This window comes from Arcicella sp., from assembly GCF_964672035.1.
In genome coordinates, this window is sequence record NZ_CBABQS010000001.1 from 1 (window position 1) to 57,671 (window position 57,671).

The following is a 57,671-nucleotide window of genomic DNA, read 5'->3' on the forward strand; positions in this document are numbered from 1 at the left end:
GTTCAATATATTTTTTAACTTAAAATTTTCAACAAGTGACTAAGGCAGACGTAATCGTAGAAATTTCAGACAAAACTGGCATCGACAAAGCAGATGTATCAAGTGCAATTGAGTCGTTTTTCTCAGTAATTAAAGACAATCTCGCAAAAGGAGAAGCAGTTTATGTAAGAGGATTTGGTAGCTTCGTAAACAAAAAGAGAGCCCATAAAATTGCTCGTAACATCTCGAAAAATACTACAATTGAGATTCCAGAACATTTTATTCCAAGTTTCAAGCCTGCAAAAATATTCGTTGAGCAAGTGAAATCTAACGCAAAATAATTCAGTTATTAGTTATTAGTTGTTAGTTATTAGTTAAATAGATGTTTTCAAAGTCGAATAACTAACAACCAATAACTAATAACCAATAACTAACACTAAAAATGCAAAAGTCTTTTATAGTAATCATTGTCATGGCAATTGCCATAATTGGCGGTCTATACAGCCTTCCAAAAGTAGTTGTGGATAATGACAAAAAGACACTCCAAGAACCCGTAAAAGAAAACGCTGCAGCTACTGCAAATCGTGATAAAAATGTGAAATCTGATGCCCCAACGGTCACAGAAAATCATACGGAATCACTAAATCCAGAACAGCAAACAGCAATTAGTAGTTTGAAGGATGTTTATACAAAAAGTACTGGTAAGAGCAAGATTACCGCAGCCGACGCCTTAATTACGCAATTTGTAAAATATACTCGCTTTGATAGTGCAGCCTATTATGCTAATGAAGTAGCTAAAATTGAGCCTTCGGAAAGTAATTTAATGAAAGCGGGGGGCTTATATTATGAAGCCTTTACTTACGCCCTCGAAAGCGATAAGACCGTGAAAATGGGAGAAATAACTCGTGGAATTTATCAAAAAGTATTGGATAAAAACCCGAATAATCTCTTAGCAAAAACCAATATGGCAATGACCTACACCGCAACCCAAACGCCCATGCAGGGAATTATGATGTTGCGAGATGTGATTGCAAAGGAACCAGATTATGAACCTGCGTTGTTTAGTTTAGGAATACTCTCGATACGGTCGAACCAATTTGGAAAAGCCGTTGACCGTTTCAAACAAATTCTTAGAAATAATCCTGCTAATTTAAAGGCGGCATTAAATTTGGGGTATTGTTTAGCAGAATTAGATAGAAAAGAAGAAGCACAGCAAATTTTAGAGAAAGTTCTCGCCAATAGCAAAGACCCTCAAGAAAAAGCTGCCGCCAACGATATTTTATCAAAAATCAAGTAAGGTGTAATATAGGATTTAGGTTTTAGCAATAAACCAAAAAAATATCTCCAAAAACGAGCATCAAACATTAAAAATAAATTATTTAACATTTAAAACTTTTAAAATCATGCCTTGCGGAAAGAAAAGAAAGGGACACAAGATCTCAACGCACAAAAGAAAAAAGCGTCTTAGAAAGAATAGACACAAGAAGAAATAGATTTAGGTTTTAGGAAATAGGGTAAGGTTTTAGTTAAATATTGTAAAAACTAAGACCTAAAACCAACAACCTATCACCTTTATAAAAACAGGCAAAATTCACAAAATGAAATTTGCCTGTTTTTGTCGTTTTGTGAGATTGTTGTCTTGAAGAAATAATTTAATTGCTTAACAGTTTAATTATCAGTTGTTTAAGTAATTATCGGTTATGACATTTGGTAAAAATAGGTATTAGGTCGCAGGTGTTAGGTGACAAACTAACATACTACTTTTGGATACGTAATTATTCATCTTCCTTCTAATAAATCCAAGCACGTCACCCACATTTAAAAGTCAATCTAAGAAAAATATTATAGACAAATTTTTTCCTTTAATTATTGAAAAATAGCTGTGAGCATTGAGCAACCAGCTATGAGTTGTAAATCAACTCACGGCTCGTAGCTTATTGCTCGAAGCTTAGACCAATAATTTTCCTAATTCAGAAATCGAATACTCTTTTTCTTAATAGGCTCGAACGTATCTATAATTAATTGATTATTAGTGACTTATCTCAACACTCACTTCGACATATCTTCTCATTCTATCATTTCTAAATGCTTAATTCACCTGTGAGTAACGAATTAATTATCAATTCGACTCCCAAAGGTGATCGCATTGCTTTGTTGCAAGACAAACGCATTGTGGAGTATCACTTAGAGGAGTCCGAGCCACACTTTTCTGTTGGAGACATATATCTCGGAACGGTTAAGAAGATGGTTACGGGATTGAATGCAGCCTTCATTGATATTGGATACGAAAAGGATGCTTTTCTCCATTATCACGATTTAGGTCCCAATGTCAATTCCCTAAACAAATTTACGAAGGAGGTTATCGCCGAAAGAATCAAATCTGGACGTTTAGATAACTTCAAATTAGAGCCAGAGATTGATAAGCACGATAAAATCGACAAAGTATTGAGTAAAAATACGTTGGTTTTAGTGCAAGTCGTCAAAGAACCTATTTCAACAAAAGGACCTCGTTTGTCTTGCGATATTTCGATTGCTGGACGTTATACGGTACTTGTTCCTTTCTCGAATGGGGTTAATATCTCGAAAAAAATTACGGCAAAAACCGAACGCCAACGTCTGCAAAGATTGATGTCGTCGATTAAACCTGCCAATTTCGGGGTAATTGTTAGAACAGTCGCAGAAGGCAAAGAAGTGGAGGAATTGGATAAAGACCTCCGTGAATCAATTGCTAAATGGGATGCGGGAATGGCGGCTTTAAAAAGCGCAAAACCCCGTGAAAAAATAATCGGAGAGATGAGTCGAGCAACGTCAATGTTGCGTGATTTATTGAATGAAGATTTTGATAGTGTGGTAGTAGATACACCAGAATTGTACCAAGAAGCTCGTAATTATGTCTTGAATATTGCGCCTGACAAAGAAAAAATTGTCAAGTTGCATCAAGGTAAAACGAAAGTATTTGAACAATTAGGGCTTGAAAAACAACTCAAAATGTTGTTTGGTCGTTCGGTTAGTTTGCCCCAAGGCGGATACCTGATTATCGAACACACGGAAGCATTACACGTAATTGATGTCAATTCGGGTAATAAATCCAATAGTGAGGCAGACCAAGAAGCTACAGCTTTGAGTGTCAATCGTGAAGCAGCGAAAGAAATTGCTCGTCAGTTGAGGTTGCGAGATATGGGTGGAATTATCGTCATCGACTTTATTGATATGAAGAAAGCTGAAAACAAAAAGCTGATTCAGGATATCATGAAAGAAGAGATGAAAACCGACCGTTCTAAATACACAATTTTGCCTTTAACGAAGTTTGGTTTGATGCAAATTACTCGACAAAGAGTACGTCCAGAAATGAATGTAGTAACGGCTGAAAATTGCCCAACCTGCGGAGGAACTGGAAAAATAACGGCAAGTATTGCGATTTCTGATGTGATAGAACATCATTTGGAGCATATTTTAGAAAAGCAAAACGAGAAAAAACCAACAATTATTTTGCATCCATTTTTGTATGCCTATTTTACGAAGGGTTTTCCTTCGATAAGAATGAAATGGTATTTCAAATATAAAACGTGGGTAAATTTAATTACGGATACTTCTTTCGGTATTACAGATTTCAAATTTTTGAATGATCATAATGAACCGATTGAGTTGATAGGATAAACATCATAGTGAAAATATAGCCTGATTATCGTAAGATGGTCAGGCTATGTTTGTTTTATCAAATCAACGTTTTTCAGTACCTTTGCCTTAAGCCAATAAAAAAAATGAATAACGATTTAACCATTTTTCAACAATACTTCCCAGAATCAACCGCAGATTATTGTTTTAATTTGTGGAAACAATATCAATTCAAATTTAAAGCAACTCGCCCTCGGCAATCGAAATTGGGTGATTATTGTTTTAGGCGTGATAAAGGGCATCAAATTACGGTGAATGCCGATCTAAATCCTTATTCTTTTTTAGTTACTTATATTCACGAAGTCGCTCATTTACAGACTTTTAAACAGTACGGAAACAAGCCAGAATCCCACGGAAAAGAATGGAAACGATATTTTAGAGAAACGTTCCAGCCTTTATTGAAAACCGAATTTTTGCCCATAGAATTGATCGTTCCATTGATTGAATACCTCAAAAATCCAGCGGCAACTACACAAGGGGCAAAACCGTTAATGAATGCTTTGAGGCAATTTGACACGCATACGGACGTGGATTCAATTGTACTTACAAGCGTACAATCGGGAGAAAACTTTGAACTCAACGGTCGTGTTTTTACAAAGGGAGAATTACGCAGAACTCGGTTTTTGTGTATAGACCGACAAAGTGGAAAACGATACGTAATTTCTTCAAATGCTTTCGTGAAAATAGTTTGAAAACACAAAAAATACTTTCTTTTGTTAAGCACACTTTTATCATTTCTTATACCATCAAACGTCTTTTTCCGTTGTAATTACTGCAAATAATCTGTATCCTTGAAGAAAATCCTACTACATATTTCTTTGTTTTTATTAACTCTTTTTTCTTCAAAAACGGTTGCCCAAAATTCCGTTTTAGCCAAAGGAGATTGGATAAAAATTGGCGTAATTTCTGCTGGAATTCATAAAATTGATGCTAACTTTCTTCAAAAATCAGGATTAAATCTTGCTCAAATCAATCCTCAAACTATCAAAATTTATGGTAATGGTGGCGGAATGTTGCCCCAAGCGAATAATGTTCCAAGAGCCAAGGATTTATTAGAAAATGCTATTTTCGTAGAAGGAGAAGCCGATGGACGATTTGATAATCAGGATTTTGTCTTATTTTATGGACAAAGTCCGCACACAATTTCTTATGATTCTTTAGCAAAATCCTTCAAACATCAGTTTAATATTTATTCAGATACAACTTTCTATTTCTTAACGGTTTCCGATACAAAAGGCTTACGCATAAAAGACCAAAATTCTGTAGCCGCTACCCAAGAAATAGCCAGTTTTGACGATTATGATTTCCATGAAATTGACCGTAAAAATATTCTTGCTCAAGCACCCTTTGCAGGTTCAGGACGTGAATGGGTAGGAGAGGAGTTTGGTGGAAATAATGAACAAAATTTCACCTTTAATTTTTCAGAAATTCAACCGAATACATCTTTGAAAATTACCGCTTCAATGGCGGCTTCGGCCTTTGGACAAACTGAATTTAGCGTAAAAACCAATAGTCAGCCAATTGGAACGGTGCCTTTAAATGCGATTGGGGCAGACCGTTACGATTATAAAGGATCTTTTAACACCAAAAAATTTATCATTAATTCGGACAATTTTACAACTGCCAATAATTTGAAAATTGGCTTTATTTACGACCGAAAAACCCTAACAGATGGTGTTGGATATTTGAATTATGTGGATGTACAAGCCATCAGAAATCTGAAATTATACGGGAATCAAACCATTTTTCGGTCATTAGAAAGTTTGAAATATCCAACTTCAAAGTTTACTTTAAACGAATCTTCAACGAGCCTAAAAATTTGGGATATTTCCAATCCGCAAATTCCACAAAATCAAATTTATTCATTACAAAACCAAAAGTTAAGTTTTGGCGTAAATACATCAACTTTAAAGGAATTTATTGTTTTTAATAACGCCAATTTTATTGTACCTGTTTCATTACAAAAAATCAATAATCAGGATATTCACAATGTAGAAGTTCCTGATTTAGTGATTGTTACCGCTGAAATTCTAAGAAATCAAGCGAATCGTTTGGCAGAATTTAGAAGGCAAAATGATAAATTGACTGTGCAAGTAGTTTCTACTCAAGAGATTTACAATGAATTCTCTTCTGGCAAGCAAGATATTACGGCAATTAGAGATTTTATTAAGTTTTTATACGACCGTAATTCCTTGAAAATGAGGTATTTATTGCTTTTTGGCGATGCTTGTTACGATTATAAAAAACGAATAAATGTAGTGAGCGATGAAACTAAAGAAATTTATATTCCGACCTACGAAAGCCGAGAATCTTTGAACCCCATTAATAGTTTTTCTTCGGATGACTATTTTGGGTTTTTGGAAAATAATGAAGGTGAATGGGTGGAAAATTCTACGGGAAATCATACCCTCGAAATTGGTGTCGGTCGTTTACCCGTAAAGAATGTGCAGGAGGCGAAAGAAGTCGTTGATAAATTGGTTTATTACGGTTCCAGTAAAAATACTTTTGGTAATTGGCGGAGTAAAATTGCCTTCGTGGCTGATAATGGAGACGGTAATATTCATCAGGAAGATGCCGATACTTTTGCCAAGCAAATTAATACACAAAACCCTAATTATCAATTGGATAAGATTTATGTAGATGCCTTCCCTTTAATTGTATCTACTGGAATGCAACGCTCACCCGAGGCGAAGAAAGCTTTAATTAATGCCTTACAGGCCGGTGTTTTAGTGATGAATTACAATGGTCACGGAGCAGAATCAGGATGGACGGATGAGCAAATTTTAACCTCTGGTGATATTATAAATCTAACAAATTTCAACACCATGCCTCTGATGTTAACGGCCACTTGCCAATTTGGACGCTTCGACGACCCAAATCAAGTATCGGGAGCAGAACTTTCAATCTTAAATCCGAAAGGTGGAGCTATTGGTTTATTAACAACAACCAGGCCAGTGTATCAAAACACCAATTTTGTTATTAATCAGGCATTTTATGAATCAGTTTTTAAACCGATTAATGGAAAAATGCCTCGCTTGGGTGATGTAATGATTTATACCAAAAATAATAGTTTACAAGGAGTCAATAATCGTAATTTTTCATTATTAGGTGACCCTTCTATGCGATTGTTATATCCTGATAATGAAGCAGTTATTGTGAAAATTAACAATAAAAATGTTACGGAAATAGATACACTTAAATCATTAAGTCAAGTAAATTTAGTAGGTGAAATTAGATTATTTGGTACACAAATAAAGACAAATTACTTTAATGGCGTTGCTCAAATTAAGGTATATGATAAACTCAAAAATTTACAAACATTAGGAAGTGTAGGGGGTAAATTTGCCTATCAGCAATACCAAAATCTTTTGTTCGAAGGACAAGTGAAAGTGCAAAACGGAAATTTCAATGGCACATTTATTGTACCAAAAGATATTAACTATCAATACGGAAAAGGAAAAATATTTGTGTACGCTCAAACAACTGATGCAACCTCCGATAGCTTTGGCTCGTCTATGCCAATAATAGGAGGAGCAAATAACGAAAGTTTAAGCGATAATCAAGCCCCGAAAATCAACTTATTCTTGAACGATGAAAGTTTCGTTGAGAATGGACAAACGACTGAAAACCCGATTTTTATTGCTAAAATTTTCGATGAAAATGGGTTGAATTTAGCCAGTGATGGATTAGGTCACGAAATGGTTATGATACTCGATGATACCGCTAAAGTAGTTGTGAATCAGTATTTTACAAACAATTTAGATGATTATAAAAACGGAGAAATTAGGTATAATTTCCAGAATTTATCTGAAGGGAAACATCAACTAACATTAAAAGTTTGGGATACTTATAATAATTCAGCGCAATCTTCGTTGCATTTTAGTGTTATTCCCAACAAAAGTAATATTTTAAGTAACGTATTTTGTTACCCTAATCCTTTCAACCAAACAACCAACTTTAGTTTTGAACACGAACGGGTAGGCGATGACTTCAATATAACCATCGAAATCTTTGATAGTTATGGACGAATAATAAAGCAGTTCAACGAAAATGCGTACAAAATTAGTAGCCCTTACAAAGAAATTTCTTGGAATATTTTACAAGATTCTTCTCCAATTGTTACTGGTAACTACTTTTATCGTATTTTTGCAAAATCACTAACTACCACTTATCAAGCAACCGGTAGTGGTAAAATGATTTCCGTTAAATAATTTTGCACAGTAAATTTGTCAGTAAATTTTGTTTAAAACTGGTTTATTGATTACTTTTGGAATGCCGAACGGATTTCTATTATTGATATTACACAATGCGTTATTAAGCCTCGTTCCGAGAAACTTTAACCTTAAAGACAATGATTAAAAATGTTACTAACGCTTTCAGAGCGTCTTTAATGCTTGGATTAACCATGTCGGTTGCGAATGTTTTCGCACAGACAACGGTACCTGTCACCAGAAGTGAGATTCCTTCGCCTTCTATACCATCTTTAATTCTCACACCTGATGCTCGTTCAGCGGCAATGGGTGATGCAGGTGTAGCACTTTCTGCTTCTGATGGAGATGCCAACTCTATTTTCTGGAATCCAGGTAAAATGCCTTTCTCAAATAAAGATATTGGTGTTTCCGTATCATACACTCCATGGTTACGTCAATTAGTAAATGATATGGCCTTGTTGAATGCCAGTTTTTACAAAAAAATAAAAAATAATCAAGTAATTGGTGCTTCAATCCATTATTTTGATCAAGGACTTTTTCAAGCAACTGATAATACTGGTCAATCTTTAGGTAATTTTAATTCTAAAGAATATGCTATTTCATTATCTTATTCACGTAAATTATCTGAAAAATTAGGTTTGGGTGTTAACATCAAGTACATTAACTCGACTTTATTTACAGGTACAATTGGTGGAACTTCAGTGCAACCAGCCTCAACGGTGGCGGCAGATATTGGTTTATTCCATACTTCAAAAAGTGATAAGAAATGGAATTATAACTGGGGGGTAATGATTCAAAATATCTCTGGTAGAGTTTCTTATGGTGGAGCAGAATCTAATTTCATTCCAACCAACTTCAAGGCAGGTTTTGCGGCAACGAATATGATTGATGCACATAACAAATTTACTTTGACTGCGGATATTAACAAACTAATGGTTCCAACGCCAACTTATACTTCAGCTGGTGTATTGATTCAACCAAGTACAGCAATTGGTGGTATTTTAGGTTCATTTACGGATGGAAATGATTTAAAAGAAATTAATGTGTCATTAGGTGGAGAATACGTTTATAATGATTTGTTTGCTGCTCGTGCGGGATACTTCTTTGAAAATGCAGGTAACGGCGGTAGAAAATTCTTCACCGCAGGTTTTGGCGTAAGATTAGAAAAGAAATACGGTTTAGATTTCGCTTACTTGATTCCAACTACTACTGGAAGTCCTTTAGCTCAAACATTGAGAATTTCGCTTCACGCAAATTTCAATGCAGCTCCAAAAGTAATTGCGAACTAAGATTTAGTACATAGATTTTTTGAAAATGACATTTCTTCGGAAGTGTCATTTTTTGTTTGATGCAACCACATAGAAAAATGAGCGTTAACTTAGTGTCTTGTTGGCACTTAAATATAAAAAAATGTTAGACAGAACTATAAGCCCTGATTTTCAGACGATCAAAGAAATAAATATGCCAGCGGCACAGGTAATTACCCTATCTAATGGCATTCCTTTGTACATCGTTAACGTGGGTGAACAACCAGTCATAAAAATTGAATTTAGCTTTGAGGCGGGCAATTGGCAAGAACCCCAAAATGGCGTTTCCTTATTTACGGCAAAGATGATTTCGGAAGGAACAAGTAAATATTCTGCTTCCGAAATTAGTGAATATTTCGATACATTTGGTTCATTTATTGAATCTGGACAAGGATTAGACCGAGCAAATTTTGTGGTTTATGGGTTAAAAAAGCATCTTCCTTCACTATTACCAATGGTTCAAGAATTGCTCAATGATGCCATTTTTCCAGAAAAAGAATTAGAAACGCTCAAAAATATTCAATTACAAAATTTTCAAGTAAATTCTGAAAAAACGGCTTTTATTGCCAACAAGACTTTCCGAAAAAAGGTTTTTGGCGATATTCACCCTTATGGCAATTCAATGTCTGAAGAAGCCATTAAAGGCATTAATCAAGCAGGTATTATAGATTTTTATCGTAATTACTGGCAAGGAAAACCGTACAGAATTTATCTTTCAGGAAATATTGGAGAAGCAGAAATTAAACTGATTGAGCAATATTTTGGAAGTCAAAAAATAAGTCAATCTCTTGATAATAAAATATTTGCCAATACAGTTCTTCCCAAAGGAGAGAATATTCTGATTGAGAAAGAAGGCGCCATGCAATCATCCATCCGAATGGGAAAGCAATTAATGACTCGTAAACATCCAGACTTTTTTACAATGATGTTGTTAAATGAAGTATTGGGAGGCTATTTTGGTTCAAGATTGATGAAAAATATTAGAGAAGAAAAAGGATTGACCTATGGAATTTCTTCAAATTTAGCTCTTTTCGGACAAGCTGGCTATTTTGTGATTGGCACTGATGTAAAACGTGAATTTACGCAACAAACCATTGATGAAATTCATAAAGAAATCAAAATCTTACAAACAGAGTTGGTGGTTGAAAACGAATTAGAAACCGTTAAAAATTATATGGTGGGTTCATTCGCTGGTTCTCTAAATACGCCATTTGACATTATGGATCGCTATAAAGTAATATTTTCAGAAAACCTTCCTTTTAATTTCTACAACAATTATATATCCAAAATTCAACAAGTTTCGGATGTAATGTTATTGGAAGCTGCCAATAAATATTTAGTAACAGATTCATTATTTGAGATTGTGGTAGGAGGGAAGTAAATGTTATAAAAATATTAAAATTTTTTTATAACATACTTGCCTAAAACTCAAAGATTTACTACCTTTGCAGTCCTGTTTAGGAAATAGTAAATCGTTATTGGTTGTGATTATAGGTAAACACTCATAATCTTTGATAACAATGATGATTACTTCATTTATGTCACAACGATTAACGCATAATTTTATAAAGCAATGGCTAAGAAAGGCAATAGAATCCAAGTTATCTTGGAATGTACTGAGCAAAAAACATCAGGTGTTCCAGGAATGTCTCGTTACATCACTAAGAAGAACCGTAAAAACACTACGGCTCGTTTAGAATTAAAAAAATACAATCCTTTCATGAAGAAAGTAACTGTACATAAAGAAATCAAATAATTCATTCGGAAGTATTAAGTATTGAGGATAGAAATTCCTTGTTTTAAAACTTCATAAATTATACCAAAGAAATGGCAAAGAAAGTAGTTGCAACCCTGAAAAAAGAAGGTGGTGTAAAATACGCTAAGATTATTAAGGCAGTAAAAAGCCCTTTAACAGGTGCTTATACATTCAAAGAAGAAATTATTCTTCAAGATGAAGTTGCCGCAGCATTTAAAGGTTAATCCTTGATGCAGTTAATGAAGTCCTCTTCCTAAATCAGGTAGAGGATTTTTGCTTTGTATTTATGCTCAAAAACTCTTGTTAAATAATTTTAACGAGAGTTTTTTGTTTATAAAAAAATATTTTCGTAAATAATTATATAATGAGAAATTGGTAACTTGTTACATCATTTTGAAATTAAAAAATTATTAATGTAACTGCCTTAAAAGCAGTATGTGTAATATTTTAAAGTAACCCATAATCAATTGATCTCAAGTTAATTGAAAACCCAAAAAAAGCCCTAAGAAAATTTCTTAGGGCTTTAAGCAGTCTCCATAAGCTATTTATTTTTTCTACATTGATTTTCAAAATCATAGAAATAAACTAACAATTCATGCTTACGCACAAATCTATTCTTGGATTTTAATAAAGACGTTAAAAAAATGGAAAAGGTTGTGTCCGTACCAAAATAAAAATCCTCTTCGTTTGCACGAAAAGGATTTTTATTTTATTTACTAACGAATATTATTTCTTTCTTTTAGGAGAATCAGGAATGATACGAATATCATCTGGTTTCTTAGGATCAATATAGAATTTATACTTTGCTACTTGACCAGTTGGCTTACAGTCTCCAGCATTCAAACGTTGAACTTCATATTCATATACCGAAGGATTCTTTGGTAATGGAAGGTCTGAAGGCCATTTGATATTTGGATTAGTCGCTACGTTTTCGTAGTTAATCGTTGTGCTGTAAGTTGTTACGCCTGCAGGACCAGCAGTAGATTTTTTGCGTCTTGGCACCAAACGTTTTGGTTTAACAACGGTTGCATCAGCAGGTTTTGCTGCAGCTTTACGAACTTTACGACGGGGTCTGTAACCATCAACACCACTACCAAAATATTTTGTTGCCGATGAACCACCGAAGATTTTGAAGATATATTGGTCTTCAACTGGCTTTGTAACAATATTTTGAACAACAGGTTTTGCTTTATAACCAAAACTTGCAGCAACTGCTTCTGACAAACATTTTCCTTCAACACTCGACTGAACTGTGTAATAATAGAAACTACACTCATCACTATTCACTAAAGTAACATTTGCTGGTAAGCTTATGTTAGTATTCTTAGTTGTTTGTTGATAGATTGGAGTTCCAGAACCATCAGCTTTATATAACTTGTAGATATACTCTTCGTTTTCTGGCGTTGCAGAAGTACTTTTCCAACGGAATGAAGGAATTGTTGTTGCACCGTTGTCATACATCATGCCATTTTCTCCTTGTAATGTTGGTATTGCACAAATTACTGGAGCAGGAGGAGGAGGTAATAATGAATAAACGGTATTACCAGTTTTCTCTCCGAATGTATGAGAAAGTGCTAAGCCGAAGTTACAACCACCATGACTACGAGTATATTCTCTCGTTAATACTCTAAGTGAAGCAGGAGTAACATCTCCACCAGTAACTGTATAAGGTGTTGAAGTTAAGAATCCTTGAGCATTCAAACCAATAGCCCAGTTTTTAGTAATATTATAAAGGAAATCAACACTCAATAAACCCCCTAATTGATTTTTTGAAGCAGAAGGTGATGTACGGAATACCAATTGATCAGCTCCTAAAGCTCCAGCCGTTACAGCGCCAAACCTGGCAGCTGAACTGTTGAATAAACCACCTTTCAAATCAATATCAATATTGAATTTTTTACCGATTGGCAATGCTAAAGCTGGGCCAACTAATAAATAGAAATCTTCGTAATTTCCTTGTGTATCGTATTTTAAAGCACTTGGGCTGATTCCTAAAATTCTTGCATTCTTAGAAATTTGACCATCAACGCCTTTATAATCATCACTAACATTAAAGTTTTGATAACCCCCCGTTAATCCTAAACCAACAATTCCCCAGAAATGATTTACAGATAATGAATTGTATCCTCCTGGTGTTAAGAATAATGATTTATCTTCACCGTCTTTACAAAATGGAATGGCAATACCAACACGATCCGTAATTTTCCAATATTGTCTTGGTTTAGTTGAACGTAAAACGTTAGTATTCTTGTAAAAAGCCGAGTCAAGATAATAACCATCAGCAACTGTTTTTACTACTTGCCCATTTGAATAGGTCGTTGTTGTAATTCCATTATCAGTTAGAGAACTAACAACAGTAGGTTTAGTGCCAGTAGTATTCGGGACTTGGGCTGATGCTATATGACCGGCAGCAAGGCAGGTCAGTAGCCCCATAGTGAGTCTTTTAAAAAGACTGTTTCCTGAAAAAATCTGTTTCATATTTGTTTAATTTTGATAAAATGATAGGGTTTTGTGACGGACTTATTTAGTAGTCTAACAATTCGAGTGGGTAAAAGTAATGCTTTTTCTAAAAAAACAAGAAGATATAAATGAAAAATCCTATTTTTTTTAGAAAAAAATACGATATACAAATATGTTAAGCATTATTACCCACTATTAATCTTAATTTTGTAGTAAAGTTTAGTTTATTGCGATATTTGCAAATATAGTGTAAGGTAATTAATATCCAAATACCGTACACTCAAAAGTAAAGGTTTATCAACAAAAACCTACTTCTGTCATTAAAAAAATATTAAGTTAATTTTTACCCATACATATTATGTCTGTACATACTGAAATAAAGCGTATTACTACCCATATTTTACAAGAAATGAAGAATCGAGGAGAGAAGATTTCTTGTTTGACAGCCTATGATTATTCGATGGCTCGTATAGTGGATGCAGCTGGGGTGGACTTAATTCTCGTTGGCGATTCTGCTTCAAATGTGATGGCTGGGCATGAAACTACACTCCCAATTACACTCGATCAAATGATTTATCATGCCACATCGGTGGTGAAGGGTGTTAAAAGGGCTTTGGTCGTGGTTGATATTCCATTTGGTTCGTATCAAGGTAATTCTTCTGAGGCATTGAGGTCTGCCATTAGAATTATGAAAGAGTCGGGTGGCCACGCTGTAAAAATGGAAGGAGGCGCTGAAATCAAAGATTCTATTACACGGGTTTTGAGTGCAGGTATTCCTGTGATGGGGCATTTGGGACTTACGCCACAGTCTATTTATAAATTTGGAACTTATGCCGTGAGAGCAAAGGAAGACGTAGAAGCTAATAAACTCATGGAAGACGCTAAGTTGTTAGAAGATATTGGCGTATTTGGAATTGTTTTGGAGAAAATTCCTTCTGAACTTACTAAAAAGGTCTCTCAAAATCTACATATCCCAACCGTTGGTATCGGAGCTGGGCCAGATGCCGATGGACAAATTTTGGTTGTTCATGATATGTTAGGTATAAATAAAGAGTTCAAACCGAGATTTCTCAGAAGATATGCCGATTTGGACGGCATTATGAACGAGGCAATCTCACAATATGTTAAAGACGTGAAATCGGTTGATTTCCCGAGTGAAAAAGAAAGCTATTAAATGAAAGATTTCCATGTAGTATATGAAGACAACCATATCATTGTTGTCAATAAAAGAGCTGGGATTTTGGTTCAAGGAGATTCTACGGGCGACCGAACTTTGACGGATGCTGTGAAGGATTATATCAAAAAGCAGTATAACAAACCTGGCGATGTTTTTCTTCATCCTGTTCATCGTTTGGATAGACCTGTAAGTGGTTTAGTAATTTTTGCCAGAACTTCGAAAGGTTTGGAAAGAATGATGGAACTGTTTCGAAAAAGAGAGGTTCAAAAAACGTATTGGGCAGTTGTAAAGCGTAAACCGAAAGAACCGAAAGGCAAATTAACACATTGGTTAACGAAGGATGAATCAAAAAATGTAACCACAGCACATGACGAGGAAGTAAAAGGCTCGCAGAAAGCGGAGTTATATTATAAAGTGTTGGGAGAAGTCAATAAACACTTTTTATTGGAAATTGAACCATTGACGGGCAGACCACATCAAATCCGTGTTCAACTCGCCACGATGGGATGTATTATTCGTGGCGATTTGAAGTACGGATATGATAAGCCAAATGCGGATGCAAGTATCAATCTTCATGCGAGACGATTATATTTTATTCATCCCGTAAAGAAAGAACCCATCATTTGTAAGGCAGCAGTGCCGCCTAATGCGTTTTGGGAAGAGTTTTTAGAACTTGATCCTGATGATTTCAAGCAAAAAAATCTTGATTATCTTCATGAATAAGAGGCGACACAACGTCGTTTCTTATCTGATCAACTAAACCCAAAAATGCGTGTTTAATACCTTGCAATGCTCCTGAAGCAATGCTCAAAGGAAGGATCAAAGGCAAAAAAATAAGCCATTGAAGAATCATAAATTGATTTAACTTTCTCATATTGATTTCGATAGCGGTCAAAACCGTTGTTAGTTGAAAAGATTGTGGTATTGATTTCACATTCAATTACTTACAAACAAATGTCTTGCCGAAGTGGTTTGGTCTTTGTTTTATTATAACGTAAAAATAAAAAAAAATCTTTGAATAGCAACATTAATTTCTTTTAAAAAACATTTTCCTAAAAAAAATAATAGAACAAATTTAAGATTTTATTAAATAAAAATAAGGATACCTTTTTATCAAAAGGTAGTTATAAAAATACACGATTTTATAATTGAGCACAAATTAGTTTTAGAATTTAAACAAAAAGCCATGATTCGTTGAAATCATGGCTTTACTATTTAGCTTCGGGTATGGTATTTATTATTTTACTTTCTCGTATAAGGCGTGAAAGCATAGTTAGATTTTACCGAAATTACTTCTGCAATTTTAGCAAAAACTAATTTTGGAACCTCAATTTTGTGATCAGTTAATTTTACATCAAAACCGCAAACTAAATTAATTTTTTGATTATCTATCGTTAATTTCCCTTTAAAATCACGGGCTTGTGTTACGCCATGAAGCGTCAATTGTCCCTTAGCAGTTACATCATACGTTCCGTTTTTAGCATAATCTATTACTTCTACAATTTTTCCTTTGAAAATACCCGTTGGGAATTTTTCTGACTCCATATAGTTTTCGTTGAAGTGTTCTTGCATTAACTTGTTGGGAAAATCAAAAGCAGTCATTTTCATGCTAACAGCAATTTCATTGGTAGCCGTATTTAAAATTGCTCCTACTGTTTTGTTAGTTCCAGAAATGTTTTCCACGGGAGTTTCTGAAAAGAAATTTGTTTCGCCAGACTGAGTCGCATAAAGTTGTCCGAATGATTTACTTGATATTAACAAACTGACTATCAAAAGTTTAATGGTAATTTTCATGATTTTATTAATTTTTAAATTAAGAAGTTTCTTAATGTTTTTTATCAATTGATACGATTTATTTACTGCATACTTAATTTTACTTGTTCAAATGTTTTGCTTTTTTATCTAAACTAAAACCTCTGGCAATGTTAAATCCGTAAAATATACCTCCATCACTCCACGATTTGGTCGTTTGAGCGATGAATTGGCGTTCAATCATGCCTCTTGAATTGGTAAAATGTAATTGGAAAACGTGGCCGCCTGTTTCAATATCAAAGCCAATCGCTAAGGAATTATTGTAGGCACTTGAAGCAGGGCGGTTAAAATCTGCATAATAATATTCGCCAGTGATACTTAATCTTTTTGTCAATTTTACCCTACCGCCTACGCCCAATGCAATCATTTCGTTGGGTGTATCGGTGGTTTCAGCTTTATTGAAATGAATAAAAGTAGGCATTAATTGAAGGGAGATTCTATCGCTAAATTTCCTTGCTAATAATACCTGTACTGTGTAGGTCATTCGCTCTAAGTTATTTTTATATTTCATGATTGTACCAGACTCTAAAGTAGAACCTGTGGCCACCGTACTAATGGCATTGCTTCCGTATAAAGTCATGGTTACTGGAATGATGTTTGACTGACGAAGGAGTTTATATTTCGCATAAAAATCATACATTTTTTCCTGTGAACTTCTTCCTAATCCAACAGTAAGTTGATTCGTAATTCCATATTCCAAACCAAGTCTAATGCGGGCTTCATCCAATCCGAAAAAATTTTCGATAAATCCAGTATTTATAGCGCCAAAGCGGTGGGAAATCCAGAAATTTAATTGGTTTTTACCTACTGTTTCAATGGTTTGCCCATTTATCAATTTGGTGGCCTTGAAGGTGGCTGAAGTGTATTCCGTTTGGTTTTTAGTTTCACTATCCAACATTTTCATTAAATCATCTTGTGAAAATGCTTGGATTGTGCATGTGCATAAAATTATTATGATAAGTTTTTTCATAATTTTAATTTATTTGAATTAGACTATTTATATTAAAAAGCATCTTCAATAATGATAATTAGGATGGTTTCTTCGCTTTATAAATAATTAAATTGCCACTGTTAAAATATTACTTGTCTGGGTTACTTTATAAGTTGTTAGTGCTCTGGAAGCTACTGAGGTCGCATTTCCTTTGTTGTCAAAAGTTGCTCCGTGTGCAGAACACGCAAATTTATTGCTTGAGTAATAAACCTGTCTTTGTTGTTCGTGCGTGCAGATTAATGTTACGGCTATGTATCCGTTATCGCTGGTGTTGGCAATAACAATATTGTTGGCCGAATCAACGTGATACCCACCTTTTGTTAATAACTTAGCGAAAGTTGAAGTGTTCATATCGTAGGTGGCAACTCCTCCTGTGAGTGCTGCAGTAGCATCTTCGTTTTTACAAGACGACATTGTTATCCCACAATACACGGCCATAAGACTTGCGCCTGTAAGCCCCATTTTTTTAAGGAATTCGAGACGATTAATTTTTTCTGCTTGATTTTCAGTATTCATTCTAATTGAGGGTATAATTAAGGGAATTTAATAATATATACACGATTTTTGGTGAAAGGTTGCTTTGGATGAGAGAAAAAACATTGATTTTGGTTTGAATATTTTATTAATCGTCTGATTTTTAGTGAATTAAGTCAAGTATTTTTTAGATATTAGACTTAAAGAATTCGGTATTTAAACGAATTAAAAGAAAGTGATAGTATTTTGAGAATCACGTAAATATCCAATTTAGAAAATATAGCAAAAAAAAGCCTCTCAAATTTAATTTGAGAGGCTTTAAAAAAATCAAAAAATCAATATCCTGGATTTTGCTTCAAAGTAGCTTGTCCACCTTTCTGGCTATTCAAGATTTCATCATTTGGCAATGGGAAATAGTTGTTTTTAGCATTAAAGGTTTTTCCAACTAAATAACCACGTTTATTATAAGTTCTGCCGGTGGCATCTTTACCGTCCACTGATTCTTCTTTGATATATTTATTCAAATACTTTTCAGCAATTCCCCAACGTACCAAGTCGAAGAAACGATGTCCTTCCATGGCAAATTCTAAACGGTTTTCCATGCGAATAGCGTTACGTGCAAAGTCGGTACCTTTGGCAGTAAATGTGCCTGTTGGATACGGATTGACCACGTAAGCAATCGAGGCATCTTGAACCGAACCATTTTTGGCACGAGTACGAATTTGATTCACGTAACCTTCAGCAGCTTGTAAATTGCCTAACTCAGCTTCACATTCAGCCAACCATAAAATTACGGATGATAATTTCAACAATCGGTAATTATTGTTTACGTTTCTTCTCGAAGTTGAATGAGTTGAACTTCCTTCATCGGCTAAATAATACATCCATTTTTTACCCACGTAAGGTCCTGAATAATTTTGATTACGTATCCAATCATATCCAGGCATTGGGCCCCAATCCAAAAAGTTTACCCCTCTACGTCCAACAGTCCAGTCTAATCTTGGGTCAACGGGAGCCGTTTTCAAGAGTGTAAAAGCTTGGTTAGATTTCAAACCTTGATCGTTTGATACATCCACTTGGTTGTAAGTATCTGCTGTTCCATCGGGCGAAGTGCCAATCATTGGTAAACCGTCAGCATCCGTTTTAAAAGCATTCACCAAGTTCTGAGAAGGTAAATAAAATCCGCAACAGCCTCTTCCTGGGGCATTGGCTGAATAAGGCCAATTTAGATTATCCCCTGCATTCCCATTATTTCCATTGGTACCATCGTTAACCGAAAATTCTACTTCAAAAATTGATTCTGAGTTATTATTGGTAATATTTCTATAATTTTCGTGATAATTAGCAACTAATTTTTTACCCGAATTTTTCAAAACATCTTCTAACAGAGTTTTAGCAGCAGCATATTTCTTTTGGAAAATTAATGCTTTAGCTAAATACGTTTTGGCTGCCCATTGCGATGCTCTTCCTTTTTGTGATTGTACGGCAGGAAGATTAGCTGCGGCAAAGGTGAAATCGGCCTCAATATTCGCCCAGATATCTTTATCATTCGGGATTTTTGTTGAATTTGGGTCGGCAGCAACATATATTTTTTCGTCAATATAAGGCACCATATTCCACATTTTCTTGGCTTCAAAATGGTAATGTCCTCTCAAAAATCTTGCTTCTGCTACCACTTGGTTTTTTTCAGCATCGGTCATGTCTTTTACATCTGGATTTTGAGATAGTAAAATTGCTTCGTTACAACGAGATACGCCATCGTAAGAATGTTGCCATTTGCCTAAGAAATAAGTATTGTCCGAAAGCCAGTTATATTGCTCAATATATTCTTGTTCGGGTTGGTCACCGATGTCGGTTCCTTTCACGGCATCACCACTGGTAATTCCACCAAAAACATAGTTTGAGATGGTTGATTGGCGACCTGTGTTACCAGCGCCCACACCATCCATTAATGAGTACGCACCGATTAGGAGTGCATTTACGCCATTTTTATTACTTAATGAAACCAAGGATGCAGCACCCTGTGGCTGTATGTCGAAAAACGAATCTGAACAAGAAAACGTAATTCCGACTAATGCTATAATTAGTATTTTTTTCATTTTATTCAAAATTATAAAAAATGATTTAATGTATTTTAAAATATTGATAAGCAATGGGTTAAGTAAACAAATACCTCACCTCCAAGCGAACCCCTATTTAAAAACCTAATCTAAGACCTACGTTATATGATTTTGCTACCGGAAAAGCTCCTTCGTCAATACCCATGTGAATATCCTGATTGTCGGTTCCTGATGATCTCAAATTGATGTCTGGATCTAAGCCTTTATACTTGGTGAAAGTGAAAAGGTTTTGTCCTTGAATATAAATTTGAGCCGAGCTTAACTTGATTTTTGATAAAATCGAAGCCGGAAAGTTATAGGTCAATTGGATATTTTTGATACGAGTATAAGAACCATCTTCCACAAAATAAGATGAGATTTGCTGACTTGTTCCATCTTGTGAATTCAAACGTGGCAACAACGCATCATCACCAGGTTTTTTCCAAGAATTATATAACATATCTTTTGAACGATTGCCTTGGAAAGTATTGAAATCTGTCCAGTATTTCAAATAATTGAAAATCTGATTTCCTTGCGAACCTTGAATAAATACCGTTAAATCAAAAGCTTTATACCCAAAATTAAGGTTAAAACCGTACGTAAAATCAGGGTGAGGATTACCAATAATGGTTTTATCGGCGGCTGTGATTACACCATCACCATTAACATCTCTGAATTTGAAAGTTCCTGCACGTGTGTATGTGCCAAATTTAGGAGCGGCAGCTGCTTCTGCATCATCTTTGATTACACCATCAACAATATAACCGTAGAAACTGGCAATTGGTAAACCCGCCTTGGTAACTGAAATCGCTGGCAGACGAGTTGAAAAGCCAAAAACAGTAGCATTTGGGTCATCATTAAGTTTAATAACTCTATTTTTATAGGTACTAAACATTCCGCTTAAGGTATATCTGAAATCGCCAATTTTATCTCTGAAAGTAACATTCAAATCAAGTCCTTTGTTATTTACTTCTCCAATATTCACGTAAGGAATTGAACCTGTTCCTGCCGTCTTTGGAATGGGTACTTGTGTAAGCATATCCGAAGTAGTACGGTCGTAAACGTCCAAAATAACCTCTAATTTGCTTTTTAACATCGTCATATCAAGACCAATATTTGTTGAGGTATTGGTTTCCCATTTCCCATTTGGATTTCCAAATTGCGTTAAGTCAAAACCATTGGCAATTGAATTTCCGGTCCCGTTGATGTCATACGCATTATTGAGCGGATCTGGCGAGTAGAGTGTATAGCCATTATAAACATTAGGAATCAACTGGTTTCCAGTTTTACCCCAACCAAGTCTAATTTTCATATCATCCATGAAAGTTAGTTTTTTCATGAAGTCCAATTCTGTCATTCTGAAACCGAGTGAAAAAGCCGGGAATATTCCAATACCATTTACTCGTGACGAGCGGTCACGTCTAAGGGTGAAATCAGCCAATAAAAAGTCTTTATAAGAATAATTGACTTTGCCAAATTGCGAAAATAAAGCACTAATTGTTGGGCCTGCTCCTGCATTTGCCAAACCCGCTGCTGCGCCAAGATTCAAGTAACGATACGATAAATCATCAAAAGCATAGTTGCTTCGGGCAGCATTAAAACCGAAGGCGTAAGTATAAACCGACTCTGTACCAAGCAAGAAATTGAAGCTATGATCGCCCAATTTTTTGCTGTAATTTAAAGTATTGTACCAAGTGATTGCCTTGTCATAACTGTTAGAAACTGTTAAACTATTGGCATTACGAGGCTCTGCCGCTTCGATATCACGGTTAAAATACGCCGAAAGATTGTAGTTATTATATTCTATTCCAAGACTGGTTCTGAATTTCAAATCAGGAATAAGTGCCAATTCTGTAAAGACATTTCCGAAGATATGTGTTGCATAAGTTACATTGTCTTTCTCACGCCACTGCCTCGCCAATGGATTTGGAGCATTTCCAAGGTTAGAACCTCGACTTCCTGCAAAACCATTTAAGTTAGAAGTATTGACGCCACCTAAACCCGTAGGGCCACCGGTAATATCAAAAACGGGGATAATGGGTTGGATTCTGATGGCAAACATAATTGGATTACTCTCATTATTATTTCCGGCAGGAACACCTACTCTTTCATCGTAAGATACTGTGAAGTTTTCCCCAAAAGTCAATCTCCCTCTTGTGAATTCGGTATTAGCTCTTACGGAATAGCGCTTGTAGCTGGTATATTTCAAGATGCCTTCTTGATTGAAATAACTTCCAGAAATGGCATATTTTCCTGTTTTTGTACCTCCTGTTGCTCCTAATTGGAAATTTGAAATTTTGGCGGGTCCAAAAATTTCGTGTTGCCAGTCTGTACCTTCTTTATTAGCCTTCGTAATGTTAAAAGCCGTTACACCCAACTTAGGGTCAGTAATGTCATTTGTATAAGTATAATTTGAAGGAAGCGCCCCATAAACGTTTGGATAAATGTAATCAGCAACAGTTTGCTCGCCCGTTGGTGAGAACCTGTATTGTGCCGATGGCGAAGTACCAGGCGTTTTACCAGCACCAATTTCAGATTCATAATAAAACTGACCTAATTCTCTGGTATTTAATAAATCTAAGGTTTTGCCCACTTGTTGTGTACCTGTATAGGCATCAAAAGTGATTTTTGCCTCACCCGATCCACCTCTTTTGGTGGTAATAATCACAACACCATTAGCGGCCCTTGCGCCATAAATTGAAGCTGCAGAAGCATCTTTCAGCACTTGCATCGACTCAATATCATTGGGATTTATTTGATTAAGCGTTCCTTGTGTAGGTACTCCATCAATCACGTAAAGTGGGCTATTGTTGTTGATTGACCCAAATCCACGAATACGAACCATCGTTCCACCGCCAGGAGAATTGTCATTTCCAACTGTTACCCCTGCCGCACGGCCTTGTAACATTTGCGTTACACTGGCAGCAGGCAAAGCCGTAAGTTCTTTGGCACTAACCACCGTAACGGCACCCGTAATGTCTTTCTTGCGTTGAGAGCCATAACCAGTTACCACAATTTCAGAAAGTGCTTTGGTATCTTGGGCTAAAGAAATATTGATAGTTGATTGGTTGCCGACGGCAACTTCTTTGGCAGTATAACCAAGTGATGAGAAAATGAGCGTTGCATTGGCAGGTACTTCTATCGAATAAGCACCATCAGAATTGGCAGTTACACCTCGGTTTGTGCCTTTTACTTGCACAGTTGCTCCAGGAAGTGATGAACTGTTGTCTCCATCAGTAATTTTGCCAGAGACTTTTTTTTGTGAGAAGGCAGTTGCCGAACAAATCAGGAAAAAGAGTAAGAAGAAACTATTCCTGATAGGAATTGAGTAAAAATTTTTCATTGGAGAATGGAGATAAAGGGTTGATTGTTTTAAAAGAATGATATGCTAATAAATACTAATTAATGGTTAATTAAAGCTTATTATTATATTGGTTCGTAAATGTTTAAAACTTCATCGCAAGAAAGATGAATAATTAATTATTGTAAAATAAAAGGGAAATGTTGTATTTTGTTTAGATTTTATCAAAGTTAAGTAAATGAAATAGTTAAATAACTGACTACACTAATTATTTAACTATTTCATAATTTCTGGAGGATTGTTCAAGCAAGGCTTGTGTTGGAGTGGAGCCTTTACCGAAATTTTTAAATTAAATCCATTAATGTTTTTTGTTCTAATACTACCAAATTGGCATCTCTCCATTGTTCCATTACATTACGAAGTGAACAAGTTTCTTCATTGGCACAATCATCACACTTTCCGTAAAAGTGGAGTGAAACGCACAAGGTTGGGGCAATTGGCCCATCTACAATGCGAATAATCTTAGCAAATGTTACTTGTTCGGGTGGAATTCTTAAATAATATCCCCCACCCTTTCCTTTTTGACTTTGCAGAATTCCGTGATTACGTAATTCGAGCAGTATTGCTTCCAAGAATTTCTTAGGAATGTTTTCGGTTTCAGCAATATTTGAAATTAATAATGGACCTTTTTCATACCCACGAGCCAATACTTTTAGGGCTTTTAGGGCATATTTTGCTTTTTTAGAAATCATAATTCAGTGTTGATATTTTTTAGAAAAATATTATCCAAAAATTAATTGTACGTTTGGCTATTCTATTTAGTTTATAGACAAAGCTACACAAATTTATCAATACTTAGATGATACTTAATGCCATTTTGATCCTGAATTAGTTTCAACTATTTTCAGTATAAATTTAAACTATTTCATTAAATATTGCTAAAAGATGGCAAAAGATTTTGATTAGATTATTGTCGATGGCGGATATGCAGGATTAACGCCTATTCATCAATTAGTTAAAAGCAGGCAAAACTGTAAAGCTACTTGAAGCTCGTGAAAGAATCGGAGGAAGAGTGCATCCACAACAATTTGACGGATTTTATTTAGATATGGGTGGCACTTGGGGTGGGCCTTACGCAGGATAAAATCTATGAATTAATTCGTGAATTTGGCTTGTAAAATTTCCCAACTTACGATGAAGGAAAAAGTATATTGATGATCAATGGAAAGATTAAAAACTACAAAGGATTAATTCCACTCTTGCCAATTCCGTCGTTATTAAGTTTGGATGGAGCTATCAAAAAAATAACGAAACTCTCCCAAACGGTAAATCTTCAAGAACCTTGGAAAACGCCCGATGCCAATCATTGGGATTGATTCGATGACTTCACCACAGACTTGGATAAATAAACAAACGTACGATACGGCTAAAAACTTTTTAAAATACCTTAATAGGTCACAGTGGAATAGGGATTTAACAGATTTATAGAGAGAATAACATGATTTATCAGAATTAGAACTTCCCGAAACAATTCCATTGTGGGTTAAACTTTCGGGAAGTTGAAAATTGATAATTAAAATTAAGGTAGAGAAATACTATTATCTCTCTCGTGAATTGTACTTTGACGAAGTCTTAAAAAATTGCCTTCACGTTTTGAAAAGGAGGCTCTCACTTCAGCGATAAGTGAAAGGGCAATTTCTTCGGGCGAAACCGCTCCAATATCCAAACCAACGGGCGCATGAATTCGCTCGAAATTATTTTCCGAAATTGGAAGTCCTTCGTTGGCTAATTCTATAAAAATTTTCTCCGAACGAACTTTAGGTCCCAACATTCCAATGAAAGGCGAGTCAGTTTTTAAGGCTTTGGGCAGATTGTATTTATCCGTTTTATAATCGTGCGACATCAATACGATGGCTGTATGACTGTCAAAAAGGATATCCGTAAAATTTTCGGGAAGGACAATCTCATCGGCAATGCTTGAGATTTTACTGTTTACTTTCAAGGGATTTGCCACGATAGTCACTCGCCAGCCCATTTCTTTCACCAATCTCGTAAGTGGGTAAACGTCGTATTGGTTTCCCATCAAAACCAAGTGAATTTCGGGAGGTAAAATTTCAATAAAAATCTCCATTTTCCCTGCCTGTTCAACGGCTAATTTTATGGGAGCAGATTTCCCAATAATTATCTGATTTTCAATGGCTTGGTTTACGCTCAATTTCAATTTTTCATCTTGAATATTATGCAAACTTTCCAGTCCATCGTATTCAATTACATCGCCTGATTTTAGGTTATCAAAACGAATATTTTTCAAGCCCGTAATTGTGACCAAGACGTGTGTTTTTCGCCTCGATTTCATGCAAGACTTTAGCATTTCGACAGGATTTTTGTTGTTTTCGTAATCTAATGGCGTGAAAAGTACATCAATAATGCCATTACAACCCAATCCTACCCCGATTTGGTGCTCATCATCTTCGGTTGTATCGTAAGTAATTAAGGTAGATTCTGAACGGGCAATGGCAAATCTGGCTCTTTTCAAAGCATCACCTTCCAAACAACCGCCACTGATACCGCCCACCCAGAGACCGTCATCCATCACCAACATCCTTGCGCCAGTGCGTCGATACGACGAGCCTTCTACTCGTACAACCGTTGCCAAAGCTGCCCTTGTTTTTTGTTTATTAATTGAATTGTAAGTATCAATAATGGCTCTAATTTCCTTCATTTTTGTATTTTCTAAAAACTTAAAGGGTCAAGATTTTTAAAATGTCCGTTCAACTTTATGCGTTCTTTGGTCTTTTCTACTTCTTGCAAAATGGGAATAATTCTTTCTAAATGTTGAATCAAAAAACCTTGCCGTTCGGCTTCCGTTGGCATTTTTAGTAAACTATATTCTTGTTCTTGCGATAAACCAATTTTATGGGCAATTTGGTAAGAATAAGGCTGTGGTTTATCGGGGTCGAAGGTGTTTTCTTCGCCTAAATATTCATAAAGGGTGGCTACTCTTTGGGTCAATCCAATCATTACAGACGGACTAATTTCTGGTTCGGGTAATAATTCTACCAGACCACCCGCATATAATTTCATCTCCACAGGATTCTGAAAATCTAAGATTCTGAATGCTCTTATACCTTGGGTACGAATATCCATCCGTCCGTCATCGTATTTTTTGGAGAGTTTTATGATTTTTACTTCCGTTCCAAAACCGGGCATTTTCCCGTCCAAAAAAACAGGAACGCCGAAGGTTTTCCCTTCGTCCAAACACTCATTAATCAAATCTCGATAACGTTGTTCAAAAATGTGAAGATTGAGGTCTTCCAAGGGGAAAGCAACTAAGTTTAGCGGGAATAAAGGAAGGAATTTTTGCATGAATTTTGTTGATGATTTTGGGGTGTAAAATTAGGGGATTTTGTTTTATTATTACTGCAAAGAAGCAAAGACGCAAAATTATTTTTCTTAAAACTGCCATTAATTTGCTAACTTAACGCAGGCTGGGTTTGGAACCCAGCCTGCGTTCTCTAAATGTTTCACTTCAAATAAATCGTCTTTCCACTTTTGGCAGATTCTTTGGCTGCCGACAAAATTTCTACCACAATTTCATTCACTGGCAAAGAAGAAAGGTCTTTTTCGGGATTTATTTTACCCGTAACCACCGCTGCTAAATAAGCAAAAACATTGGCTCTTTCGTGAGGTAGAGGTGCTAAATCAATCATTGTTTCTTTGCCAAATCTATCGCCAATGACGTGTTTCATTTTATTTTCTTTATTGGCAATCAGAATGCCTTTCGTTCCGTATATTTCGGTGTCTTTTCTATCAAAAGGCCAATTCCAAGAAGCTTGAATGATGGCTTGGCACGTTGGATAGGTCAGAATAATACTGGCTTCATCGTCCACTTTTGGATAGATTTCCGGTTTCAATTGTTGGGTAACGGCGGTAACAGAAATTGGTTTTTGTCCGTCCATGAGCCAAGTCATAATGTCGGCACCGTAACACCCAAAATCAACCAAAGCACCTCCACCATTTTGAATCGGGTCGGTTAGCCAATCCGTAAATTCTGGTTTACAGCCAATTTCAATCGGTCCACGGTGTCCGTCCATAATCACTACTTTCCGAATGGTACCTAAACTTTTCTCAGTTTTCACCAGCTCCCAAGCCTTTGCGTGCGAGGAATACCAAGTGGTTTCAAAATTGGTTAATAATTGGATATTATGCTTTTTTACCAAAGCTTTCATTTGATTCAAATGGTCATTATTGACGGCTAATGGTTTTTCAACCATCACATGAATGCCTTTTGGAGCGCAAGTTTTCACCACTTCCAAATGTTCAAAAATTGAATTGAAAGCACAAACTGCTTCTGGTTTTGTCTTGGCGATGAGTTCATCCAAGGTAGCAAACCAAAGCGATTCGGGTAGCTTATGTTCTTTCAATAATCGCATGGCTAACACTTTATTAGGTTCGGCAAAACCCACGATTTCAACGTCTTCCTGTTTGCCGATGCAATCAAAAACTTGCCCTACGTGAGCATGAGTCATTCCTGCAATACCCACACGGACGGGTTTTGCTTGAATGGTAAAAGAAATAAAAATTAATAAAATGCAAAGATTTTTCATAGTTGTTGAGTTTATTTTGAGTTAATAATTTCAAAATTTACATATTTTTTTTGACATTAAGTTAAGTACTTATCATGAGTTGAAGAAAGTTTATCAACATAGATTTAAAGATTGTATCTATTTCCAATTGATTAAAATCTATGCTAAATTTATGTTAATTTCGATGATGAATTAGGTATATTTAATGCTTTAAAGTAAAACAAGAAATCACAAAAAACGCCCAAATGAAAGAGACCTTAAACGTTGCCCTTGCTCAAATAGCTCCTGTTTGGCTGAACAAAAAACAAACTATTGAGAAAGTCAAATCTGCCATTCAAGAAGCCTCTTTTCAAAAAGCTAATTTAGTGTGTTTCGGAGAAACTTTATTGCCAGGATACCCTTTCTGGTTAGATTCGACCGAAGCGTCAAGATTCAATGACACGACACAAAAAGAAATATTTGCTCATTATTTAAAGGAAGCAGTTTGTGTTGAACAGGGGGATTTAATGAGTATCTGTGCTTTGGCAAAACACTTGAAAATTGCCGTTTATTTGGGCTGTGCCGAAAGGGCATCTGACCGTGGTGGACACAGTATTTATTGCAGTTTAGTTTATATTGATTCTGAAGGTATCATCCAATCCATACATCGAAAACTGATGCCTACTTACGAAGAAAGATTGGCTTGGAGCATTGGCGATGGGAATGGCTTGAAAGTACATTCCTTAGAAGGTTTCACCGTTGGAGGATTGAATTGTTGGGAGAATTGGATGCCTCTTGCCCGCACTACTTTGTACGCACAAGGTGAAAACCTTCATGTAGCGGTTTGGCCTGGCAACGTCCGAAATACCATTGATTTAACCCGCCATATTGCCCTCGAAAACCGTATGTATGTAATATCCGTCTCTGGTTTGATGCGAAAAACTGATGTTGGCAATGACATCCCTCATCATGAATTAATTAAGCAAAATGCTTCAGAATTTCTTAGTAATGGTGGTTCTTGTTTAGCTGCACCAGATGGTACTTGGATTATTGAGCCAATTATTGAGCAAGAAATTGTGGTAACTACCACCATTGATTTGAATGAAGTAAGAAAGGAAAGGCAGAATTTTGACCCATCAGGGCATTATTCAAGACCAGACGTTTTCAGATTAACGGTAAATAATGAAAGACATAAGTTAGTACATTTTACAAACTGAACAAACCATCGTTGCAAAGCGTTATTCTCCTACATATATTTTCAAGATAGTAAAAATCAACCCTTTACATCTGTTAATTTTGTACTAATAAAATTGCTTATCTAAAGCCCAAAGCTAATCGCCAACGGCTATAAGCTACAAAAATATGATTACAGTTAGAGAAAGACCAATTACGAGTTGGTTACCAATTACCAAGAAAGAAGTTGAACAGCGGGGCTGGGAACAATTAGATGTCATACTGATTTCGGGAGATGCCTACGTGGATCACCCTTCTTTTGGTACGGCGGTAATTGGGCGAATCATTGAAAGTGAGGGCTTTAGGGTCGGAATTATTCCACAACCCAACTGGCGTGACGACCTTCGTGATTTCAAGAAAATGGGTAAACCCAAATACTTTTTTGGCGTAACGGCTGGTTGTATGGATTCGATGGTGAATCATTATACCGCCAATAAAAGATTGCGTTCAAACGATAGTTATACGCCAGGCGGTGAAGCAGGTTTCAGACCCGATTATGCCTCAACGGTTTATACCAAAATTCTGAAAGAAATTTATCCCGATGTTCCCGTCCTCTTAGGTGGAATTGAGGCTTCATTACGCCGTGTGACTCATTACGACTATTGGAAAGACCAATTAATGCCTACCATTTTGGAAGATTCGGGGGCGGATATGCTCGTGTATGGCATGGGCGAACAACCCTTGCGAGACATTTTGAGATTGGTAAAAAGTGGCGTGCCTTTGAATGAAGTTAGAAACGTAAATCAGATTGCTTATTTGGATGAAAAACCCGTTTCAGCCCATGAAACTTGGGAAACCGTTGAGTTGTCGAGTCACGATGTTTGTCTAAACGATAAAATGAAATATGCGGCAAATTTCAAGATTGTGGAGGTGGAATCGAATAAGTGGCAAGCTAACAGGATTTTGCAAAAAGTGGGTGATAAAACATTAGTTATCAATCCGCCCTTCAAAACGATGGACGAAGAGGAAATGGATAAATCATTTGATTTGCCTTATACTCGAATGCCCCACCCAAAATACAAAAATCGTGGACCGATTCCTGCCTACGAAATGATTAAGTTTTCGGTCAATATGCACCGAGGCTGTTTTGGCGGTTGTAGCTTCTGCACGATTTCGGCTCACCAAGGCAAATTTGTGGCTTCTCGCTCCGAAGAATCAATCATGAAGGAGGTCAAACAAATCACGGAACACCCTGAATTTAAGGGATATATTTCCGATTTGGGTGGTCCTTCTGCCAATATGTACCGCATGAAAGGCAAGGACGAATCTATCTGTGCAAGATGTCAAGCACCGAGTTGTATTAATCCGGTGATATGTTCAAATTTGGATACTTCGCATAAGCCTTTGACCAATATTTACCGAAAAGTAGATGCTTTACCAGAAATAAAAAAGGCATTTGTGGGTTCTGGCGTTAGATATGACCTTTTGGTGGACGATTTCAACAAGAATAACCAAGACGGGAATCACGATGAATACATGGAGCAATTGGTTACCCGTCACGTATCGGGAAGATTGAAAGTTGCCCCCGAACATACTTCCGATGCTACGTTGAAAATCATGCGTAAACCGGGATTTAAGTATTTTAGAAAATTCAAGGAGAAGTACGATAAAATTCAAGAAAAGCACGGATTGAACCAACCTTTGATTCCGTATTTTATCAGTTCGCACCCTGGTTGTGAGGAGCAAGATATGGCAAATTTGGCGGCAGAAACCAAAGATTTAGGGTTCAGATTAGAGCAAGTTCAGGATTTTACGCCCACACCCATGACGGTTGCGGAGGTGATCTACTACACGGGTGTGCATCCATACACCTTACAACCCGTACATACGGCAAAAACCAAGGAAGAAAAACAGAATCAAAATAATTATTTCTTTTGGTATAAAAATGAATTCAAAAGCTGGATTAGAGAGCGTTTGACAAAACTAAAAAGACCAGATTTAGCCCAACAATTATTAGGAGACGTAAACCCAAATCCAAAAAAGAAGGAAGGTCCGAGGAAGGATTATACTACTTATAAGCGGAAGTGGTAAACTATTAACATCCCGAAAGTTTAAAATTTTCGGGATGTTTTTTTTGTTTGTAAATACCAGAAAAAGGCAAAAATATTAGCAATTAAATAATACTTATCATTATCTACTGTTACCCAAACAACATCCCAAAAAACCTCCAAAAATATTCCAATCCATTTTCTCACAAAAAATTCCTACCTTCAAGAAAAAATAAAACTTAAACATTCAGACATGAAAAATAGATTTATTGTAGGCTTTTTACTTTTTGTAAGTTTTAATTTATTCGCTCAAAAAACGGTCAATGATTTGACTGTTGCAAGTCCCGAAAGTGTAGGAATTTCTACCGACCGGCTCAAACGTATTGATGCTCATTTGCAAGACCATTTGGATAAAAAATGGATTCCTGGAGCGGTTGCGATGGTGGCTCGTAAAGGAAAAATCGTTTATTCAACGCATCTTGGCACGAGTGGCATCAATAAACAAGATATGAAAGTGGATGATATTTTTAGGTTAGCATCCATGACTAAACCCATCGTAACGACTGCTATTATGATTTTGTTGGAAGAAGGAAAATGTACTTTGGAAGACCCCATTTCTAAATACATTCCTGAGTTCAAAAGTCCAGTGGTTTTGAAAGAAGTAAACGCCAAAGATTCCACTTTTACTTCCGAACCTTCACCTTCCGAAATCACCATTCGACAGTTACTCTCGCATACTTCTGGTATTGGTTATGGTTTTACGAATACAAAAATTTCGGGCGTAATTTATGGCAAAGCTAAAATTCCTGATGGAGCAAATATGGAAAGTGCCACCATTGGCGATAAAATGAAAATATTGGCAAAACAGCCCCTACTGCACGCTCCTGGCACAAAATGGACGTATGGTTTAGGAATTGACGTGGCGGGATATTTGGTAGAAATCATATCGGGAAAAACCCTTTCAGATTTTTGTGAAGAACGTATTTTGAAGCCTTTGGACATGAAAGATACGCACTTTTTTAGACCCGAAAGCGAAGAAAATCGTGTGGTGAGTGTTTATACCGAAATCAACGGAAACTTGTTGAATGCGATGCCTTTTCCTCAAGCAAAAAATCTGTATTTCCCTACTCGTGGGGCTAAAGCATACTTTTCGGGGGGTAGTGGTTTATCTGGAACAGCCGCTGATTATATGAAATTTATGCAGATGATTTTGAATGGAGGCACGCTAAATGGCACTCGAATTTTGGGTAGAAAAAGCATTGAAGCCATGAGCAATAATCAAATTGGCGACCTTGCCATCAATACCGCCGGTACAAAATTTGGCTTAGGATTTTCAGTTGAGGTGCAACAGAGTTCTTATCATAAATTGGGTTCAATTGGGCGTTTGGGATGGGGCGGACTTTATAACACAGTCTTCTGGATTGACCCAAAAGAACAAGTGATAGCCGTATTAATGACCCAAATTTATCCAAGTACGCACCAAAAAGAATTGTATGATAAATTCGAGAATTTGGTTTATCAAGCGATTGTGGATTGAGGGAAAATAAATACGCAATTTCCATAACCACTAACAACCCCCAACCATGTCATTAATCATCACGGTTTACGTTCCAGAAGGAATTGTATTGGCTGGCGATAGCCGACTTACCTTAAATTGGACGGACAAAACCCAAACGGGCGACCAACATAATTCAATCACAACGTCTGATTCTTACACAAAAATATTTTCATTAGCCAATAAATTTGGACTTGGTATTTTTGGGGAAGTATATGTCAATCAAGTCAATATATGTGGATTTATTAATCAATTCGTCCAAGAAAATATTGATGAAAATACCACCATCGACGAAATTCCAGGACGATTAATTATGTTCTTTGGAGTAAAGTTTAATTACCCCGTAACCCATTTTTATTTAGTAGGTTATAAAATGGAAAACAGTATTTCAGTACCACATACTTACTCCATCGCCCTTGCCGAAAAGAGTTATAGAAGGTCAAATTTTGAGAATGAAAGTATTATTAATGGGGCAAATTGGGGCGGAGAAATTGAAGTGCTTTCTCGCATACTTTTGACCGTCAAAATGCAGCGAGGCGATGAATGGACGGAATTGGCCGATAATGCTATTCCATGGAATTTTATGACTTTGCAAGATGCGGTTGATTTCGGAGTTTATGCCGTCAAAACAACGATTGACACCATGCGTTTTCAACAAAAAGAAAAAACGGTTGGTGGTCCAATTGATGTTTTAGTGATTCAACCGCATCAAGAGCCAGTTTTTATTCAGAAAAAAGCTCTTTACGTTGCTTAGAAAGGTAATAGTTTATGCTTCATCTCTAATGCCAGAAACTAATCTAATGCCCGAAAAGAAAAACAAAGAGCCCAAAACACTACATAAAAGTATCGTTTTGATGTCGGTTTTTCCCCCTGATTTATCCATGAATATTATGCCCGCATATACTAATGCTACGATGACTAATAAGGTTAATAGTGTTCCGAAAACTCGTTTAATATTCATGGGTATTATTTTTTTAGTATGTTCAAAATATCAATTTGAAGACAGCTATCAAAAAATAATACGGTCGTAAGAAATATATTTAATTTTGATTTGTGAGCAATAAATTCTACACTATCCCACACTGCTTACATTCCTGATAACAAAAATCCTTCAGAGTCAATCATTTGTATTGGTTTACCCATCTTTTTCTGAATAATTTTAAAATGATGTTCTTCTTCTGGAATGATTAATGAAATGGCTTCGCCCGATGCTTCTGCTCGTCCTGTACGCCCGATACGATGGACGTAATCTTTAGGCGAACGGGGCAATTCGTAATTTACCACAAAGGGCAAAAACTGAATATCAATTCCTCTCGAAGCTAAATCAGTGGCGACCAAAACGTTGGTTTTCCCTTTTTTGAAACGATTTAAGGCTTCCGTTCTGGCACTTTGGCTTTTCTTACTATGAATTGCCATCGCTTCAATGCCATTTTTCTGTAATTTATCGGTTAAATTATCGGCCGTTCTGACCGAAGAAACGAAAACTAAAACCTGCTTCATTTCTTTATTTTTAATCAAATAACGCAATAAAGGCCCTTTCTTTTCGGGTGAAACTCTGTAGGCAGATTGCTTGATTAAATCCGTATTTTTTGCCTCCGCTTCTACTTCAATTCGGACAGGATTACACAAAAGCACTTCCTGAATGAGTTTACTTTCCGTATCTAAAGTGGCAGAAAATAGAATATTTTGACGTTTGGCGGGCAACAACGCAAAAAGTTGGTTGACTTCTTCTTGAAAATTTAAATCCAACATTTTGTCGGCTTCGTCCAAGACTAATACTTCAATTTTAGCCAGATTTACCGATTGCGTTGACACCAATTCCAATAAACGCCCAGGCGTAGCCACCAAGATTTCGGTATTTTTCAAGGTCATCATTTGCTGGTTGAGCGTAACGCCCCCAAACACCGCATTATGCTTGACTGGAATGGTTAAATATTTGCTAAATCCCGCAATAACTTCCCCAATCTGAACGGCCAATTCACGAGTTGGAACGAGAATCAAAACCTTTAAATGCAGGTTTCTGGTCGTTTTTTTATGTTGAAATAACTCTAAGATTGGCAAGACAAAACTGGCAGTTTTTCCAGAACCTGTTTGTGCAATTCCCAAGACACTTTGACCTTCCAAAATAGCAGGAATCGCTTGAATTTGGATGGGATATGGCTCCGTATATTGCTGTTCAGTAACAGCTTTTAAGATTGATTCTGATAAGCCAAGCGATTGAAATGTCATAAAATTATTGGTAAATATTTGTCACAAAGGTAACACTTTAAGGTGACAGACACGCACTAAGTATTTGTATCCCCTCGTCAAACTAAGTTTAGCTCAAAATTTTACGAAGAGAATTTCGGGTAATACTGTAAACCTAAGAATCCTTTAAAAATGCCTAACAATCGAAAAAAAATCCCTGACTGTCGAATATAAACTATTTTTACAAGGATATTTTAGTATTTTTCGTACTTTTAACATAAAAAAACGTATAATTATGAAAGTGAATTCGCCAAATTACAAAACTTACCATTTTAAGTTTTATTTATCCATAATCTGTCTTCTCTTCTTTTTAACAAAGAATAATTCCAATCTTTTAGCTCAAAATGCTCCCGAAGAAAACCGTTTTACGAAGGTTATTTTAGGTGATAAATTGGACGAACCGTTGGAAATGACTTTGTTGAAAGACGGACGAGTTTTGTTTATCGAACGTAAAGGTGCTTTGAAACAATATGATCCCAATACGGGCGCTATCAAAACCCTCGCAACCATTCCCGTCAATACAAAATATACTAACGCCAAAGGACAAAAGCGAGAAGCCGAAGAAGGCTTGATGGGCTTGGTACATGACCCAAATTTCGAGAAAAACCATTGGATTTATATGTATTATGCAGATACTGCAAAAACACAACACGTACTGGCTCGCTGGGAATTAAAGGGCGAAGAATTGGTTGAAAACTCTAAAAAAGTAGTGCTTGAAGTACCTACGCAACGTGAAGAATGTTGCCATACAGGCGGTGGAATGGTTTTCGATAAATCGGGCAATCTATATTTGACCATTGGAAACAATACTTCAAACAGTGGTTCGGACGGTTACGCAAACTTAGACGAACGTAAAGGTTGGCAATATTGGGATGACCAAAGAGGGGCGGGTAATACCAACAGTTTGACGGGTAAAATTTTGAGAATTACACCTCAAGCGGATGCGTCATACACAATTCCGAAGGGAAATTTATACGAAACGTTACCTAATAAAGGGGACGGTTTAGTAAAAAAAGAAATTTATACCATGGGGCATCGCAATCCGTGGCGCCCGACCATAGATAGCAAAACGGGATATTTATATTGGGGTGAAGTAGGCCCTGATGCCTCAAATGATGGCGACCAAGGACCAAGGGGTTACGATGAATTTAACCAAGCAAAAAAGGCAGGAAACTTCGGTTGGCCTTATTTTATTGGGGATAACAAAGCGTATACTGATTGGGATTTTGAAGCAAAAAAAGTTCGCCCAAATTCAGTATTTGACCCGTTGAATTCAATTAATGATTCGCCCAACAATACAGGTTTGAAACAATTGCCGCCCGCTCAAAAAGCCTTTATTTGGTATCCTTACGGTATTTCTGAAGAATTTCCTTTGGTGGGAAGTTCGGGAAGAAGCGCTACTGGCGGCCCCGTTTTCCGTAAATCAGATTTTCCGATTGGCAAGCGTATTTTTCCAAGTTATTACGAAGGAAAATGGCTCATTACTGAATTTATGAGAGGGTGGATTATGGCAGTTACGATGGATGAAAATGGCAACTATAAATCAATGGAACGCTTTATGCCAAATACTGATTTTGGTAGCGCCATTGATATGGATTTTGCTCCCGATGGTGATTTGTACGTGCTGGAATATGGTTCGGCTTGGTTTAAAGGAAATGACAATGCCCGACTTGTAAAAGTGGAATATAACGGAGGAAATCGGATGCCAAAAGTGGTGGCTTTAGCCGATAATTTAACAGGAGCAGTGCCTTTGAAAGTCAATTTTTCTTCGAAAGGTACAATGGATTATGACGGTGATAAATTGACCTATTTATGGGAAGTAAAAAACAAAGCGAGCAAAAGAGTTTTCAAAACTGAAAACCCAAGCGTAACGTTTGATAAACCAGGTATTTATGAAATTACCTTGACCGTAAAAGACAGCAAAGGTTTAGAAAATAGCGAAATGTTGGAAGTAAAAGCGGGTAATGAATCTCCATCGGTGGCTTTTAATATCAAAAAAGGTAATAAAACTTTCTACTTTCCGAACAAACCGATTGAATATGAAGTAAATGTTGCCGATAAAGAAGATGGCGATTTATCAAGTGGAAAAATTAAACCCGAACAAGTAGCAGTGAGCATTGATTATATGCCAATTGGTTATGATAAAATTGAAGCTTCCCAAAATCACAGAGGCGTTGATGCGTCGGCTTTTGCTTCAATGGGCGAAAGAATGCTTGGTAAAAATGACTGTAAATCTTGTCATATTATTGATAAAAAATCCGTTGGACCAAGTTATCAAGATGTTGCCAATAAGTATAAAGGCGATGCCAAAGCGGTTGAAAATCTTTCAAAAAAGGTTATTGCTGGCGGTGGAGGCGTTTGGGGCGAACACATGATGGCGGCTCATCCCCAAATTTCACAAGCTGAAGCCAATATTATTGTTCAATATATTCTGAATATTAACGAACCTGTTACGGCAAAATCTTTACCTACACAAGGAAGTTATGCCACAAAAATTCCTGAAGGACAAAAACCAAACGGGTCATATATTTTGAGAGCGGCTTACAAAGATAAAGGCACAAAAGGTATGAAATCGTTGGCAACCGAAGACTTGATTGTGTTGAGAAATGCCATTTTAAATCCTGAATTAGCGGATAAATCAAAGGGAACGCAATTGATGATTACGCCTATGAGGTCTTTTTCAATGATTGGGAATGATTCATATTTAGGATATGCTAACATTGATTTGAACGGAATTAGCGAAGTGGAAGTTACGGCTCAAGCGCAAACACGAGTGGGCGCTTCGGGCGGAATCGTTGAGGTAAGATTAGACTCGCCAACGGGAAAATTAATCGGTCAGAGTGAGAAAATTGAACCCAAAGAAGTCAGAATGGGTCCGCCAGCCGCCGCTGCTCCGCCAACGGCTCCTGCTCCTGTTGCATCTACCACTGGGCAACCTGCCGCACCTGCACCCGCTCCTGATCCAGCGGCCCGTAGAAACATGGGAAATACTAAATTAAAAGTAGCAATTCCCGCCAATCTTGGACAACATGATGTGTATTTAGTCTTTAAAAACGATAAAGTAAAAGAAACGCAAATCGTAATGTCGCTTTCTGGTATTGAATTTAAAAGTAGTGAAGTAAACTAATCAAAAATATATATATGAAAAATGAAATTTCTCGTCGTGGTTTTATGTCCATAATTCCCATAACGACCCTCGGATTAATATTGAGCAGAGATTCGATTTTTGCTAAAAATTCAAGCGTTTTGAGTTTTAATAAACCGAATTCAAAATTTGCGGGTATTCAAATTGGTGCAATTACTTACTCATTTAGAAGTATGCCCCATGATATTGATCAATTATTGAAGTTTTGTATCGATGCCAATATTAGTGCCATTGAAATGATGGGCGACCCTGCCGAAGAGTTTGCTGGAAAACCAAAAAATCCAAATCCATTCAGAATGGGACCTCCGCCAAAAGCAGGGCAACCTCCTATGCAACGTCCTCAGCTTACGGATGAGCAGAAAGCCCAAATGGCTGATTACAATAAGAAAGTAGCCGAATGGCGAGCAACCGCTTCGATGGATAAATTCAAAGAAATTCGGAAGAAATTTAACGATGCTGGCGTTTCTATTTATGCCTTCAAACCCAATGCTTTGGGAGCCAATAATTCGGATATAGAAGTGGAATATGCACTAAATGCGGCTAAGGCTTTAGGAGCAACTTCGGTAACCATCGAAATCCCTACGGATACAAAACAAACGCAGAGATTAGGAGATTTAGGTGCAAAACATAAAGTATATATTGGCTATCACGCTCATTTACAGGCAAATGATACACTTTGGGATGTAGCTTTAGAACAGTCTCCGTACAATTCTATGAACTTAGATTGTGGTCATTACATTGCCGTTGGAGGGAAAAATACGAAGGAAACTTTGTTTGCATTGATTGAAGCTAAACACGATAGAATTACAAGTATGCACATCAAAGACCGTACCGCTGATGGCAAACAAAATTTGGCTTGGGGACAAGGAGATACGCCGATTAGAGAACTGTTACAATTGATGAAAAATAAAAAATATAAATTCCCTGCCACCATCGAATTGGAATATGATGTTCCTGAAGGTTCGGATGCGGTGAAAGAAGTGGCAAAATGCGTGGAATATGCTAAGAATATTTTGGTGTAATGTAGTTTCCGTAATTATTTTAAAGTCCAATATTGCCATGGATGATGTCTTAATTGAGTAATTTAAAAAATGGGTGTCAGAAAAATCTGGCATCCATTTTTTGCTTATAAATCAAGATGTAACAAAGTTTTGTAAATTTGTGTACCGATTCGTTATCCCAACACAAAAGTGCTTTAAACCGCATCTGAAAAATTTTATGAAAAAAATGCTTGATTACTTCCTTAGTACGCTTTATTTGGTGTATTTCTTGCTGATATTATTGATTTTTCACCCTTTGCAAATTATCTTTTTTGAGCTTTTTGGACGGCGAACGCATCAGAAATTAGTGCATATCATGAATTTCTTTTTGCTACATGGCGTAAGAATTTTGGGAACGGGTTTGAAATTTGTTGAAAAAACTAAATTACCCACTGACCGCCCCATCATTTTTGTGGCAAATCATCAAAGTATGTTTGATATTATTGGGATGATTTGGTATCTCCGAAAAAACTTTCCCGTCTTCGTTTCTAAGCAAGAATTATCGAAAGGAATTCCTTCCATTTCTTATAATTTGAATAAAAGTGGATCCGCTTTAATTGACCGTGAAGATGGAAAGCAAGCAGTCGTTGAAATTGCTAAATTGGGCAAATTGATAGAGCAAGCCAACTTTTCAGCCTGTATTTTTCCCGAAGGAACTCGCTCACGCACGGGTACGATGAAACCATTTTCAGTAGGAGGAATTGCTATTTTAATGAAAAAAGCCCCTAATGCGTTGATTGTTCCCGTGGCAATTGAAAACGTAAATAAGTTGAATCCGAAGGGATATTTTCCTTTAGTAAGTTTTCAAAATCTTGTTTGGACGGTACTTCCCGCCATTGAAAGAGCCAATAAAACGCCCGAAGCTGTCGTGGAAGAAGCCAGAGAAGCCATTGCTGAAATTGTGGAAGTTAAGGTCAAATCCTGATAAAAATCTTCTTTTTATACATCCAGTTCAAAATTAACCATTCAAAGAGTAAAATTAATGTTCCGTGTACGAGGGTTCGGTACGGAATGCCAAAAATAGTATCATAATTTTCTCCCAAATGGGTGTGCAAGGCTTTTGAAATATAGCCATCAATGGTATGGGCAAAAATGTATGCTGCAATTGAATTCATTCCGATAATCATCAACCAATAGCCCCATTCTTGCTTTTGTTGCATATCAATTACATAATAAAAAAGAGCCATCAATAAAAAGCACCAACCACCACTAAAAATGACCCATGTGGGTGTCCAAATGCGTTTTACGTTAGGACAAATTCCTGTATAATTCAAGAATAACCCCATCAATAATCCAGCAATTCCACAGATCAAAAATAGTCTAAGTTTCCGATTATCAGATTTTTGAGAAATTAAAATATTTCCTGCCAACAATCCTAAAATCATCGTAGCAAGCGTTGGAATAAAACTCAGCGTGGCATACCCTCCAAGGTTGAAAATGAAAGGGTTTTCTCGGGGGAAAAAATTCAAAAACCACGTATCAAACCCCCAAGCGAGATTACTGTTTTTGTTCCAATGAGCGGCAAAACCATGTTGGAGATGCCCCCAATCTTTGGCAACTCCAACGGCTTCGTAATTAAAATTGGTAGGAGGGAAGGGATAAAAAATGAAGGCAACCCAATAGCCAACGACCAGTAAAATGAATACCAATAATTGTATTCTGAATGATTGGAAGCCTAAAATGAATAGAAAAGTGTAGCCTAATCCAATCTGAGAAAGAGTATCTTCAAAGGTAAAATAGGTCATATTTTTTCCTTGCGAACGCAGGAATATTCCCAACAAAATCAAAATCAAGGACCGCCAAGCCGCATGACCTACTAATTTTCCAAAAGCTTCCCCTTTATTTTTGCGATTGGAAATAGAGTAGGGCAAAACCACCCCCACCAAAAATGAAAAAGAAGGCTGAATTAAATCGTGAAGTGAGCAACCAATCCATTCCACGTGTTCTTGATTAAACGCCATAAATTGCCAAAAACTACTTTCGGGCAACGCTTCGGAGATTTTATGAAATTGTAAAACTTCAGCCATCATCAATAACATGACAAATCCACGATAAACATCGGCAGATTGAAGGCGAATGGGTTTGGTTTGTTGCATAGTCGTGGAATTGTGAATCGAAAATAAGCATTTTTATCTGGTTCTCTGTCATTGGCTTTATGTATTTCTAAAAGGTTCGAATGACGGTCAGTCATGATAGGAAAGTAGAAATTTTATGATAAAATCTTTAACTTACGGGTGTATCCAAATTCAAAACTCCTTTCCAATTGATCATGAAAAATTTTATTCTCTTCTGTTTATTACTCCCTTGTTTTGGGGTATTTGCTCAAAAAAATGCCAATGAAAAAGCCCTATCCGCAACGCAGGTTTTTCTAAAAACGTTGGATCAAGAAACGTTGCCCAGAGCCTTGTTTCCTTATGATACCAACGAGCGTAGAACTTGGTTTTTTGTGCCAATTGAAAGAAAAGGGTTGCCTTTAATAGACATGAACGAAGCACAAAAAAATGCGGCAATCAATCTCGTAAAAGCCACGGTGAGCGAATCGGCCAGTAAAACTACGCTTGCTATTATGCAGTTAGAAATCATTCTGAAGCAAATTGAAAATCTTGCTCCCGAAAATAACCGCAGACATCCTGGTAAATTTTATTTCTCGGTTTTTGGTACGCCCGATGCTCAAAAATTATGGGGCTGGCGCATTGAAGGGCATCATGTATCCTTGAATTTTTCTTCGGAAAATGGTAAAGTTATTTCGGGAACGCCTTTATTTTTAGGGAGTAATCCTGCCATTGTTCCAGAGGGATATCCTCAAGCGGGCTTGCAACTTTTTAAGCAAGAAGAGACTTTAGGAGTTGATTTACTTCATTCTTTTTCAGAGGAACAACTCAAAAAAGTGATTCTTTCTAATAAAGCCCCCGTAGAAATTCTTTCGAGTAATTCGGCTCATGTTTTGCGGTCAGATTCCTTGAAAACGGGTATTTCTTTCACCGAAATGACTAAAACTCAGCAAGAGAAATTGATAAAACTGATTAGTTTTTACGTGGAAAGATATCCTTTCGGTTTCGCCAATGAATTTATGGAAAAAATCGAAAAGGCAGGATTAGATAAATTGACTTTTACGTGGATGGGAGCAAAAGAAGCCAAAATTGGCAATGGTGGGCATTATTACCGAATTCAAAATCCAGTATTATTTCTTGAATACGATAATACGCAAAATAATGCGAATCATATTCATACGGTAATTAGAGATTTAACCAACGATTTTGGGGAAGATATGCTTCGTAAGCATTATGCGCAGGAACATAAGAAGTAGGCGGTTGGTAGTAATAGAAAATGAGTTTTTGAAAATATTCGTACATAAAAAATAAACTCTTCCAAGCGTTTCAAACGCTTGGAAGAGTCATAAAGATTAGTTGTTAACTTATTTCGTAGGATTATACTTCACAAAGCCAAATAAATGCAAGAAAACGGCTCTTGATATTCTAAAATTGAAGGGTACTGTAATTAACGATAAAACTGTTACAGGAATAATATAATAGAGTACTGGTGGATCGTTGAAAAAGTAGAATACCGCAATGCCCATTACTACTAATAAAGCCACTGTATTGGCATAACTTACAAACATTGCACCATACCAAAACCCTGGCTCAACCTCAAATCTCAATCCACAAATAGGACATTTTTCATTCATTTCCGAGAATTTATCTACCCGCCAAAAAGGATATTTAAACATCTTACCTTCACGACATTGCGGACAGCGTGCCTCGCCCATTGCTTGAAATTTTGAACGTTTTACATCCAATCTAACATTTTTTATATCTTCCATTATTCTCTTTTTTATTAGATAACAAAATTACCAAAGGAAGAATTAAGTTTATTAGAAAATTTTCTAAAAACATTCCTCAACGATTAATGATTATCCTTTTCGTAATCGTATAAAAATTATCTGTCCTGATTCTTAACATATACTCCCCTACGGGTAAATCTGTCAAATCCAGTTTTTTAACATCATCAAAAACATTAACAGAACCCTTTTTTATGAATTGTCCCGATAGGGTATAAATCTCAATTGTTGAGTTTCTCCAATCTACTTTTGAATCTATGTTGATAACGCCGTTGCTTGGATTTGGATAAATAGACATGCCATTATCATTATATAAGACAAAAGAAAACTCGTCGGAAGGTTCAGATACACAAACTTTATCGCCATACGATAAGGTCTTATAAATATTTTTTGCCGTTACGCTAAATTTTCCACTTTCATTAAAACGAATGGTACTTCCGACATAACTTGGTTGTTCAGTTTCATTAAATTGCCAAACGTAGGTGCTCGACTTAGGGTTTTCAATGGCAATCGTATATGGACTCACTCTAACAATGTTTGCGATTTTTGTAGGAACAGGCTTGACTGCTACAAATAATGCGGTTGAAAGTCCTGATTTACAATTATTTGCATCTGTTTGGAATGCTCGGAATGAACCCGTTCGGTTAACGTTTAAATTCTGAAAATTATATCTTGAAACTACTCCATCTTGTGTTGCTATCCAAGTTGGAAAACTACCATTCATTAAACTGGATTGTAAAATAGTGCTTTCTCCTTGACAAAAAACGGTGTCACGGGTACTTGAAATACTTGGTGTAGGAGGTAAAGCATTCACTTTTATTTTCGTGGCAGCGGAAGATAAGGAAATACAGCCATTTTTATCAACCGTTTTTACGGAATAATCACCCGCATTTCTAACGGTAATTTTGGGGGCTGTAAAACCATTACTCCAACGATAAGATAGATTTGATTGATTGGATGATTCAAGTACAACACTTGTATCTGCACAAAAAGTTGTTGGTCCATTTGGAGAAATGCTTGGCGTACTTGGCAAAGGATTTACCGTTATTTTCAGCGGGTCAGAATCTACGGACGTACAGCCTTTATCGCTGATAGCTTTCACCGTAATATCGCCCGATGTAGTGATTTTTATATTCCGATTAGTTAAACCATTGCTCCAAAGAAAGTTGGTTGCTCCTTGATTGGATGATTGCAAAGCAACACTCGAATCCGCACAGAATATAGTTGAACTATTGGCCGTAATGGTTGGTTTGGGTGGAACTGGTTTTGAAACAATCGTCAATGGCGTAGAAAAACCAGTTTGACAACCAAAATTACTAATGGTTTTTACGGAATAAGTACCAGAGGTAGTCACGGTAATTTCGGATGATTTACTACCGTTACTCCATTCATAAATTGCGACATTATTGGCGACATTATTGGCTTTTAAAACGGCTTTATTCCCCTCACAAAAATCAGTGGCTCCCGTGGCAGTGATGGTTGAAATAGGAAGATTACTGCCTTTGAATGAAATAGCTGGCACTTGGGTTACGTTGCCTAAGGCATCACGCATACGAGCGTAGTATTGGCGGCCACCATCAACATTTAGGGTAACTTGTTTTTGTGTCGAGAAAATGCCGCTATCAAAAAAGAGTCCGTTATTTGACCACTGAAAATTCAAATAGCTATTCCCATTTTTATCGGTATCTGGAAGCGTAACATCTACCTTATTATCACCACAACCAAAAGCTAAATCAGGATATTCTACTGGAATATAAGCCATTGAAGTTTGAAAAAAAGCATCGTTTAAGGAGTTATTCCAAGCATCAGCTAATTGAGACAGCCCCGTTGTGAAGTGTACACCATCCTGTCTGCCAACAGGTTGAATAACGTCGGTACTTGGCCCCTGGATAACGTTTGGTTGTCGGGTCAGTGCTTGTTGGGCTCTTATGATTTTTGAATCGGTTGCGCCCAAATTGTATGAAGTAAGTGAAATAACCCAACTAAGATTGCTTTTCCCAGATTCAATACGGGTTTTGTTGATAACCGTTTGAATATTTGATATGTACGCTTGTTCATCTGCTGCTCGATTGAAAGCAGATGTATTATTAGCATTGTCAGATTCACCTTGACACCATAAAATAGCACGTATGCCTAATTCTGGTACAAAATACTTCAATACATCGGACATATTTTGATAAGGAAGTTTATTGGCATACACGCCTCCAATATAGGGGTTAATGGTAAAATTTCCGTTTGCTGTTTGCGCCCAAGCCGTACTTGTCGTTCCGTTGAGGGCAACATTAAAAAACATAACTGGAACATTCAAACGATTTACTAATAATTCTCCCAATCTACCCCAACACCAAGCATTTCTACCACGTGGTGCAATTCTTGAACTCGTTTGTAATTGTGAAAAAGGAGATAACGAAATGTAATCTGTTCCACCACTTTCAACATTATTCAAAGTAGAAAGGCAATTTACTCGGTCATTATCAATAAAAACGCCTGAAACTGCATCAACGCCCTCCGCATTCGACTGCCCCGCAATCACAAAAACTTCGCCAACCCCCATTCTGTCCACTGAAACGACATCACCGATTATTGTTCCATTCAAACTACCACGAACTTCTAACCTATACCAGCCTTGTTTCACTGACATAACCGTGTTGAAATTACCATTTAAGGGTAATATTTTGATGGTTTTCCAGTCCTGAAAGTCGGTATCTGCTCCTTGACCCGCTTGTACGGGGATAAGGCGAGCTTCAATTTTGTCAACTTGTTTATCGTAGGAACCCGCCACTGTAACGGCAGAAAACCCAAAACCATTGCGTTGATATACCGCCCGATTTTGAGGAGAAGTTAGTTTGATTTGACTGTAAATTAGGTTACTGAAACTAATTAAAATAGGGATGAGTAATGCTTTTTTAAACGCTATCATGCAAATTGATTTTTACTATTATGAGTTAATATGATGTATGGAGCGTGGTTAAGTTTAGTATATAATTTGGTAATATAACTCATGGCATAAATAAATAGAAATTAGAACCATTGTACTTTTATGCCATGAGTATGTCTTTAATGAACATTAACTATCGATAAATGCTTAACATTTTTGAAATTTCTCGGTTTTTTCCTGCTCTGAGGATATACTTTCCTGTGGCTAAACTACTTAGGTCTAATGTACCTGGTACTAAGAAGTTTTTATAGATTTGGCTATACACTAATTTTCCATCAATTGTAAATATTTCAATAAATTCAGGCTCTGTTATGAAATTAAGACGATCTAAGAAAAAATATCCATTAGAAGGGTTAGGATATATTATAAATCCTTTATTTTCTGAAATCTCATATGAATATGTATAAGGCAAACTCTCTGACGAAAAACAAATTAAATCATTTGAGGAAGAACGAATTTTATATATATTCTTGCCGACTACTGTATAGCTACCTTCACCATTTGCTGCTTTTCTTGTATTAATGTAAGATGAATCTTCCAGTGATAATATATTGCTGTTTAACTTCCATATATACTTATTAGAAGGTTTCTCGGAACTTGCAAATAATGCATAAGGAGTTTTTTGAATAATAGTTATCGCCTTCGGATTATCCTTTTTAACAACCTGAATGGCATTTGATAAATTAGAATTACAATTTTTACTATCTGTTACAAAACTTTTCACTAATTCTGTGCCAGACACTTTTATTGTTGAAATAATGGCTGTTTTATCATCCACATTATTTCTGTTCCAACCAAATTTAGTACTATTATCACCCGGTGTTGAAACTAAGGTTACACTTCCACCTTCACAAAAAACAGTATCCGCTAAAGCTCTAATTTGGGGTGTTGCGGGTAATGGATTGACTCTGACAGAGATGTTGTTGTCTGAACTGTCAGATAAACAACCATTAGCAGCACGAGTCTGAACAGAATAATTGCCCATTTTTTTTACGACAATAACCTGTGTGTTTTCTATGATATTTTCTTTATTGCGTTTCCACAAATAACTGGATGCTCCAGCATTTGAAGAAGTCAAAACAATGGTTTGACCTTCACAAAATTCTGTTGAACCAGAAGTGGCAATTGTGGGTTTTTCGGGGCGTGGTTTTGCCACTAATTTTATGTCTGCTGAATACGCTGAGGCACAAGCATTTCTATCAATTACCCGCAATTTATACGTAGCTTCACGAGAAGCTGAAATGTCTTTGGTTCTTGGCAAATTGGCAATGGCTGGCGAACTTGTCCATTCATAAATAGGGTTTTCGGCTTCGGTCGAACCTTGTAATAATACGCTCGTTCCCAAACAGAAATTTACATCACTTGTTGCCGTTACGATGGGAGATCTTGCGGGAGCATTGGCATTAACGGTAAAGTTTGGCACTTGAATAATATTGCCATTTGTACGTGTTACACGGGCGCTATACGTACCAGAACCGCCCACAAATATTCTTGTTGTATCCGATTTTTGAGTGGTTGCATTAAACCAGGTATAACTTTTATAGCCCGTTGGTAAGGTAAGTCTTAATTGTGTATTAGAAATACATTCTAAAGAAACACTTGGAATCGTATCGGCTAAAATAGGCTCAACTGTTTCAAAGAAGCTCTTATTATCTTCCGTCAATGATTTTACCCATGCGGCTGCCACATCGTCTAATCCTTTACCCGTAAAGTGAACACATTGATCACGTTCTCCTATTTTTGCAATTTGGATGTTATCCGTAAATGGGCCAGCATACATCGGGGCAAGCGTTGGGTCGGTAATGGCTTGATTTTGGGCAGTTACAATTATTGGCGAAGGGGCAGGAGGGGTCGCATTTGGTTGTGCGCAGTTCAACTGACCTGAATAAGAAGTCCGTGCCACAACCCAAGCTAATTTGTTAGTACCCAAATCTTGACGAGTTCTTTTTACCAATCTTCTAAGATTATCTAAATAGTTTTCTGTAGTAATAGGGGGCGTTTTACCTTGAGAAATAGCCTCAAGATTAATTAGATTTTGAGTTTCTCCTTCCATCCACAGTACTGCTCTGATGCCCAAGTTAATTCCATAATATCGCAAAACCGTACTTAAATTTGAATAAGGATAACCAATAGGGTAACGATTGTTGTTGGAAGCATCGAATTGGAAGTCACTCAAAGCACCCACAGTTGGGTTTTCAGCACTTTCACGCCAAACTCTTACTGAAGCACCTGCCCAACCAGCATTAAAAAACATGATGGGTACATTAAGTTTTGCGGCTAAAGCATCGCCAACTTTTCCCCAATAATAAGGTCCAAGACCTGTTGGTCCAATAGCGGACGTTTTTTTCAATTGTGAAAATTCAATGATTGAAAATTGAGATAAATCTGCGTGGAAAAAAGGTAAACCATCATAATAAGTTCTTGGACTAATAAAATTGGCACAATTTACTCTATCATCATTAGCGGCGGTTTCGTTTATCCCTAATAAAGAACTACCCCCAGCATTAGACTGCCCAGCAATCACAAAAACTTCACCCACACCTACACGGCTAATCGTTGATACATTTCCTATTAATTTACCATTCAAAAGCCCTCTTACTTCCATTGAGTACCAACCGCCTTTTAGATTCACACTACCTTTAAACAAACCTCCTAAAGGTGAAGATTTAATTACTGTCCAATCCATAGTAGTCCCCTGTCCAGTTGTAACGGCTAAAAACCTTACTTGGATTGTATCAACAGGTTGTGAATAACTACCCGTTATTGTAACCGTAGCTTGGTTATTCAAATCCCGTTGGAATATTTGTCGTATCACGGGGGATGAAATCGTAATTTGACTAAATAGTAAATTCGAAGTGCTTAACAATAAAAATAGTAATAAAATTTTCTTTAACATATCCACAATATTTTGGGGTGGGTTAAGTATTTACGTGCTAAAAAGATAGACGGATTTATGAGTTGAAACGTTGCTTTGACCTTTACAAAAATTGAGCCTAAACTTAGAAAAATCCTACAAAAATACGAAAAGCACCTCAGAAAACTGAGATGCCTTTCGTATTTTTATCTTAAATCTATCAAACGGTCAAGATTTTAAAATTCTATTTAATTAAAGCATTGATAATCAGCAGTATTCTCTGATTTATGCCTTACGTATAGATTAACTGTATTAAGCAGCTACCACGTTGAATTTCACTTTGTGCTTCACCTCTTTATGTAAATCAAGTGTTGCAGTGAATTGACCAACGAATTTCACTTCTGAATCTAATGCAATTTTCTTTCTGTCTACCTCAAAGCCTTTTTCTTTCAAAACTTCAGAGATTTGGATAGTTGTTACACGACCGAAGATTTTACCACTTTCGCCCACTTTTGCAGGAATGTCAAGCGTAATATCACCGATTGATTCAGCTAATGCCGTAGCATCCATTTTAACTTTTTCAGCTTTGTGAGCTACTTGCTTGATATTTTCAGCAAGAATTTTTTTGTTTGACCCCGTCGCCATTGTAGCGAATCCTTGTGGAATCAAATAGTTGCGACCATATCCAGGTTTTACGGCAACTATATCATTTTTATAACCAAGACCTACGATGTCAGTCTTTAAGATGATTTCCATTTTTTTATATAATTTTAAGGTTTAAGAATTTGAAAAAATATTCAAAGTTCCATTACCCAATAACTATTAACTGATTTCTAAAAACTACTTCAAGCCGTCAGCCACGTAAGGCATTAAAGCCAAGTGTCTTGAACGTTTGATGGCAGTTGCTACTTTACGTTGGTATTTCAACGAAGTCCCTGTTAAACGACGTGGAAGAATTTTTCCTTGTTCGTTCACCAATTTCAATAAGAAATCTGGGTTTTTGTAGTCAATATACTTAATGCCAGATTTTTTGAAACGGCAATATTTTTTGCGTACTACGCTTTTGTCAATTGGTTCGTTTACTAATGTCATGATTTCAAAAATTAAAATTGAATTTCTTTAATTACTCGGCCTTTGATTCGGCTGCTGCGACTGGTTTCTTTCCAATCAAACCTTTCTGCTTACGCTCGTTGTATGAAACAGCGTGCTTATCAAGAGCGGTTGTTAAGAAACGGATTACTTTTTCGTCACGTTTGTATTCAAGTTCCAATTTGGCAATTAATGTGCCTTCAGCTTTGAATTCGATGATGTAATAATAACCTGTGTGTTTGTTTTGAATAGGATACGCCAGCTTACGTATTCCCCATGCGTCTTCGTTAACGATTTCGGCATTGTTATCCGTTAGGATTTTTTTAAACTTGTCAACGGTATCCTTTGTCTGCTGTTCAGACAAAACGGGAGTTAAGATGAATACCGTTTCATAATTACGTAATTCCATTATGATATATTTGATTTTAAAAATTGGACTGCAAAGGTACAGATTTCAGTTTAAAATTCAAAATTGAAAGGAGAAAGTTTTGAGGGACAGGGGATTATGCTTCAACGCTCAATTTTCAAGGACGTTTATTCAATGAAAATTGAGCGTTGAACATTGAGTATTGAACATTATTTTTAATTATTACTTCATTTTCAATTTTAATTTCCCGTTCGTCAGCACGATTTTATCGGTTTTGTCTTGTTTTTTATAACCGTTGCCTTCAGGGTCAATGTCAGAATCGTAGCCCGTTGCGGAGGTTTTGGCTTTGTCTTCCATTTTATTTATTATTCTTCCAAAACCACCAAAAACAGTCGCTGTGGCTTTTTCCTTCCAGTACGAACCTGTCAAAGTACTATTAAAAGTAGCTTCTACCGACCCATCGGCACTCACATTTACTTCCACTGTTTCATCATTATTTTGTGATTTTCCCACGTGGTATTCCATGCGTGGTTCACGGGTTTCTTCTACGTATTTAATCACCACTAAGCCTTTATACTTGCCCAAAGTTTCTACTTTTATTTTGTTTTCTTTGGTTTCGGGTTTGTCAGCGTCCACCACCAAGTATGTACCTGGAATAATGAGGTCGTCTTTGTCCCTATTCCAATTATACAACCACATTCTGAGGGATTTATCGGGTTTGATGGCGTTAGCGGTAATCCACCAATGCGGCCCAATTCTGATTCTCCGAGGTTGGGTTACAAAGTCTTTTCCGTCAATTCCCACACTAAATGTATTGTCGTTGGCAATTTGTCCGAAGGAAGTATTTAAGACTAATAATAAAAGAAAAGAAAAGAGGTAAGATTTCATAAATAGTTAAGATTTTACATGTATTGGCTTGATATTTAAGCAATTAAATTTACAAAATATAACTTGACGAGACCTTACCATTTAATAATTGAGACAAAATTGTTAATAAATGGAAGATTAGGATTGTCGCTTGAAAGTTATTTCAATTTTGAATAAATCGTAAAATATAACCATCGCCTTTTTTGCCTTCCGAAGAAATAAATAAATCGCCATTGGGAGAAAAACATATTCCTTCGGGTTGACGATAAATTTTTGGATTTAAAGAAACTAAGGCTTCTTTTTGTCCTTGTTCCGATAAAATTAATAGCTTTTTCCCATCCGAAGCAAGGATGAAAATTTGTCCCGTTTTGGGATGGACTGCAATGCCTGAAGGTCTAAAATCTTTTCCATTGGCATCATCGGTTACTTGTTCTTGCGGAATGGAAATATGTTTGAAAAGTACTTTTCGGTCAAAATTATAAGCATAAACCATTTTCTTAACGTCCACCTCTTTTGTGCGCTCTTTTGCCACCAAAAGCAAATACTTTGATTTTGGATCATAACCAAGTCCTTCGTATTCAATTACTTCTGGTTCTGAACAATCAATTTCACGCTCAAAAGCCTCACCAATTTTAAAACCTTTTAATGTGCCATTACTTTTCAAAACGAATACTTCATCGCCTACTACTTCAACGCCTTCATAATCACCATCTTTCCCAAAAGGAATTTTATCAATGATTTTCTTTTCGTTTATATCATAAATGAAAATCTTACCTTCCTCGTCATTTACACAAATCAATTGATTTTTTTTGTAATAAGAAAGCCCCGAAATCTCTTTCAATTTGTCAGGAAGGTCATATTTCTCAGAAGGAGATTCAAAATTATAGGGAAGATTGATGCGTTGAAATGTGGCATCTTTCTGTTTTTCTTGATTTTTCTTTTTGGGTTCGCAGGCGTAGAATAGCGTTACACATAAGATTAACACTTTGAAATTTTTCATAATAATCGGGTTTAAAAGATTAAAGTAGGCAGTAAAAATAGTTGGCAGTTGGCAGTAAAAAAACAATCATCATTTTTTTATGGTAAATAAGTCAAGTGTATTTTATTTTACTGCTTAATTCTATGAACTTTTACTTTAATATCTTGTTGGAGAAATATGAATAGAAAAATAGCAATCATCACAGGAGCAAACTCGGGTGTGGGTTTGGCAACTGCCAAAGGATTAGCAGCATTAGGCTTTGATTTGATACTTTTGGTAAGAAGTTTAGCGAAAGCCAAAACTACGCAAGAAGCTATCTTACAACGTTTTCCTAATACAAAAGTTGACTACGAAATCGCTGATTTAGAGGATATTGATTCTGTGAAAAATGCAGCGCTGAATATCAAAAAACGATATATTAAAATTGATAGAATAATCAATAATGCGGGTTATTCTCCCGATGTAATAGCTTTCACCAAGGATGGTTACGAAAAATCATTCGTGGCAAACCACTTAGGGCATTTTGTTTTAACGGTCAATCTTTTAGACCTCGTTGAAGCATCGGGCGAAGGTAGAATTATTAGCGTGTCATCGGCCGCTCATGCAATCGGAAAAGTGAATCGTTGCTTTGTAAAAAACAACAAAAACCTAAGTGTTTGGAAAGCGTATGGAGATGGGAAATTAGCGAATATTCTCTTTACAAAAGGCTTGACAAAACGGCTGGTTGGAAAACCTATTTTAGCGTTTAGTCTTCATCCAGGCGTGGTAGGGACGAATTTTGGGGGAAATTTTACAGGTTTCAGTGGTCTCTTGATGGGTCTCGCAAAGCCTTTTATGATTTCATCTGAAGAAGGAGCAGAAACATCCATTTTCTTAGCTATGACGCCTCTTGAAAATATCAAACGAGATAGTGGAAAATATTTTGCCAAATGTAAAGTGAAATCTACCAGTAGTAACGATATTACCACTGACAATGCCGATTGGCTTTGGGAAAAGAGTTTAGCGATTATGAATAGTTGATAGTTTCACGCAAAGACAAATTAATTTCGCTTGTATTTGCGTGAAGACAATACTAAACCTCCAATCGAAAGCCTACACCGTGCACATTAGAGAGTTTTATACTTGGGTCTTGAGCTAAATATTTTCTTAATCGGGTAATAAAAACGTCTAAACTTCTTCCCTTAAAATAATCATCATCACCCCAAATAGCAATCAATATTTTGTCTCGTGATAGTGTTTCATTTTTATGTTGCACCAAGAATTCTAATAAATCAGACTCTCGGTGAGTCAATTCTAAGGCTTTTTCTTCAAAAATCAACTTTAAATTTTTTGTATCAAAAGTATATCCACCCAGCGAATGAACAGTAATATTTTGAACCGTTTTCTTGCCAGTTCTTTTCAAAATTGCTTCAATTCTCAAAATTAATTCTTCGATGCTAAACGGTTTTGTTAGATAATCATCAGCGCCCAATTTCAAGCCTTTGATACGGTCTTCTTTTAATGATTTTGCGGTAAGAAATATAATGGGCACATCGCTTCCTGTGCTACGAATATATTCTGCGAGGGTAAAACCATCCATTTCGGGCAACATTACATCCAAAATAAAAATATCGTATGGATTTTGCTGAAAGGCTTTTTGTCCAGCTTTCCCCGTAACTTGGAGGTCAATTTCATATCCTTCTTGTTCGAGATTGTCTTTTACTACAAAACCTAAACTATCGTCGTCTTCAACTAATAATATCTTTGTCATTCTGTTTTTTAATTGAGTAATTGGTGAATAGGGATTAGTTGCCTGATTATTTGCTAATTTAAGGGTTTTGCCTAATATTTACAATTTGTTCAGTTCGATTATCAAGTTTTGATTTATCCATAAAACGCATATTTATATTTTAAACCTATAAATTTGTGTATTCAATAATTTTCAAATTACTATTCACCAATTACAAAAAATGTTTCAATTAGACCCAAATAAAGAATATCCCAAAAAATTATATTCCAGAGCCATTATCCGTTTTCAAGATTGCGACCCTTTGAAGCACCTTAATAATGCCAAATATTTCGATTATTTCTTCAATGCCCGTGAAGACCAAGTGGCCAACGTGTATGAGTTTGATTATAACGATTATTTCGAGCATAATCAGACTTCGTGGGTGGTTTATAATCATCAGATTGCGTATGTCTCTTCGGCAAAAGTGAGCGAACGAGTGAAGATTATTTCCTCGGTAATTTATTATAACGATGATACGATGGTTACGGAATTTGTCATGACTGATCAACCTTGCCTTACCGTGCGAGCGGTGCTTTGGACTACTTCAAAATATATTCATGTACCTTCTGGAAAGAAAACCAATCATCAACCAGAAGTGAGCAGATATTTGAAAGAAATATGCGTAGAAGGTATTGATTTTGAACACATTACGCTCAATATGAGAATCAAAACTATTAAGAAAGAGTTGTTGGAAGGGACTTTTATTTAGACCAATGCAACCACAAGAGATACTAAAACAATACTGGGGATACGATGCTTTTCGCCCACTTCAACCCGACATAATTCAATCGGTTTTGGATGGACGAGATACGCTTGCCCTCATGCCCACGGGCGGGGGAAAATCCTTATGTTTTCAAGTGCCCGCCATGATGTCAGAAGGGATTTGTATTGTCATTTCGCCCCTGATTGCTTTGATGCAAGACCAAGTGCAACATCTCAAAAATCGAAATATCTCAGCCATTGGTATTTTTTCGGGAATGCACAAAAATCAAATTGATATTGCCCTTGATAATTGCATTTATGGAAATATAAAATTCCTCTACGTTTCTCCCGAAAGATTACAAACAAAAATCTTTATTGAGCGTGCTAAACAGATGAAAATCAATTTGTTAGCCATTGATGAAGCGCATTGTATTTCTCAATGGGGTTATGATTTTAGACCACTTTACGCAAAAATTGCCGATTTTCGAAAGTTAATTCCCGCTGTCCCTTTGATTGCTTTAACCGCCACGGCAACCCAAGAAGTCAAAACGGATATCATTGAAAAGCTTGAAATGGTGAATCCGCAACTATTTCAACAAAGTTTTGCCAGAGCTAATTTGTCGTATTCTGCCTTCAAAGAAGACGATAAAGAAAGGCGTTTGATGAAGATATTGCAAAATGTTCAAGGCTCGGCGGTGGTGTATGTACGTAATCGCAGACGCACGCAGGAGGTTTCGGATATGCTCAATAAATATAATATTTCATCTACTTTTTATCATGCAGGATTGAACGCAGTTGAACGAACTAAGCGTCAAGAAAATTGGATAAAAAACCGTGTCAGAGTGATTGTAGCCACCAATGCCTTTGGAATGGGCATTGATAAACCCGATGTAAGAACGGTAATACATTTGGATTTGCCCGATAACTTGGAAGCCTATTATCAAGAAGCAGGTAGGGCAGGGCGTGATGGCGAGAAAGCTTATGCCGTTGCTTTATTCAATCAATCGGATCTTGATGGTTTGGAGAAAAATGTTTTGCAATCTTATCCACCCATTGAATTGATTAGAAAAGTGTATCAATGTCTGGGAAATCTATTTCAATTAGCCGTGGGTTCGGGTGAATTTGCCAGTTATGATTTTGATTTACTTGAATTTCAAAGACGGTTTGATTTACCGCCGACGGATACTTATTTTGCCCTAAAAATTCTCGAAACGCAAGGATTTATTCAACTTTCGGAAGGGTTTAAAAATAATTCAAAACTCATGTTTAAAGTTGATAATCGACAATTATATGATTTTCAGTTACGCAATCCCAAATACGATTCTTTTATCAAATTACTACTCCGAATGTACGGCGGAGACCTTTTTGGTACATTTTTAACTATTTCGGAAGCCAATATTGCCAAAGCCTTTTCAATTCCTATCAAGGAAATAGAGACGTGGTTATTGACTTTAGAAAAATTTGATGTTTTGTTTTATGATAAACAAAAAGATAAACCTCAATTAACTTTCCTCACGCCCAGATTTGACTTGCGTGAATTACCTTTACAAGAATTAGAAATCAAAAACCGTAAGGAAAGGGATATTCAAAAAGCAAAATCGGTAAAGCATTACGCCGAACAACCCAATCGCTGTCGAACGCAATTATTATTAGAATATTTTAATGAAATAACGGATGCCGAGTGTGGTATTTGTGATAATTGTTTAAAAAAGAAAAAGCAAAACAAAATCAGGGTTGAAGATAAAGAAGGAGATAAGGCTATTCGCTTAAAAATCAAGCAATTATTGCAAAATGGAGCCATGAGTTTATCTTTAATTACCCAAATAATGCAACCTCTCAATCAATCAAAATTTCAAGAGATTACTCGAGAAATGATTGGGAATGAAGAGATTAAATATGATGAAGAGGGACGATTAAGTATGTAATTCTAAGTTTCCACTTCGATACTAAAAATGTCGAAGTGGAAATTATATACTGGTTCAAACGTCCATGCTCAATTACTCATAAATTCCAGCGGCAACTTTCTCCGTAATTGCCTTTGGTGCAATCCAAGCTAAGAACGCTCCTAATTTATTGATAAATCCAGGAATCACTTCGGTCTTTCCCGCAAACATCGCATCTACCGATATTTTCGCTACATCTTGCGGAGTCATCACTACTTTTTCAGCTGCTTTTCTGGCTTTAGCGGGGATATCAGCACGGTCATTGAAATTAGTATCCGTCGCCCCTGGACTCACACACGTAACCGATACGGGCGAATCTTTTAATTCATATTTCAACGCTCTTGAAAAATTCAAGACAAATATTTTTGTCGCTGCATAAATCGCCATTTGTGGTAATGCCTGATAAGCCGTTGAACTCGCAATATTCAGAATGTAAGCTTGCGAATGACGTTTCAACATGGGCAAAAATACCTGACACATCTCCGTCAGCGTAATCATGTTCAAATTCATCATATCACGATTTTGTTCAATTGTAAATTTCTCAAAATCTCCCGCCGCTCCGTATCCTGCATTATTTACCAACACTGCCACTTGATAATTTTTCTGTTCAACCCATTTGAATACGCCTCTGGCAACATCTGGAGCGGATAAATCAGTGGCCAAAAAATCAACCTGAACGGCATATTTTTCTTTTATTTCCTTGGCTGTATTCTCCAACTGACTGGCAGAACGGGCGATTAAGATTAAATCATATTTCTTCTTTGCTAATTCAATAGCAATCTCTTTTCCAATACCTTTACTGGCTCCTGTGATGAGTGCGTACATATTTTTGGTTTATTGTTACCTCATACTATGATTCAGAGTCATGACATGAGTAATTTTTGTTGATTATTTTATAAAATCCCTAAAATTAACAAAGCCCTACCAATTGGCAGGGCTTTGCGTACTGAAATTTCTAAAATTTATTTTTTTGGAATTTTCGGAGCTTGTGTTACTGGTGTTTTCACCGCTGGCACTGACGTTGCAGGTGCTGGGCCTAACAAGAGTTTCAAACCGTCTGGGTCTTCTGGTTTAATTGCTACCGCTTTATCAACATACTCTTGAACTTTCACCGAGTCTTTCGTGACGATTGAATTATATCCAGCCAAATACTTATATGTTTCATATAATTGTTCTTTATTGGCTTTCGTCATATCCACAACCGCTAAAAACTTTTCATAATGTGGAATTGCTAACCATTTTGTTCCAGTATAGTCAATATAACTATTTGTTCTGGCACGATACAAATGGAAAGGAGCAAATTTATCATTG

At 36.4% G+C, this 57,671-nt stretch carries 48 protein-coding genes (1 of these 48 running past the window's edge); 24 read left to right on the top strand and 24 right to left on the bottom strand.

Translation table 11 applies throughout. The annotated features are described in order from the left end of the window. The first annotated feature begins 35 nt into the window (after nucleotides 1-35). The 9 genes from AC1W31_RS00005 to AC1W31_RS00045 all read left to right on the top strand — a co-directional run bounded on the left by AC1W31_RS00005 (nucleotide 36) and on the right by AC1W31_RS00045 (nucleotide 11,152). Nucleotides 36-320 (top strand): HU family DNA-binding protein, encoded by a 285-nt coding sequence (locus AC1W31_RS00005; RefSeq protein WP_481732331.1) that lies wholly within the window; start codon nucleotides 36-38, stop codon nucleotides 318-320. A 101-nt stretch (nucleotides 321-421) separates the two neighbouring features. Next, nucleotides 422-1,276 carry a tetratricopeptide repeat protein gene (locus AC1W31_RS00010; protein ID WP_481732332.1) on the top strand — a complete coding sequence of 285 codons (855 nt, stop codon included), beginning with the start codon at nucleotides 422-424 and terminating at the stop codon, nucleotides 1,274-1,276. 803 nt (nucleotides 1,277-2,079) lie between these two features. Next, the gene (locus AC1W31_RS00015) at nucleotides 2,080-3,636 is read left to right on the top strand and encodes an Rne/Rng family ribonuclease (RefSeq protein ID WP_481732460.1); all 1,557 of its coding nucleotides are present in this window, start codon (nucleotides 2,080-2,082) and stop codon (nucleotides 3,634-3,636) included. Nucleotides 3,637-3,740: 104 nt separating this feature from the next. After that, nucleotides 3,741-4,346 carry a SprT-like domain-containing protein gene (locus AC1W31_RS00020; RefSeq protein WP_481732333.1) on the top strand — a complete coding sequence of 202 codons (606 nt, stop codon included), beginning with the start codon at nucleotides 3,741-3,743 and terminating at the stop codon, nucleotides 4,344-4,346. 99 nt (nucleotides 4,347-4,445) lie between these two features. Then, nucleotides 4,446-7,865 (top strand): type IX secretion system sortase PorU, encoded by a 3,420-nt coding sequence (gene porU / locus AC1W31_RS00025; protein ID WP_481732334.1) that lies wholly within the window; start codon nucleotides 4,446-4,448, stop codon nucleotides 7,863-7,865. Nucleotides 7,866-8,005: 140 nt separating this feature from the next. Further along, entirely contained in the window at nucleotides 8,006-9,154 is a 1,149-nt protein-coding gene (gene porV / locus AC1W31_RS00030) for a type IX secretion system outer membrane channel protein PorV (protein WP_481732335.1), read from the top strand. Nucleotides 9,155-9,275: 121 nt separating this feature from the next. After that, complete coding sequence (locus tag AC1W31_RS00035; protein WP_481732336.1) at nucleotides 9,276-10,553, top strand: M16 family metallopeptidase; 1,278 nt, start codon at nucleotides 9,276-9,278, stop codon at nucleotides 10,551-10,553. Nucleotides 10,554-10,745: 192 nt separating this feature from the next. Beyond that, nucleotides 10,746-10,928 carry a 50S ribosomal protein L33 gene (gene rpmG / locus AC1W31_RS00040; protein WP_184135005.1) on the top strand — a complete coding sequence of 61 codons (183 nt, stop codon included), beginning with the start codon at nucleotides 10,746-10,748 and terminating at the stop codon, nucleotides 10,926-10,928. A gap of 71 nt (nucleotides 10,929-10,999) precedes the next feature. Further along, nucleotides 11,000-11,152 carry a DUF4295 domain-containing protein gene (locus tag AC1W31_RS00045; RefSeq protein WP_481732337.1) on the top strand — a complete coding sequence of 51 codons (153 nt, stop codon included), beginning with the start codon at nucleotides 11,000-11,002 and terminating at the stop codon, nucleotides 11,150-11,152. Nucleotides 11,153-11,654: 502 nt separating this feature from the next. Here AC1W31_RS00045 and AC1W31_RS00050 read toward each other — a convergent pair. Continuing rightward, nucleotides 11,655-13,406: a hypothetical protein gene (locus tag AC1W31_RS00050; protein ID WP_481732338.1), complete on the bottom strand. Its 1,752-nt coding sequence runs from the start codon at nucleotides 13,404-13,406 to the stop codon at nucleotides 11,655-11,657. 340 nt (nucleotides 13,407-13,746) lie between these two features. On the opposite strand from AC1W31_RS00050, the gene panB reads away from it, so the two are divergent. Together panB and AC1W31_RS00060 are read left to right on the top strand one after the other, a co-directional pair. Next, nucleotides 13,747-14,562 (top strand): 3-methyl-2-oxobutanoate hydroxymethyltransferase, encoded by an 816-nt coding sequence (gene panB, locus AC1W31_RS00055; RefSeq protein ID WP_481732339.1) that lies wholly within the window; start codon nucleotides 13,747-13,749, stop codon nucleotides 14,560-14,562. Beyond that, nucleotides 14,563-15,288, top strand: coding sequence for an RluA family pseudouridine synthase (locus tag AC1W31_RS00060; RefSeq protein ID WP_481732340.1), 726 nt, complete (start codon nucleotides 14,563-14,565; stop codon nucleotides 15,286-15,288). Nucleotides 15,289-15,807: 519 nt separating this feature from the next. Here the strand turns inward: AC1W31_RS00060 and AC1W31_RS00065 are convergent. The 6 genes from AC1W31_RS00065 to AC1W31_RS00090 all read right to left on the bottom strand — a co-directional run bounded on the left by AC1W31_RS00065 (nucleotide 15,808) and on the right by AC1W31_RS00090 (nucleotide 23,994). Further along, on the bottom strand, nucleotides 15,808-16,359 hold the full coding sequence (locus AC1W31_RS00065; RefSeq protein WP_481732341.1) for a YceI family protein: 552 nt from the start codon (nucleotides 16,357-16,359) through the stop codon (nucleotides 15,808-15,810). 79 nt (nucleotides 16,360-16,438) lie between these two features. Continuing rightward, a complete protein-coding gene (locus tag AC1W31_RS00070; protein WP_481732342.1) occupies nucleotides 16,439-17,347 on the bottom strand; it encodes a DUF5777 family beta-barrel protein in 909 nt (302 codons plus the stop codon). Between the two features lie 87 nt (nucleotides 17,348-17,434). After that, nucleotides 17,435-17,884, bottom strand: coding sequence for a Rieske 2Fe-2S domain-containing protein (locus tag AC1W31_RS00075; RefSeq protein ID WP_481732343.1), 450 nt, complete (start codon nucleotides 17,882-17,884; stop codon nucleotides 17,435-17,437). A gap of 293 nt (nucleotides 17,885-18,177) precedes the next feature. Next, nucleotides 18,178-19,941 (bottom strand): RagB/SusD family nutrient uptake outer membrane protein, encoded by a 1,764-nt coding sequence (locus tag AC1W31_RS00080; RefSeq protein WP_481732344.1) that lies wholly within the window; start codon nucleotides 19,939-19,941, stop codon nucleotides 18,178-18,180. Between the two features lie 97 nt (nucleotides 19,942-20,038). Then, nucleotides 20,039-23,284 carry a SusC/RagA family TonB-linked outer membrane protein gene (locus AC1W31_RS00085; protein ID WP_481732345.1) on the bottom strand — a complete coding sequence of 1,082 codons (3,246 nt, stop codon included), beginning with the start codon at nucleotides 23,282-23,284 and terminating at the stop codon, nucleotides 20,039-20,041. A gap of 302 nt (nucleotides 23,285-23,586) precedes the next feature. Beyond that, the gene (locus tag AC1W31_RS00090; RefSeq protein ID WP_481732346.1) at nucleotides 23,587-23,994 is read right to left on the bottom strand and encodes an RrF2 family transcriptional regulator; all 408 of its coding nucleotides are present in this window, start codon (nucleotides 23,992-23,994) and stop codon (nucleotides 23,587-23,589) included. A gap of 308 nt (nucleotides 23,995-24,302) precedes the next feature. On the opposite strand from AC1W31_RS00090, the gene AC1W31_RS00095 reads away from it, so the two are divergent. Both AC1W31_RS00095 and AC1W31_RS00100 read left to right on the top strand, forming a co-directional pair. Then, the gene (locus tag AC1W31_RS00095; RefSeq protein WP_481732461.1) at nucleotides 24,303-24,386 is read left to right on the top strand and encodes a hypothetical protein; all 84 of its coding nucleotides are present in this window, start codon (nucleotides 24,303-24,305) and stop codon (nucleotides 24,384-24,386) included. Between the two features lie 70 nt (nucleotides 24,387-24,456). Beyond that, complete coding sequence (locus AC1W31_RS00100) at nucleotides 24,457-24,618, top strand: hypothetical protein (protein WP_481732347.1); 162 nt, start codon at nucleotides 24,457-24,459, stop codon at nucleotides 24,616-24,618. A gap of 203 nt (nucleotides 24,619-24,821) precedes the next feature. Here the strand turns inward: AC1W31_RS00100 and AC1W31_RS00105 are convergent, their stop codons facing one another. The 3 genes from AC1W31_RS00105 to AC1W31_RS00115 form a co-directional block, all read right to left on the bottom strand. Next, nucleotides 24,822-25,964, bottom strand: a complete 1,143-nt coding sequence (locus tag AC1W31_RS00105; RefSeq protein ID WP_481732348.1) for an XdhC family protein — start codon at nucleotides 25,962-25,964, stop codon at nucleotides 24,822-24,824. An 11-nt stretch (nucleotides 25,965-25,975) separates the two neighbouring features. Continuing rightward, nucleotides 25,976-26,608 (bottom strand): LON peptidase substrate-binding domain-containing protein, encoded by a 633-nt coding sequence (locus tag AC1W31_RS00110; protein WP_481732349.1) that lies wholly within the window; start codon nucleotides 26,606-26,608, stop codon nucleotides 25,976-25,978. 158 nt (nucleotides 26,609-26,766) lie between these two features. Beyond that, nucleotides 26,767-27,849, bottom strand: a complete 1,083-nt coding sequence (locus tag AC1W31_RS00115) for a Gfo/Idh/MocA family protein (RefSeq protein WP_481732350.1) — start codon at nucleotides 27,847-27,849, stop codon at nucleotides 26,767-26,769. A 224-nt stretch (nucleotides 27,850-28,073) separates the two neighbouring features. Between AC1W31_RS00115 and AC1W31_RS00120 the strand changes: the two genes are divergently transcribed. The 4 genes from AC1W31_RS00120 to AC1W31_RS00135 all read left to right on the top strand — a co-directional run bounded on the left by AC1W31_RS00120 (nucleotide 28,074) and on the right by AC1W31_RS00135 (nucleotide 33,337). Beyond that, nucleotides 28,074-29,024, top strand: a complete 951-nt coding sequence (locus AC1W31_RS00120) for a carbon-nitrogen hydrolase family protein (RefSeq protein ID WP_481732351.1) — start codon at nucleotides 28,074-28,076, stop codon at nucleotides 29,022-29,024. Nucleotides 29,025-29,169: 145 nt separating this feature from the next. Then, on the top strand, nucleotides 29,170-31,071 hold the full coding sequence (locus AC1W31_RS00125; protein WP_481732352.1) for a YgiQ family radical SAM protein: 1,902 nt from the start codon (nucleotides 29,170-29,172) through the stop codon (nucleotides 31,069-31,071). Nucleotides 31,072-31,281: 210 nt separating this feature from the next. Beyond that, nucleotides 31,282-32,565, top strand: a complete 1,284-nt coding sequence (locus AC1W31_RS00130; RefSeq protein ID WP_481732353.1) for a serine hydrolase domain-containing protein — start codon at nucleotides 31,282-31,284, stop codon at nucleotides 32,563-32,565. Nucleotides 32,566-32,611: 46 nt separating this feature from the next. Continuing rightward, on the top strand, nucleotides 32,612-33,337 hold the full coding sequence (locus tag AC1W31_RS00135) for a hypothetical protein (protein WP_481732354.1): 726 nt from the start codon (nucleotides 32,612-32,614) through the stop codon (nucleotides 33,335-33,337). A 12-nt stretch (nucleotides 33,338-33,349) separates the two neighbouring features. On the opposite strand, the gene AC1W31_RS00140 is transcribed toward AC1W31_RS00135, so the two are convergent. Further along, a complete protein-coding gene (locus AC1W31_RS00140; protein WP_481732355.1) occupies nucleotides 33,350-33,544 on the bottom strand; it encodes a hypothetical protein in 195 nt (64 codons plus the stop codon). A 125-nt stretch (nucleotides 33,545-33,669) separates the two neighbouring features. Continuing rightward, entirely contained in the window at nucleotides 33,670-34,812 is a 1,143-nt protein-coding gene (locus tag AC1W31_RS00145) for a DEAD/DEAH box helicase (protein WP_481732356.1), read from the bottom strand. Nucleotides 34,813-35,065: 253 nt separating this feature from the next. Here AC1W31_RS00145 and AC1W31_RS00150 point away from each other — a divergent pair, with 253 nt between their 5' ends. The 3 genes from AC1W31_RS00150 to AC1W31_RS00160 all read left to right on the top strand — a co-directional run bounded on the left by AC1W31_RS00150 (nucleotide 35,066) and on the right by AC1W31_RS00160 (nucleotide 39,940). Beyond that, nucleotides 35,066-37,957 carry a PQQ-dependent sugar dehydrogenase gene (locus AC1W31_RS00150; RefSeq protein WP_481732357.1) on the top strand — a complete coding sequence of 964 codons (2,892 nt, stop codon included), beginning with the start codon at nucleotides 35,066-35,068 and terminating at the stop codon, nucleotides 37,955-37,957. Nucleotides 37,958-37,971: 14 nt separating this feature from the next. After that, nucleotides 37,972-38,997 carry a sugar phosphate isomerase/epimerase family protein gene (locus tag AC1W31_RS00155; protein WP_481732358.1) on the top strand — a complete coding sequence of 342 codons (1,026 nt, stop codon included), beginning with the start codon at nucleotides 37,972-37,974 and terminating at the stop codon, nucleotides 38,995-38,997. 196 nt (nucleotides 38,998-39,193) lie between these two features. Beyond that, a complete protein-coding gene (locus tag AC1W31_RS00160; protein ID WP_481732359.1) occupies nucleotides 39,194-39,940 on the top strand; it encodes a lysophospholipid acyltransferase family protein in 747 nt (248 codons plus the stop codon). On the opposite strand, the gene AC1W31_RS00165 is transcribed toward AC1W31_RS00160, so the two are convergent. Beyond that, nucleotides 39,930-41,111, bottom strand: coding sequence for an acyltransferase family protein (locus AC1W31_RS00165; RefSeq protein ID WP_481732360.1), 1,182 nt, complete (start codon nucleotides 41,109-41,111; stop codon nucleotides 39,930-39,932). The two genes, AC1W31_RS00160 and AC1W31_RS00165, sit on opposite strands and share 11 nt — an antisense overlap. 173 nt (nucleotides 41,112-41,284) lie before the next feature. Between AC1W31_RS00165 and AC1W31_RS00170 the strand changes: the two genes are divergently transcribed. Then, nucleotides 41,285-42,322, top strand: coding sequence for a DUF3500 domain-containing protein (locus AC1W31_RS00170; protein WP_481732361.1), 1,038 nt, complete (start codon nucleotides 41,285-41,287; stop codon nucleotides 42,320-42,322). A 108-nt stretch (nucleotides 42,323-42,430) separates the two neighbouring features. Here AC1W31_RS00170 and AC1W31_RS00175 read toward each other — a convergent pair whose 3' ends face one another. The 8 genes from AC1W31_RS00175 to AC1W31_RS00210 form a co-directional block, all read right to left on the bottom strand. Beyond that, nucleotides 42,431-42,835, bottom strand: a complete 405-nt coding sequence (locus tag AC1W31_RS00175; RefSeq protein WP_481732362.1) for a DUF983 domain-containing protein — start codon at nucleotides 42,833-42,835, stop codon at nucleotides 42,431-42,433. A gap of 76 nt (nucleotides 42,836-42,911) precedes the next feature. Continuing rightward, on the bottom strand, nucleotides 42,912-45,773 hold the full coding sequence (locus tag AC1W31_RS00180) for a T9SS type A sorting domain-containing protein (protein WP_481732363.1): 2,862 nt from the start codon (nucleotides 45,771-45,773) through the stop codon (nucleotides 42,912-42,914). Nucleotides 45,774-45,924: 151 nt separating this feature from the next. Then, nucleotides 45,925-48,687, bottom strand: coding sequence for a T9SS type A sorting domain-containing protein (locus tag AC1W31_RS00185; protein ID WP_481732364.1), 2,763 nt, complete (start codon nucleotides 48,685-48,687; stop codon nucleotides 45,925-45,927). A gap of 270 nt (nucleotides 48,688-48,957) precedes the next feature. Further along, entirely contained in the window at nucleotides 48,958-49,401 is a 444-nt protein-coding gene (gene rplI / locus AC1W31_RS00190) for a 50S ribosomal protein L9 (RefSeq protein WP_481732365.1), read from the bottom strand. 84 nt (nucleotides 49,402-49,485) lie between these two features. After that, nucleotides 49,486-49,737, bottom strand: coding sequence for a 30S ribosomal protein S18 (gene rpsR, locus AC1W31_RS00195; protein WP_481732366.1), 252 nt, complete (start codon nucleotides 49,735-49,737; stop codon nucleotides 49,486-49,488). Nucleotides 49,738-49,768: 31 nt separating this feature from the next. Beyond that, nucleotides 49,769-50,143 carry a 30S ribosomal protein S6 gene (gene rpsF, locus AC1W31_RS00200; RefSeq protein ID WP_481732367.1) on the bottom strand — a complete coding sequence of 125 codons (375 nt, stop codon included), beginning with the start codon at nucleotides 50,141-50,143 and terminating at the stop codon, nucleotides 49,769-49,771. Between the two features lie 180 nt (nucleotides 50,144-50,323). After that, nucleotides 50,324-50,989: a hypothetical protein gene (locus tag AC1W31_RS00205; RefSeq protein WP_481732368.1), complete on the bottom strand. Its 666-nt coding sequence runs from the start codon at nucleotides 50,987-50,989 to the stop codon at nucleotides 50,324-50,326. A 142-nt stretch (nucleotides 50,990-51,131) separates the two neighbouring features. Continuing rightward, complete coding sequence (locus AC1W31_RS00210) at nucleotides 51,132-51,968, bottom strand: SdiA-regulated domain-containing protein (RefSeq protein WP_481732369.1); 837 nt, start codon at nucleotides 51,966-51,968, stop codon at nucleotides 51,132-51,134. Nucleotides 51,969-52,124: 156 nt separating this feature from the next. On the opposite strand from AC1W31_RS00210, the gene AC1W31_RS00215 reads away from it, so the two are divergent. Then, complete coding sequence (locus AC1W31_RS00215; protein WP_481732370.1) at nucleotides 52,125-52,967, top strand: SDR family NAD(P)-dependent oxidoreductase; 843 nt, start codon at nucleotides 52,125-52,127, stop codon at nucleotides 52,965-52,967. A gap of 52 nt (nucleotides 52,968-53,019) precedes the next feature. Here AC1W31_RS00215 and AC1W31_RS00220 read toward each other — a convergent pair whose 3' ends face one another. Next, a complete protein-coding gene (locus AC1W31_RS00220) occupies nucleotides 53,020-53,697 on the bottom strand; it encodes a response regulator transcription factor (protein ID WP_481732371.1) in 678 nt (225 codons plus the stop codon). Nucleotides 53,698-53,896: 199 nt separating this feature from the next. Here AC1W31_RS00220 and AC1W31_RS00225 point away from each other — a divergent pair, with 199 nt between their 5' ends. Next, nucleotides 53,897-54,424 (top strand): acyl-CoA thioesterase, encoded by a 528-nt coding sequence (locus AC1W31_RS00225; protein WP_481732372.1) that lies wholly within the window; start codon nucleotides 53,897-53,899, stop codon nucleotides 54,422-54,424. Between the two features lie 4 nt (nucleotides 54,425-54,428). Next, nucleotides 54,429-56,342: a RecQ family ATP-dependent DNA helicase gene (locus AC1W31_RS00230; protein WP_481732373.1), complete on the top strand. Its 1,914-nt coding sequence runs from the start codon at nucleotides 54,429-54,431 to the stop codon at nucleotides 56,340-56,342. Between the two features lie 72 nt (nucleotides 56,343-56,414). Here AC1W31_RS00230 and AC1W31_RS00235 read toward each other — a convergent pair whose 3' ends face one another. Both AC1W31_RS00235 and AC1W31_RS00240 read right to left on the bottom strand, forming a co-directional pair. Continuing rightward, entirely contained in the window at nucleotides 56,415-57,185 is a 771-nt protein-coding gene (locus AC1W31_RS00235; RefSeq protein ID WP_481732374.1) for an SDR family NAD(P)-dependent oxidoreductase, read from the bottom strand. Between the two features lie 137 nt (nucleotides 57,186-57,322). After that, nucleotides 57,323-57,671, bottom strand: the 3' portion of a protein-coding gene (locus AC1W31_RS00240) for a tetratricopeptide repeat protein (RefSeq protein ID WP_481732375.1). 1,325 nt of this gene lie beyond the right edge of the window; the window shows 349 of its 1,674 coding nt (coding positions 1,326-1,674); its start codon lies beyond the right edge, outside the window — the gene reads right to left on this strand; its stop codon occupies nucleotides 57,323-57,325.

What these genes read in the sequence shown, in the direction of transcription:
- AC1W31_RS00230 (WP_481732373.1), top strand. Translation starts at nt 54,429, where the DNA reads ATGCAACCACAAGAGATACTAAAACAATACTGGGGATACGATGCTTTT.
- AC1W31_RS00020 (WP_481732333.1), top strand. Translation starts at nt 3,741, where the DNA reads ATGAATAACGATTTAACCATTTTTCAACAATACTTCCCAGAATCAACC.
- AC1W31_RS00010 (WP_481732332.1), top strand. Translation starts at nt 422, where the DNA reads ATGCAAAAGTCTTTTATAGTAATCATTGTCATGGCAATTGCCATAATT.
- AC1W31_RS00180 (WP_481732363.1), bottom strand. Translation starts at nt 45,773, where the DNA reads ATGATAGCGTTTAAAAAAGCATTACTCATCCCTATTTTAATTAGTTTC.
- AC1W31_RS00080 (WP_481732344.1), bottom strand. Translation starts at nt 19,941, where the DNA reads ATGAAAAAAATACTAATTATAGCATTAGTCGGAATTACGTTTTCTTGT.
- AC1W31_RS00150 (WP_481732357.1), top strand. Translation starts at nt 35,066, where the DNA reads ATGAAAGTGAATTCGCCAAATTACAAAACTTACCATTTTAAGTTTTAT.
- AC1W31_RS00045 (WP_481732337.1), top strand. Translation starts at nt 11,000, where the DNA reads ATGGCAAAGAAAGTAGTTGCAACCCTGAAAAAAGAAGGTGGTGTAAAA.
- AC1W31_RS00225 (WP_481732372.1), top strand. Translation starts at nt 53,897, where the DNA reads ATGTTTCAATTAGACCCAAATAAAGAATATCCCAAAAAATTATATTCC.
- AC1W31_RS00060 (WP_481732340.1), top strand. Translation starts at nt 14,563, where the DNA reads ATGAAAGATTTCCATGTAGTATATGAAGACAACCATATCATTGTTGTC.
- rpsR (WP_481732366.1), bottom strand. Translation starts at nt 49,737, where the DNA reads ATGACATTAGTAAACGAACCAATTGACAAAAGCGTAGTACGCAAAAAA.
- AC1W31_RS00090 (WP_481732346.1), bottom strand. Translation starts at nt 23,994, where the DNA reads ATGATTTCTAAAAAAGCAAAATATGCCCTAAAAGCCCTAAAAGTATTG.
- AC1W31_RS00210 (WP_481732369.1), bottom strand. Translation starts at nt 51,968, where the DNA reads ATGAAAAATTTCAAAGTGTTAATCTTATGTGTAACGCTATTCTACGCC.
- AC1W31_RS00085 (WP_481732345.1), bottom strand. Translation starts at nt 23,284, where the DNA reads ATGAAAAATTTTTACTCAATTCCTATCAGGAATAGTTTCTTCTTACTC.
- rpsF (WP_481732367.1), bottom strand. Translation starts at nt 50,143, where the DNA reads ATGGAATTACGTAATTATGAAACGGTATTCATCTTAACTCCCGTTTTG.
- AC1W31_RS00100 (WP_481732347.1), top strand. Translation starts at nt 24,457, where the DNA reads ATGATCAATGGAAAGATTAAAAACTACAAAGGATTAATTCCACTCTTG.
- panB (WP_481732339.1), top strand. Translation starts at nt 13,747, where the DNA reads ATGTCTGTACATACTGAAATAAAGCGTATTACTACCCATATTTTACAA.
- AC1W31_RS00050 (WP_481732338.1), bottom strand. Translation starts at nt 13,406, where the DNA reads ATGAAACAGATTTTTTCAGGAAACAGTCTTTTTAAAAGACTCACTATG.
- AC1W31_RS00075 (WP_481732343.1), bottom strand. Translation starts at nt 17,884, where the DNA reads ATGAATACTGAAAATCAAGCAGAAAAAATTAATCGTCTCGAATTCCTT.
- AC1W31_RS00185 (WP_481732364.1), bottom strand. Translation starts at nt 48,687, where the DNA reads ATGTTAAAGAAAATTTTATTACTATTTTTATTGTTAAGCACTTCGAAT.
- AC1W31_RS00175 (WP_481732362.1), bottom strand. Translation starts at nt 42,835, where the DNA reads ATGGAAGATATAAAAAATGTTAGATTGGATGTAAAACGTTCAAAATTT.
- AC1W31_RS00125 (WP_481732352.1), top strand. Translation starts at nt 29,170, where the DNA reads ATGATTACAGTTAGAGAAAGACCAATTACGAGTTGGTTACCAATTACC.
- AC1W31_RS00220 (WP_481732371.1), bottom strand. Translation starts at nt 53,697, where the DNA reads ATGACAAAGATATTATTAGTTGAAGACGACGATAGTTTAGGTTTTGTA.
- AC1W31_RS00160 (WP_481732359.1), top strand. Translation starts at nt 39,194, where the DNA reads ATGAAAAAAATGCTTGATTACTTCCTTAGTACGCTTTATTTGGTGTAT.
- porV (WP_481732335.1), top strand. Translation starts at nt 8,006, where the DNA reads ATGATTAAAAATGTTACTAACGCTTTCAGAGCGTCTTTAATGCTTGGA.
- AC1W31_RS00135 (WP_481732354.1), top strand. Translation starts at nt 32,612, where the DNA reads ATGTCATTAATCATCACGGTTTACGTTCCAGAAGGAATTGTATTGGCT.
- AC1W31_RS00170 (WP_481732361.1), top strand. Translation starts at nt 41,285, where the DNA reads ATGAAAAATTTTATTCTCTTCTGTTTATTACTCCCTTGTTTTGGGGTA.
- AC1W31_RS00130 (WP_481732353.1), top strand. Translation starts at nt 31,282, where the DNA reads ATGAAAAATAGATTTATTGTAGGCTTTTTACTTTTTGTAAGTTTTAAT.
- AC1W31_RS00105 (WP_481732348.1), bottom strand. Translation starts at nt 25,964, where the DNA reads ATGAAGGAAATTAGAGCCATTATTGATACTTACAATTCAATTAATAAA.
- AC1W31_RS00110 (WP_481732349.1), bottom strand. Translation starts at nt 26,608, where the DNA reads ATGCAAAAATTCCTTCCTTTATTCCCGCTAAACTTAGTTGCTTTCCCC.
- AC1W31_RS00235 (WP_481732374.1), bottom strand. Translation starts at nt 57,185, where the DNA reads ATGTACGCACTCATCACAGGAGCCAGTAAAGGTATTGGAAAAGAGATT.
- AC1W31_RS00115 (WP_481732350.1), bottom strand. Translation starts at nt 27,849, where the DNA reads ATGAAAAATCTTTGCATTTTATTAATTTTTATTTCTTTTACCATTCAA.
- AC1W31_RS00155 (WP_481732358.1), top strand. Translation starts at nt 37,972, where the DNA reads ATGAAAAATGAAATTTCTCGTCGTGGTTTTATGTCCATAATTCCCATA.
- AC1W31_RS00205 (WP_481732368.1), bottom strand. Translation starts at nt 50,989, where the DNA reads ATGAAATCTTACCTCTTTTCTTTTCTTTTATTATTAGTCTTAAATACT.
- AC1W31_RS00140 (WP_481732355.1), bottom strand. Translation starts at nt 33,544, where the DNA reads ATGAATATTAAACGAGTTTTCGGAACACTATTAACCTTATTAGTCATC.
- AC1W31_RS00065 (WP_481732341.1), bottom strand. Translation starts at nt 16,359, where the DNA reads ATGAAAATTACCATTAAACTTTTGATAGTCAGTTTGTTAATATCAAGT.
- AC1W31_RS00165 (WP_481732360.1), bottom strand. Translation starts at nt 41,111, where the DNA reads ATGCAACAAACCAAACCCATTCGCCTTCAATCTGCCGATGTTTATCGT.
- rpmG (WP_184135005.1), top strand. Translation starts at nt 10,746, where the DNA reads ATGGCTAAGAAAGGCAATAGAATCCAAGTTATCTTGGAATGTACTGAG.
- AC1W31_RS00215 (WP_481732370.1), top strand. Translation starts at nt 52,125, where the DNA reads ATGAATAGAAAAATAGCAATCATCACAGGAGCAAACTCGGGTGTGGGT.
- rplI (WP_481732365.1), bottom strand. Translation starts at nt 49,401, where the DNA reads ATGGAAATCATCTTAAAGACTGACATCGTAGGTCTTGGTTATAAAAAT.
- AC1W31_RS00070 (WP_481732342.1), bottom strand. Translation starts at nt 17,347, where the DNA reads ATGAAAAAACTTATCATAATAATTTTATGCACATGCACAATCCAAGCA.
- AC1W31_RS00145 (WP_481732356.1), bottom strand. Translation starts at nt 34,812, where the DNA reads ATGACATTTCAATCGCTTGGCTTATCAGAATCAATCTTAAAAGCTGTT.
- AC1W31_RS00035 (WP_481732336.1), top strand. Translation starts at nt 9,276, where the DNA reads ATGTTAGACAGAACTATAAGCCCTGATTTTCAGACGATCAAAGAAATA.
- AC1W31_RS00120 (WP_481732351.1), top strand. Translation starts at nt 28,074, where the DNA reads ATGAAAGAGACCTTAAACGTTGCCCTTGCTCAAATAGCTCCTGTTTGG.